At 41.3% G+C, this 57,671-nt stretch carries 55 protein-coding genes and 1 pseudogene (2 of these 56 running past the window's edge); 14 read left to right on the top strand and 42 right to left on the bottom strand.

The window, feature by feature from the left end; all coding sequences use genetic code 11:
* The 7 genes from PBT90_RS02465 to PBT90_RS02435 form a co-directional block, all read right to left on the bottom strand.
* Positions 1–703, bottom strand: the 5' portion of a protein-coding gene (locus tag PBT90_RS02465) for a hypothetical protein (protein ID WP_270131372.1). Its footprint begins 89 nt before the window's first position; the window shows 703 of its 792 coding nt (coding positions 1–703); its start codon is at positions 701–703; its stop codon lies beyond the left edge, outside the window.
* A gap of 76 nt (positions 704–779) precedes the next feature.
* Positions 780–1,700 (bottom strand): restriction endonuclease, encoded by a 921-nt coding sequence (locus PBT90_RS02460; protein ID WP_270131370.1) that lies wholly within the window; start codon positions 1,698–1,700, stop codon positions 780–782.
* A gap of 23 nt (positions 1,701–1,723) precedes the next feature.
* Positions 1,724–2,365, bottom strand: a complete 642-nt coding sequence (locus PBT90_RS02455; RefSeq protein ID WP_270131368.1) for an SLATT domain-containing protein — start codon at positions 2,363–2,365, stop codon at positions 1,724–1,726.
* Positions 2,366–2,412: 47 nt separating this feature from the next.
* Positions 2,413–3,609 carry an adenylosuccinate synthetase gene (locus tag PBT90_RS02450; RefSeq protein WP_270131366.1) on the bottom strand — a complete coding sequence of 399 codons (1,197 nt, stop codon included), beginning with the start codon at positions 3,607–3,609 and terminating at the stop codon, positions 2,413–2,415.
* Positions 3,606–4,769, bottom strand: a complete 1,164-nt coding sequence (locus PBT90_RS02445; protein ID WP_270131363.1) for a nucleoside 2-deoxyribosyltransferase — start codon at positions 4,767–4,769, stop codon at positions 3,606–3,608. The genes PBT90_RS02450 and PBT90_RS02445 overlap by 4 nt, the downstream gene beginning before the upstream one ends.
* Position 4,770: 1 nt before the next feature.
* Entirely contained in the window at positions 4,771–5,133 is a 363-nt protein-coding gene (locus tag PBT90_RS02440; protein ID WP_270131361.1) for a hypothetical protein, read from the bottom strand.
* Between the two features lie 53 nt (positions 5,134–5,186).
* The gene (locus PBT90_RS02435) at positions 5,187–5,552 is read right to left on the bottom strand and encodes a hypothetical protein (protein ID WP_270131359.1); all 366 of its coding nucleotides are present in this window, start codon (positions 5,550–5,552) and stop codon (positions 5,187–5,189) included.
* Between the two features lie 243 nt (positions 5,553–5,795).
* On the opposite strand from PBT90_RS02435, the gene PBT90_RS02430 reads away from it, so the two are divergent.
* Positions 5,796–6,047, top strand: coding sequence for a hypothetical protein (locus PBT90_RS02430; RefSeq protein WP_270131357.1), 252 nt, complete (start codon positions 5,796–5,798; stop codon positions 6,045–6,047).
* Between the two features lie 14 nt (positions 6,048–6,061).
* On the opposite strand, the gene PBT90_RS02425 is transcribed toward PBT90_RS02430, so the two are convergent.
* The 7 genes from PBT90_RS02425 to PBT90_RS02395 all read right to left on the bottom strand — a co-directional run bounded on the left by PBT90_RS02425 (position 6,062) and on the right by PBT90_RS02395 (position 14,863).
* Positions 6,062–7,357 (bottom strand): hypothetical protein, encoded by a 1,296-nt coding sequence (locus PBT90_RS02425; RefSeq protein ID WP_270131355.1) that lies wholly within the window; start codon positions 7,355–7,357, stop codon positions 6,062–6,064.
* A gap of 97 nt (positions 7,358–7,454) precedes the next feature.
* On the bottom strand, positions 7,455–8,294 hold the full coding sequence (locus PBT90_RS02420; RefSeq protein WP_270131353.1) for a DUF3883 domain-containing protein: 840 nt from the start codon (positions 8,292–8,294) through the stop codon (positions 7,455–7,457).
* Positions 8,295–8,336: 42 nt separating this feature from the next.
* Positions 8,337–10,154, bottom strand: coding sequence for an NACHT domain-containing protein (locus PBT90_RS02415; protein WP_270131351.1), 1,818 nt, complete (start codon positions 10,152–10,154; stop codon positions 8,337–8,339).
* Positions 10,155–10,398: 244 nt separating this feature from the next.
* Positions 10,399–10,827, bottom strand: coding sequence for a hypothetical protein (locus PBT90_RS02410; protein WP_270131349.1), 429 nt, complete (start codon positions 10,825–10,827; stop codon positions 10,399–10,401).
* 904 nt (positions 10,828–11,731) lie between these two features.
* Positions 11,732–12,148: a PIN-like domain-containing protein gene (locus PBT90_RS02405; protein WP_270131346.1), complete on the bottom strand. Its 417-nt coding sequence runs from the start codon at positions 12,146–12,148 to the stop codon at positions 11,732–11,734.
* Positions 12,145–12,822 carry a DUF433 domain-containing protein gene (locus PBT90_RS02400; RefSeq protein ID WP_270131344.1) on the bottom strand — a complete coding sequence of 226 codons (678 nt, stop codon included), beginning with the start codon at positions 12,820–12,822 and terminating at the stop codon, positions 12,145–12,147. Before PBT90_RS02400 ends, PBT90_RS02405 begins: the two co-directional genes overlap by 4 nt.
* A 196-nt stretch (positions 12,823–13,018) precedes the next feature.
* Complete coding sequence (locus PBT90_RS02395) at positions 13,019–14,863, bottom strand: hypothetical protein (protein WP_264808748.1); 1,845 nt, start codon at positions 14,861–14,863, stop codon at positions 13,019–13,021.
* A gap of 151 nt (positions 14,864–15,014) precedes the next feature.
* Between PBT90_RS02395 and PBT90_RS02390 the strand changes: the two genes are divergently transcribed.
* Both PBT90_RS02390 and PBT90_RS02385 read left to right on the top strand, forming a co-directional pair.
* Complete coding sequence (locus PBT90_RS02390) at positions 15,015–15,536, top strand: transposase (RefSeq protein WP_264807667.1); 522 nt, start codon at positions 15,015–15,017, stop codon at positions 15,534–15,536.
* On the top strand, positions 15,461–16,363 hold the full coding sequence (locus PBT90_RS02385; RefSeq protein WP_264811456.1) for an IS3 family transposase: 903 nt from the start codon (positions 15,461–15,463) through the stop codon (positions 16,361–16,363). Before PBT90_RS02390 ends, PBT90_RS02385 begins: the two co-directional genes overlap by 76 nt.
* 299 nt (positions 16,364–16,662) lie before the next feature.
* Here PBT90_RS02385 and PBT90_RS02380 read toward each other — a convergent pair whose 3' ends face one another.
* Both PBT90_RS02380 and PBT90_RS02375 read right to left on the bottom strand, forming a co-directional pair.
* Positions 16,663–18,624 (bottom strand): DUF2075 domain-containing protein, encoded by a 1,962-nt coding sequence (locus PBT90_RS02380; RefSeq protein WP_264808747.1) that lies wholly within the window; start codon positions 18,622–18,624, stop codon positions 16,663–16,665.
* Between the two features lie 7 nt (positions 18,625–18,631).
* A complete protein-coding gene (locus tag PBT90_RS02375) occupies positions 18,632–18,841 on the bottom strand; it encodes a helix-turn-helix domain-containing protein (RefSeq protein WP_264808746.1) in 210 nt (69 codons plus the stop codon).
* A gap of 78 nt (positions 18,842–18,919) precedes the next feature.
* Here PBT90_RS02375 and PBT90_RS02370 point away from each other — a divergent pair, with 78 nt between their 5' ends.
* Entirely contained in the window at positions 18,920–19,234 is a 315-nt protein-coding gene (locus PBT90_RS02370) for a hypothetical protein (protein WP_264808745.1), read from the top strand.
* Between the two features lie 866 nt (positions 19,235–20,100).
* Here PBT90_RS02370 and PBT90_RS02365 read toward each other — a convergent pair.
* The 3 genes from PBT90_RS02365 to PBT90_RS02355 all read right to left on the bottom strand — a co-directional run bounded on the left by PBT90_RS02365 (position 20,101) and on the right by PBT90_RS02355 (position 21,930).
* Positions 20,101–20,835, bottom strand: coding sequence for a DUF3800 domain-containing protein (locus PBT90_RS02365; RefSeq protein WP_264808744.1), 735 nt, complete (start codon positions 20,833–20,835; stop codon positions 20,101–20,103).
* Between the two features lie 428 nt (positions 20,836–21,263).
* The gene (locus PBT90_RS02360) at positions 21,264–21,734 is read right to left on the bottom strand and encodes a very short patch repair endonuclease (RefSeq protein WP_264808743.1); all 471 of its coding nucleotides are present in this window, start codon (positions 21,732–21,734) and stop codon (positions 21,264–21,266) included.
* Complete coding sequence (locus tag PBT90_RS02355) at positions 21,721–21,930, bottom strand: helix-turn-helix domain-containing protein (protein ID WP_264808742.1); 210 nt, start codon at positions 21,928–21,930, stop codon at positions 21,721–21,723. Before PBT90_RS02355 ends, PBT90_RS02360 begins: the two co-directional genes overlap by 14 nt.
* An 85-nt stretch (positions 21,931–22,015) precedes the next feature.
* Here PBT90_RS02355 and PBT90_RS02350 point away from each other — a divergent pair, with 85 nt between their 5' ends.
* Positions 22,016–22,627: a hypothetical protein gene (locus tag PBT90_RS02350; protein ID WP_264808741.1), complete on the top strand. Its 612-nt coding sequence runs from the start codon at positions 22,016–22,018 to the stop codon at positions 22,625–22,627.
* A 73-nt stretch (positions 22,628–22,700) separates the two neighbouring features.
* On the opposite strand, the gene PBT90_RS02345 is transcribed toward PBT90_RS02350, so the two are convergent.
* From PBT90_RS02345 to PBT90_RS02335, 3 genes are all read right to left on the bottom strand, one after another.
* A complete protein-coding gene (locus tag PBT90_RS02345) occupies positions 22,701–23,204 on the bottom strand; it encodes a DUF4411 family protein (RefSeq protein ID WP_264808740.1) in 504 nt (167 codons plus the stop codon).
* A complete protein-coding gene (locus tag PBT90_RS02340) occupies positions 23,201–24,379 on the bottom strand; it encodes an XRE family transcriptional regulator (RefSeq protein ID WP_264808739.1) in 1,179 nt (392 codons plus the stop codon). The genes PBT90_RS02345 and PBT90_RS02340 overlap by 4 nt, the downstream gene beginning before the upstream one ends.
* Before the next feature lie 397 nt (positions 24,380–24,776).
* Positions 24,777–25,124, bottom strand: a complete 348-nt coding sequence (locus tag PBT90_RS02335) for an STAS domain-containing protein (protein WP_264808737.1) — start codon at positions 25,122–25,124, stop codon at positions 24,777–24,779.
* A 173-nt stretch (positions 25,125–25,297) separates the two neighbouring features.
* Between PBT90_RS02335 and PBT90_RS02330 the strand changes: the two are divergent.
* Positions 25,298–25,609 (top strand): annotated as a pseudogene (locus PBT90_RS02330) (DUF3427 domain-containing protein); the annotation flags it as partial.
* A gap of 37 nt (positions 25,610–25,646) precedes the next feature.
* On the opposite strand, the gene PBT90_RS02325 reads toward PBT90_RS02330, so the two are convergent.
* Together PBT90_RS02325 and PBT90_RS02320 are read right to left on the bottom strand one after the other, a co-directional pair.
* The gene (locus PBT90_RS02325) at positions 25,647–26,516 is read right to left on the bottom strand and encodes a hypothetical protein (protein ID WP_264808736.1); all 870 of its coding nucleotides are present in this window, start codon (positions 26,514–26,516) and stop codon (positions 25,647–25,649) included.
* A 1-nt stretch (position 26,517) separates the two neighbouring features.
* Positions 26,518–26,868 carry a hypothetical protein gene (locus tag PBT90_RS02320; protein WP_264808735.1) on the bottom strand — a complete coding sequence of 117 codons (351 nt, stop codon included), beginning with the start codon at positions 26,866–26,868 and terminating at the stop codon, positions 26,518–26,520.
* A gap of 233 nt (positions 26,869–27,101) precedes the next feature.
* On the opposite strand from PBT90_RS02320, the gene PBT90_RS02315 reads away from it, so the two are divergent.
* The 5 genes from PBT90_RS02315 to alr all read left to right on the top strand — a co-directional run bounded on the left by PBT90_RS02315 (position 27,102) and on the right by alr (position 37,599).
* The gene (locus tag PBT90_RS02315) at positions 27,102–28,004 is read left to right on the top strand and encodes a hypothetical protein (protein ID WP_264808734.1); all 903 of its coding nucleotides are present in this window, start codon (positions 27,102–27,104) and stop codon (positions 28,002–28,004) included.
* Between the two features lie 535 nt (positions 28,005–28,539).
* The gene (locus PBT90_RS02310) at positions 28,540–29,820 is read left to right on the top strand and encodes a CehA/McbA family metallohydrolase (RefSeq protein WP_264808733.1); all 1,281 of its coding nucleotides are present in this window, start codon (positions 28,540–28,542) and stop codon (positions 29,818–29,820) included.
* Between the two features lie 3,400 nt (positions 29,821–33,220).
* Positions 33,221–34,444, top strand: a complete 1,224-nt coding sequence (locus PBT90_RS02305) for an ATP-grasp domain-containing protein (RefSeq protein ID WP_264808731.1) — start codon at positions 33,221–33,223, stop codon at positions 34,442–34,444.
* Between the two features lie 15 nt (positions 34,445–34,459).
* Positions 34,460–36,448, top strand: a complete 1,989-nt coding sequence (locus PBT90_RS02300; RefSeq protein ID WP_264808730.1) for a hypothetical protein — start codon at positions 34,460–34,462, stop codon at positions 36,446–36,448.
* The gene (alr, locus tag PBT90_RS02295) at positions 36,442–37,599 is read left to right on the top strand and encodes an alanine racemase (RefSeq protein WP_270131334.1); all 1,158 of its coding nucleotides are present in this window, start codon (positions 36,442–36,444) and stop codon (positions 37,597–37,599) included. The genes PBT90_RS02300 and alr overlap by 7 nt, the downstream gene beginning before the upstream one ends.
* Positions 37,600–37,623: 24 nt before the next feature.
* Here the strand turns inward: alr and PBT90_RS02290 are convergent, their stop codons facing one another.
* The gene (locus PBT90_RS02290) at positions 37,624–38,319 is read right to left on the bottom strand and encodes an ABC transporter ATP-binding protein (protein ID WP_264808728.1); all 696 of its coding nucleotides are present in this window, start codon (positions 38,317–38,319) and stop codon (positions 37,624–37,626) included.
* Positions 38,316–39,806: a DUF5687 family protein gene (locus PBT90_RS02285; RefSeq protein ID WP_270131331.1), complete on the bottom strand. Its 1,491-nt coding sequence runs from the start codon at positions 39,804–39,806 to the stop codon at positions 38,316–38,318. The genes PBT90_RS02290 and PBT90_RS02285 overlap by 4 nt, the downstream gene beginning before the upstream one ends.
* Before the next feature lie 91 nt (positions 39,807–39,897).
* Between PBT90_RS02285 and PBT90_RS02280 the strand changes: the two genes are divergently transcribed.
* Positions 39,898–40,629, top strand: coding sequence for a nitroreductase family protein (locus PBT90_RS02280; protein ID WP_270131328.1), 732 nt, complete (start codon positions 39,898–39,900; stop codon positions 40,627–40,629).
* 82 nt (positions 40,630–40,711) lie between these two features.
* Here the strand turns inward: PBT90_RS02280 and PBT90_RS02275 are convergent, their stop codons facing one another.
* The 8 genes from PBT90_RS02275 to lpdA form a co-directional block, all read right to left on the bottom strand.
* Positions 40,712–41,974 carry a replication-associated recombination protein A gene (locus tag PBT90_RS02275; protein WP_264808725.1) on the bottom strand — a complete coding sequence of 421 codons (1,263 nt, stop codon included), beginning with the start codon at positions 41,972–41,974 and terminating at the stop codon, positions 40,712–40,714.
* 90 nt (positions 41,975–42,064) lie between these two features.
* Entirely contained in the window at positions 42,065–43,078 is a 1,014-nt protein-coding gene (locus PBT90_RS02270) for a threonine aldolase family protein (RefSeq protein ID WP_270131325.1), read from the bottom strand.
* Complete coding sequence (locus PBT90_RS20400) at positions 43,068–43,655, bottom strand: glycerophosphodiester phosphodiesterase family protein (protein ID WP_333482155.1); 588 nt, start codon at positions 43,653–43,655, stop codon at positions 43,068–43,070. Before PBT90_RS20400 ends, PBT90_RS02270 begins: the two co-directional genes overlap by 11 nt.
* A complete protein-coding gene (locus tag PBT90_RS20395) occupies positions 43,652–44,032 on the bottom strand; it encodes a glycerophosphodiester phosphodiesterase family protein (RefSeq protein ID WP_333482154.1) in 381 nt (126 codons plus the stop codon). Before PBT90_RS20395 ends, PBT90_RS20400 begins: the two co-directional genes overlap by 4 nt.
* Complete coding sequence (locus PBT90_RS02260) at positions 44,022–44,477, bottom strand: DUF2721 domain-containing protein (RefSeq protein ID WP_264808722.1); 456 nt, start codon at positions 44,475–44,477, stop codon at positions 44,022–44,024. Before PBT90_RS02260 ends, PBT90_RS20395 begins: the two co-directional genes overlap by 11 nt.
* Positions 44,478–44,883: 406 nt before the next feature.
* The gene (locus PBT90_RS02255) at positions 44,884–45,708 is read right to left on the bottom strand and encodes an anti-sigma factor (RefSeq protein WP_264808721.1); all 825 of its coding nucleotides are present in this window, start codon (positions 45,706–45,708) and stop codon (positions 44,884–44,886) included.
* Positions 45,708–46,241 (bottom strand): RNA polymerase sigma factor, encoded by a 534-nt coding sequence (locus PBT90_RS02250; RefSeq protein WP_264808720.1) that lies wholly within the window; start codon positions 46,239–46,241, stop codon positions 45,708–45,710. The genes PBT90_RS02255 and PBT90_RS02250 overlap by 1 nt, the downstream gene beginning before the upstream one ends.
* Positions 46,242–46,332: 91 nt before the next feature.
* Positions 46,333–47,730 carry a dihydrolipoyl dehydrogenase gene (lpdA, locus tag PBT90_RS02245; RefSeq protein ID WP_264808719.1) on the bottom strand — a complete coding sequence of 466 codons (1,398 nt, stop codon included), beginning with the start codon at positions 47,728–47,730 and terminating at the stop codon, positions 46,333–46,335.
* Between the two features lie 294 nt (positions 47,731–48,024).
* Between lpdA and fabG the strand changes: the two genes are divergently transcribed.
* Entirely contained in the window at positions 48,025–48,771 is a 747-nt protein-coding gene (gene fabG / locus PBT90_RS02240; protein ID WP_264808718.1) for a 3-oxoacyl-[acyl-carrier-protein] reductase, read from the top strand.
* A gap of 109 nt (positions 48,772–48,880) precedes the next feature.
* On the opposite strand, the gene PBT90_RS02235 is transcribed toward fabG, so the two are convergent.
* From PBT90_RS02235 to PBT90_RS02210, 6 genes are all read right to left on the bottom strand, one after another.
* Positions 48,881–50,029 (bottom strand): hypothetical protein, encoded by a 1,149-nt coding sequence (locus PBT90_RS02235; RefSeq protein ID WP_264808717.1) that lies wholly within the window; start codon positions 50,027–50,029, stop codon positions 48,881–48,883.
* 260 nt (positions 50,030–50,289) lie between these two features.
* A complete protein-coding gene (locus PBT90_RS02230; RefSeq protein WP_264808716.1) occupies positions 50,290–50,667 on the bottom strand; it encodes a type II toxin-antitoxin system PemK/MazF family toxin in 378 nt (125 codons plus the stop codon).
* Positions 50,627–50,857, bottom strand: coding sequence for a hypothetical protein (locus PBT90_RS02225; protein ID WP_264808715.1), 231 nt, complete (start codon positions 50,855–50,857; stop codon positions 50,627–50,629). Before PBT90_RS02225 ends, PBT90_RS02230 begins: the two co-directional genes overlap by 41 nt.
* 240 nt (positions 50,858–51,097) lie before the next feature.
* A complete protein-coding gene (gene pruA / locus PBT90_RS02220) occupies positions 51,098–52,735 on the bottom strand; it encodes an L-glutamate gamma-semialdehyde dehydrogenase (protein ID WP_264808714.1) in 1,638 nt (545 codons plus the stop codon).
* 190 nt (positions 52,736–52,925) lie between these two features.
* Positions 52,926–53,621, bottom strand: a complete 696-nt coding sequence (locus PBT90_RS02215; RefSeq protein WP_264808713.1) for a YjjG family noncanonical pyrimidine nucleotidase — start codon at positions 53,619–53,621, stop codon at positions 52,926–52,928.
* Between the two features lie 6 nt (positions 53,622–53,627).
* Positions 53,628–54,011 carry an ArsR/SmtB family transcription factor gene (locus PBT90_RS02210; RefSeq protein WP_192348425.1) on the bottom strand — a complete coding sequence of 128 codons (384 nt, stop codon included), beginning with the start codon at positions 54,009–54,011 and terminating at the stop codon, positions 53,628–53,630.
* A gap of 150 nt (positions 54,012–54,161) precedes the next feature.
* On the opposite strand from PBT90_RS02210, the gene PBT90_RS02205 reads away from it, so the two are divergent.
* Positions 54,162–54,767, top strand: coding sequence for a carboxypeptidase-like regulatory domain-containing protein (locus tag PBT90_RS02205; RefSeq protein WP_396127664.1), 606 nt, complete (start codon positions 54,162–54,164; stop codon positions 54,765–54,767).
* Positions 54,768–55,642: 875 nt separating this feature from the next.
* Here the strand turns inward: PBT90_RS02205 and PBT90_RS02200 are convergent.
* Positions 55,643–56,026 carry a GxxExxY protein gene (locus tag PBT90_RS02200; protein WP_264808711.1) on the bottom strand — a complete coding sequence of 128 codons (384 nt, stop codon included), beginning with the start codon at positions 56,024–56,026 and terminating at the stop codon, positions 55,643–55,645.
* Positions 56,027–56,083: 57 nt separating this feature from the next.
* Positions 56,084–57,671, bottom strand: partial view of an aminopeptidase P family protein gene (locus PBT90_RS02195; RefSeq protein WP_270131317.1) — the 3' portion only. The gene runs 11 nt beyond the window's last position; the window shows 1,588 of its 1,599 coding nt (coding positions 12–1,599); the start codon falls outside the window, past its right edge; the stop codon is at positions 56,084–56,086.

Below are 57,671 nucleotides of genomic sequence, written 5' to 3'. Positions count from 1 at the left end.
CTTGACGTCTTCCGTGATCAATTCCAGATACACAACCATCGTAACCTTTGAAAAGCTTTTTTCTCTTTTTTGGAGTCTTAGCTGTATCTAAAGGTGTTATACCTGCCCTGTATATTCTTTTTGTAGATTTATAGATATCATTTTCAATTATTTCATTAATCTCATCGTCGCTAAGATGTGCTAGTAATATGGAAGTCCTAGAAACTAATTGACTATCAAATTCTCCTTTTTCAAATAGTTTAAATTCTGGCCAAACTTGATTTTTTATAGTAGGGCGTGGATTTTCCGTGTATTTGTCTTCCTCAATAATAATTGACTTAATTTTATTGTTGGATGTTAAAATTATTGATAGACCATCAATCCCATGTTGTGCGGGGTTATCATGGGGGGCCTGGGAATAAACTTTGACACCATTGTATTCTATTCGTATAGATATCCATGTCATCATTTGGAAAAGCCACCCATCACGCTTATACCTTTCCTCAGTGGACTTAATTTGTAGCTGTCTTTGAGCCCTATTAATTATCTTATCAGTGGAACTACTAGAATTCCCATTTTTAGCTGCAAGAATAGATGCCACATGTCTATGTTTACCTAGCATCAAATATCCAACTTGTTCGACAAGCATTTGATAGTTAGCAACAATCATCTCTGATTCGTAACAAAGTGGACTATGGTCTGTACTTGTATGTGCAAATGACATTAAACTATAGATTAAAACAAATTAATTTATGAATGTTCGAGTAAGAATTGAAACTTATAGCCATTCCTGTATTCATTTATTTCCCCTTCATTATTTCGTGGATTCCCAAATAAATATTTCCTGTCTGAGAAGCGTACCTTCGTTTTCTAATCAATAATTGAATTAAATCAATTCTTCCTTCCAACACTGCCATCAAATCACTTCCATCCATTAATATCATTAGACGTCTACCTGTTGAATGAGCTTGAATTGCATCAGGTGAAAAACCATTTATAGAAATAAATAACCCAAGTGTGTTCTCTAAACGCCTACTTAGCTTACCACTAAAGGAATCAAGAGAACTTATATCTATTGGGTCTTTGTGCCATTTTGCTTCAAGAAGAAAATCATTATTTTCAAAGGTAAACATACCATCAATTTGTTCTCCCACGATTTTAAAAGAGGCTTTAGAGTCTAAATCAAATAAATTAAAAAGGTCTTTCAATAATTTCTCTAGCTGATAACCTCGCTTTTGTGCATCATTTGAGCTAACCAATGAATAAAAATCATTTTTAAATTCTTCAAGCTTTTCACGAACCGCGGTTTTCCCTAATTGCTCTTCAAGAACTTTCTTTCTCCTATTTTCAATTTCCTCTTGTTCCTTTAATTGCTCTAAATGACCTTTTGAAACTTTTCTTAATGCAGCGACTGCCTCCTTAGCACTTTTAACTTTATCCTCACCATCTTCAAGCTGCTTAAGGTGTGAAAAATCATTCATGTTACTAATTTCATAAACCAGCCTCAGTATGTCGTTCTGTGTTTTTTCCTCATTTTTCACAAGCAAGTCTACAAGGCGGGAGCAGATGTTTCTTTTATAGTCATTCCAGTCCAAATATGATAATATTTGTTTGTTAGATATAGTATGATCTAGGAAACTTCTTAAGTCAGACTTATACCAATAGATTGTAGAAAGAGCATTCTTAAGTGCATTTATCGCTGTTGCAGATACTTTTTTCATACTTATATATGTAAATTAAACATTTACTTTATTATTAAAATTAATATTATAAAAGGAGGAATAATTATCATTAGATGATATATAAATGAGGTTTTAAAATAGTACGAAATATTAATAAAAAAAACATCAAACCAATTTAACTCATGATATTTAGGTTTAGCTGCAATAAACCTTTGATGATCAATAGAATCATGATTTTCATACCTTTCTAAAATCTTTTGATATTCATCAGAAATTTTCCTAGAAAAATCCCCCTTATCTTTTAAATTCGGTTCCAAAGTCAATGTTTTAAAAATTCTTAACTCATTATATATGTGAGATAACTCAAGTCCACAATTATGGAATTGATTGGCTTTCAGCTTAAAATCTTTTGCATTTTCTATTTGACCAAATACAAGTACTAATATTGAAAGACAGGTACTTGAATATGCCAGTAAATTATAATCATATTCAAGGGCAGAATTTAAATTATAAACAGACAATAGTCCAACTGCGATTAAATAAATAGAAAGCATGCTTGTACAAATATTTGACAATTGCGCAATATGGATTAATCTTTCATTTGCTTTAAACCTTGCTCCTTTTGTTGACCATATTTTATAATTCAACTCTTCCAAAAAGGTCTTATCCAAATAATCCTTATATGATTTTTGATTTTCTTTCATAGACTTGAATAAATTATAATTTTAATTCATTTAGAATCCTCAGTGGCTTAAATACTCCCATAGTCGCAAATATCAGTACCACATGGTCCATTCCCTATTAGTATTTTATTAAACAAAAAATTAATCCCTTGTAATATATCTTGAATATCACCTTCCTTTTTTTTCCCCTCTTCAACATAGGGTATATTCTCTGTTTTCAATTGATCAAAGCAATTAAATACTATAGAATGTTTCGACTCCCTAGAAAATTTCATATCAAAGTCTATAGCCTCTTTTAGCTTATCTAGATCTAAGAAAGACACTTTAAAATTACCCTGGTAGTGATTATTCACATTTAGTTCAAATGGATTTTCATTCAAAAAACAAAAAGGGTCTATTGCATCAAATGATCCATTTCCATGCCTCGTCGAATATGTTCTCGACGTATACAAAACTTCACTCTCATAGTTGAAGTCAAAAGAGTTTAAAAACTCAAAGGCATTTCGACTTGAGGTATTACTTTTTGTAATGAAAGGGAAATCTCCAAAATGTTGGTCTAGTAGAATTCCTTGAGCACCTTCAAAAATCAAAGTATCAATTTTGGACTCAACTACGAGTTTCATCTGATTTACGACTTGAATATTTCCATCATCGACTAGCTTATAAAACCGTTCTATTTCACAGAAAAAATCTTCCACCAGAATTTTACTAGTTGAATCATCCAAAAGAAATTTAGTTTCCAACCTGAATTTGGCTTTATAGTATTCAATTATTTCCCCCAATCTCATTGAAATAAAATCACTAGAAATTATATCGCCAACTGTAAGCCTTAAATTTGGATCATTATTTCTATCCATCGTGGCACCAAAACCCAATCCGCAACTTCCTAATCTGGATTCTCCCCTAGTATCCTCTAGAGCTCTATTAAATAATACATCAAAGGGAGTAGTCAATGGACAATTGGAATCTAAATATATGATTGGCTTTACTTCTAAGTTCCCAAACTCCTCCAATAGTGATGTTAGGTATACTGTACAGAAACTCAGCCATAAAGTTGGATTTCCCCTGTAAGTTCCTGATCCAAAATTAGAGAACATGTGTGGCTTCAAACCCTTTTCTGAATATACAGAATGCCCTGCTTGATGCCCACCATTGAATCTGATCACAAGTGCATTCTCATTCTCCTTACATAAATAATCCACAACTTTCCCCTTCCCCTCATCACCATAACCCGTACCAATTACAACAAATACTCTTTTCATCATGTAGCAGCTATATAAATTGCCGTTGCAAAATCATCAATCAGCTTACACTCCGAACCAACAAGCATAAATAAATCTCTTTCAGAAATGGTTTCTGAAAAAATAACTACTTCTTTATTTTGAGCTCTTGCATACCCTATTTCAAATAAGGTGCCTGAATCCAAAACATTAAGAATAGCCAATACGACATCGCATGAGCTGATTTCCTGAAGATCCTTTTTGGCAATTTCAAAGTCATTACTAACTCCAAGTGAATGAAAAGGAGAAAAAACATCTTGTCTAAAATCCTGAAGTGCCTGTAAAGCTTCATTGATAACCCAACGGTCTGAAATTGAAAAAAAAGGCCCGGCTAAATAGATTCGCTTTTTTCCGGGAATTGAAATGGGGAATTTTTCAAGATTCTCAACCAAAGGTAAAAGTTTGGAATTGCAATAATTTGAAGTTTGAAGAGAAGCATTTATAGCAGCTTCTTTTGGCATTAATCTTTTGATCAACCAATTGTATGCAAATACAGAAGCGAATACATCTCCCGAACCAATCGGCCAGATTCTGTCAGATCTATAAAAATTTATGGGAGTGATCTCTTTGCCATCCCAAACGTAAGCACCGAAAACACTATCCTTAACTATTACAATATTAGCTCCTTCAATTCGAACAAGCTCTTCTATTATCTTATCAATAGTGCTGTCATCGGGAAGTTTAGAAATTTTGACAGCTTCATTTCTATTTAAAACGTAAGCCAGTTTATCAGCAACAGCTCCTGTTGATGAAAAAGATCTTCCGTTCTGCGGATCATAGACAACTGATTTAGCTTTAAATTCAAAATCTCCTTCTAACAATCCATACATCAAGACATTTTCTAGACTACCAAGAGCTATCTTCTTTAAAGCTATAGTTTCAGGAAAATAGTAAGATCTTGATAATGGATGGTAATAATAAAAAGTAAAAGTCTCCTGACTTAAATATCTCCTCAAATTAATTTTATAAGCCAAACAAGCTTCTTCTAATAATTTTTCTGCATCCTGACCAACTAAAGTATAAAAATTAATAGCCACATTGAATCCAGAAAGAGCTATTGCTCCTCTAAGTCCAGATCCAAACAATTCATTATAACTAGGATCTATGCAACTTTCAAAATAAGTACCACCAATAATATTTAGCATATTATTTCATTCTTGATATCGTGACATCATAGGTGTTACCAAATATATCTGAAACCACTCCTTTATACATATTCCCTAGTTTGATACAGTTTATCAATCTAGTTACCTTTGTGCCAGGTGACAAAAAACCACAAAGCTCCCCCTGATTATTATATATCTCAATTCGATTATTTTGACCTAGCTCAACTTTGACCATGTCTTTTACCTTTAAAGCTTTAACACCTGGTTCACGAGGATGTATGCTTGTTGTAAACGAAATGTTGTCACATGAATCCTCGGACGATGAGAATTCAGGATTTTCTTTAAGAATTGATACAGAAGGTGCTCTTCTTACATTATTCCCTCCTTTTGATAAAATTTCCATATTACGTTAAATTAAAAGTACTCTCAATTTTTCATGATTTAATATTTAAAGAATCACACCTCATGCTGCCAACAATAGCTACTACCTTTAGCTGATTTTCTAGAGCATCTGGACCCTGCTTTGGTGATGGCTAAGCATTGAGAAGAAGTGGCGGAGTTGGTAGATTTGAGGGAGTTGGAAGAGGTTGTACTTGATACGGAACCAGCTCCTCCCGGCTTGCATACCTTACAGGGGATGAGTCCTTTTTTCTTGGCTGCTGCCAAAGTGCTTTGCCATCCTGTTTTGGCATAGCTACAGGAAGATTTGTGATATCTCTCTCCTGTTTTGGTGATATAGACCTTGGATTCAGACTGTGCCGCCACTGTGGTCATGGCAAAAAACAGCAAAAGAACCAAAGTGGATCTGAAAAATGCAGTCATAAGGCAATAGGCTATTATTAATCAGGTTTACTTGATATCTGCAAGAAAAGGAATTTTGGATACAAAAAAATACCCTGTACAGGGTATTTTTCAGGTAAAAGACAGAAAAAAGTAGAGGATTTACGGTTTTTAGTACTGGAAGGAAAATAAAAATCTGACACAGCATATCGGACATCCTACTTGATCAGGTTCTTTTAGGCTAGAAACAGCGGATCTTTGATGCCTATATAATCCCATCACGACATGTATAACTGGGCAGAAATCTGCAGTGAACTGAAGCTGCTAGAAAAACGGGTAAATACCAAGCTAGACCATCTCTACACAGACAAAGAATTCCGCTATCCTACCCCGATTGATAGAATACAAAAAGGGAAGGAACTCCTTGCTATCTCCCGCGCCATCCGCATGTTTATCGAAAAGGACGAGGAGAAGGATGCCACTGTACTGCTGTATTTGCTGCAGGAACGAAAGGTAAAGCTAAAGTCAGTGAGGTGACACCTATTAATTACTCAAACCAGTAAGGGTAATAGCCTTTGTTTCCAGTACTGAAAAGCTTCTTTTTCTGAAGTATTTATTTTTAGATGATCAATAGCATGGAATTCAAAAGATTGATTGTCTGAACTTTCCCTGACCGTTTTTTTGTACTTCTCCCTTCCAATAATCTTGATTTGACTGATTATTTTTTGAAGCACTTCAAGTTGTTGGTTTTTCTCATTTTCCAATTTCTCAAAAGACCAAAGATAAGTAGCATGAGTCTCCAACAACTCCCAGCAAAAATGTTTTTTTGATCGACCCTCAACAAAGAATACAAAACCGAAGTAGGGTTTTAATGTGAAATGAATTTTCAGTTTAGGAGAGTGCTTATGTCCTGATAAAAACTGAAGGTGTTTTGCATTTCTAATTTTCTTTTTGTTGATAAGAGTTGAAATTATCTCTTCCTCAGTCTGGTTAAAAACGTTTCCTTCTTCGGAGGCTTCATTAAATCTACCAAAAATATCTTCTGCATTAAAAAGAGTTTTTTCATCTGAATAAGGAACTGGGGTTGAAATAAGATTTTCAATTCTTGCATCCTTAATTTGACCAATTACTTTATCATCGATACTTTGGATTTCTTCAGAAGAAACCTTCTTATCAATCACATCCTCTCCTCTGAGCGTGAAAACCACCTTTATGGTAAAATATTTTCTTCCTCCTAAAACTTTAGGAAAGTAGGATTTAATGGTATTAAATTCTTTTCTGAGAATTGGGTTTTCTAATTCTAAGTTAAAAGTTTGCCCTAAGACTTTGGATTTGAATGAGAATGAAACTTTGCCCAAATCAAAATCTATGTCATTATAATAGATTTTACCTATTTCTTCAATTTTTTCAACAACAGGCTCTTTTACGATAGGGGCTTCAAAACTCATTATTGATCCGATTGATTTTCTCCCTAATTCTTCTTGGTTCCGATAGGTGATCTGCATTTTCTCATCTATGTAAACAATATTCTCCTCAATCAATTTCTTTTTAGAATAAGATGAAAGTTGACCTTCTATTTGAGACCATTTAAAAGGCATAAACCAGATAAATTTCACATCAGGCTCTATTGTTTGTCCTTCAAATTTATTTGGCGACTGAGAATAATAATTTATCGTTTTTAAACAAATTTCTCCTTCTACAGCATAATTCTCTTCAACCAGAACTTCCCAAAATATTTCTAAATTATCTTTGAAGTTAATTCCTACATCAGCCAAGCTGGTTTCCGAAAGACCAAAGCTTTTCTCATCTGAAAAATAAAATCTGTTTTGAAAAATTCTTATTAGCATTTTTTTTCCATCAAGGATTTAATCCATTAGTTCTGAAAGAACTGTAAATAAATATTAACTGAGAATGAAAACATTTTTATTTAGCAGGCAGCAAATATCAAAACCAACCTTTAAACTGCACAGGCTCTTTTCTGCAAAAAGAGTCAAAATCTCCTTTTACAGTAAAAAACTTAGGCGATTTAGAAAAGTCAAAAACCCGGTAGAGGTGGTATTTATTTTGATTTTCCTTCGAAAACTGATATTCATTTGAAGAGAAAAAGATCGGTGTTTCCTTAGCCAGTTTTGTTGTTTTAACTTCTATGTACTTGTCTGTGCCATTTGGATTACGGGAAAGAATATCAAAGCCAGCACCATCATCATAGACAGATACCAATTCTACTTTTTCAGACAAACTATACAGTCCAAGTTCATTCAGCTTCCATTTCTCATACTGAATCACCAGCGACTCTCCCCTATTGCCTAGCTCCTGGTTCTGCTGTTCCCGCTGCAGGTAATTGATTTTGACTGGCCGTCTAGTATAGGTGGCTCTTGGATCTGAAACCTCCTCGAACTTCGGAGGAGTCACCAGCATTATATCAAAGCTGATTTTGGATTTGACCATTTCCGGAACAGACTCAGCGAATAGCTCGAAACTATGCTCAAACTCTTTGAAATTACTTTGAAGGAATTCGGAAATCTTTTTATCCAACATTGCTTTTTGATAATTCCACCTTGGTTTATAGCCTCTGATAAATGGAAGACCAAAGCTTGCCAATGCCGCACTTATATTTTGGTGTTTAAATTCGATTGAGCTTTCTGTTCTGTTATTGAGTAGTTTAATCAAAGCCTTTCGATGGAAAGACTTATTGTAAGGTTTGCCGTTGAGCTCCTCTTTGAGCATATGGAAGTAATCAGCAATAGCTAATTCGACTTCTTGTTCTGACCAGTCTTTGGGCATATTTACAGTTAAATAACAGGAGTAGTAATGTATTTATCAAGTCTAAAATTCAAGAAATGTTTTCCTGCACCTTAAAACAAATGGTAGCTGAATATTACCGATAGAAACCCCAATATTCATCAAATTATAGGTGAAAATTATATTCCCATCAGAAGATGGAAGGCTAGATATTTCTTCATAATTTTCTAAAATCAATTCAAATGTGTTTCTTTTTATAATAGACTTAATAAAAATCTCAAATTCATTAGCTAAATTATCCATTATAAATAAACTTAGTTGTTCGCTATCTTTAATATAAACCTCTAAATAAGTTGAATACAACATCAATGAAACTAGACTAACAGAATTATTCTTATTAAAATCAGGTTTCTCCAGTATCAATCTATTTATAAAAATTTGAATAAATCTAATAATATCTTTAACCTCATTTAAATTGTTTAGTACAAAAGATATAAAATAGTCGCTTGGCATAGAAGAAATTGCAATTGCTATAGCAAATTCATTTGGCAACCTCTCAGTTAAGTTCCTTCTATTGGGAATAAATGGCATTTTAACTATATACTCAGCAGTCAAATATTCTTGAAGAGATTTATGGGCAAATTCGTAACTCTCATATCCTGATTGAATAAACAACCCTGAATGTGACTCAATCTCATTAATAACTGACTTCATGTCTTTAGAGGACATATCGAAATCTCCGAAAATATTGCCGTAGGCATTTCCTAAATCAGAAACAGAAAAGTAAGATTTATTAGTTGAAACGGTTAAGTGAAATGCAAGAGCGGATAAAAACTCAAATTTTCTATCAACTTCAAAATTACCATATTTTGAAAGTCTCTGTAAATTTCTTTGTTCATCCCATTCTTCCAACAATAAATAAATTATCTTCTTGTAGACAGTTTTAGGCTTATCAGGTATTTTATTGTTTTTCTCGTAAATTGCACATAAGTGAGCAATGGTTAAAGGTCGAATAGTAGTATCATTGAACGGAGATCTCTCTACAGCATTTACAAATTCATTTCCTTTTTGGCTATCTCCTAACCATTTAGTACTAAAATCTAGAATTTGCTCTTTATTTAATGAGCAAATTTCAAAAGTTGATAAATTTTCGGAAGTATAATTAAAATCGGCAGTTCTTGATGTTATTACAATTTTTGAAGACTCTACATAATTAGCTAAAGAGCTTAATTCACCTAATACAATTCCTCTGTTCTTTTTTGTTGAAAGCTCATCAAATCCATCAATAATAATTATGAAGTTATTATTATTCAAAATCTCAATAACAATTTTCTCTTTAATCCTATTTATATCTTTCAAATTATCTTCTTGATCTATCTTTGATATTTTAACACCAAATAGATTAAATAAGTACTCATAAACTATCCCTGCTGAATAATTTTCATTAATGGAAATATTAAATTCTCTAAGTCTAATTAAAATTGGAAGTGAAAACTGATCTGCATAAAAATCAGAATCAAAAAATACTGACTGGCAAATAAATTTCATTGAAGTCGTCTTACCTGCTCCTGGCTGTCCTAAAATAGCAACATGATTTTCAGTTACTTTAAAGACATCTAAAATAGGAGCCTGAGTTAACTTATCTCCTTCCTCAAGCCTCAGTTTAACTGGGCTTATATAGAGATTTAATGGTATATAAACTGAATACGTTTTCTTTGACTTTTGCAGATCCTTAAAATTTATCTCTGAAGACCAGTTTTTAACATATGTGATATGTTGAGATAAGGCTTCTACGATATCAGTTTCGCTTGATTCAGTCTTAAAATCAAGTTTCTTGAGTTGGTTGGCAATTAATTTGAAAACAAGACTACCTGTCTCCTTTAAAACAATTTCTTTGAGCATTTTTCAAACTTAAAATTAGTAATCTTGTTTAATTGAACCTTTTTAAAACCGCCTACTAAAGTAGTATTAACAGGAAACTACTCGATTACGATTTCGAATATTGAATGATCTCATCCCTGTGCCACTTTGGGTTTCGCTGTGCCGGGCTTTTTCTTCCATTTGATTTAGCCAAACTAATGAATTATTGTTTTTTTTCAAGTAGAAAACACCCAGAAATCAGCATATCCAGCTACTAATTTTGTTTTTAGTGAAATATTATCTCAAAATCAAAAATTTTCTTGGAGATGCTAAAAACAAAGAAAGAGATCCAAAACAGGAACAAAACCAAATACAAGAATTTAATTATTAAAGTAGCATTGATTCTGGGGCTTTTAAATGGGCTGGTATATTGCCTCATCCCCAATTTCTTTTCCAAAACCTTAGCTCTTGCCTGAAAATGCAAGTAATAGGCCGTGACCCTATTTTCAAACACATAGAAAACCAAGGTAGATATGATCCCCAAGGTTCCGATTCCAAACCTGACCCAAAGTTCCTCCTGATTTCCAATTGCCTGAAAAGCTGCTCCGTTTGCTGCTAGAAGAATAGTTAGCACTGCAACTCTCATATTTGAAAAGTGCCTCATGTTTAGGTTTACTTCCCTATATTCTTCAATATCATAATCCTTTTTTGCCATACTAGATCCTGTTAATCAAATCTATACAAAAAATATCGATTCAGATTTGGCATGAGGTGATTTTATAGAACGTATTACCTCAAGTGAAATAAAACCCTCTTTAAAACAGAATCTAACCCCGTCTGGGCGTAGTCAAATCGCTATTCGGGATTGTGTGGGATTTGCCTGCCCTACTAGCTGGGCCAAGGCTTAAATGATTTGTGAATCATTTTTTAACGCCTTGTCCTCCCCTGATATTCTTACCAAATTGCAATTGGTCTACCTCCTCCCGCCCTTCCCGATATTGCTTTGCTCATCGGGACAGGCTCTACTTTGGGAGAAGGCACTAATCTTGGCCCATATGGGGTAAAGGGTAAGAAGTTGGTTGGTTGTTCCCGAATTGCTTCGCTTCCCGAATCGCTTTCCTCTCAGGATTGAAATCTCGGGATCTTCGATTTCAATAACTAAAAGGCAATTTCAAAAAAGTGATTTTTAGATACAAAACCAGCCCGCTGCCTGGCCTCCCGATACGCTCGCTATACGGGACAGGCTCTTCGCTAAAAAAGTCCACAGGACATTTTATTTACGCTCGGTCCTCCAGTACAGGGTATTTTTACCACCTCACCCCTGCCTTCTTCCCGATTTCGCTCCGCTCACCGGGACAGGCTCCCCGCAATACTGCGGGGCAGGCATTTAGGAGAAAGTGATTGTCTCTGCTGAAAGTGGAGTGAGAAGGTCAACAAAAAAAGGAGCTCCCAAGCAGGTTACTGCAAATGGATGAACTCCTACTTTTTAAGGAGAATCAATTGCCCTTTCCCATATTGGCTGTGCTTCTGCATCACTTTGTTCTCAAATCGCTAACTTTCGGAATTGAAATATTGAGGAGGAACCCCACTCTACATTCCTTTAATACCATCATCTAATTCTAAAAAATCTTCTTGAGCTTACCAGTAACATTTACCTCATACCCAAAAGGTCTCTTTTCTTCTATCGCAATTTTAGTAATTTCCGGCCAAGAACGGGCTAGCATTTCCACCATTTGCCAGACGCTTAGACCAGATTTTTTGGTTTGAGCCTTTAGGAAGAATATCCCTAGATTATGCTCTTTGAGCAGTGAGATTTCATGTTTGCGGCGATTGAGATGTAGGTCTCTGGTAATCACACAGGATTTTAACTTCCCCATCTCAGGAATCCAGTCTTTATCTTTACTACCATATCCGAAATAGGCAGGCAGATGCTGGACTTCTAATGGGATTCCTGTTTTCAGGGATTCAGGACCTTGGATCAATTGAAATCCAGGGGCAAGATGCGGAGGGATATTTTCATCCGTGAAGATTATCATGCCGCATTCTTACAAAATGCAATTGCATCCTCCGCTTCTTTCTCCGTGATTTTATAAATATGAGCAATGTATGGGACAGGATCACCTGCCTGAAAATGCTCAAAAATGGTTTCGGGATAGATATTCTTACCTTCAATAATAGGATGACCAAATTTTCTGCTTGGATCGATCACTATCGCATGTTCCTTACCCATTGGCCATAGCTTGGATACTACATCCTCCTCACCAAAGTCAAGCTTCTTAAAGAAAACCGAAATAATCTCCAAATTGAATTGATCTGAGCCATTTAGAGAAATAACATCGGCACCATTCTTCCAGTAGATGAGTTTGCCGTCAGTTTTGATTTCTTGGAGTACCTGTTTTTGTGCAAAGGGGAAATGTGTATTATAAAACTCACCCAGCTTTTGATGAGCTTTGAGCACTTCAGCTGTCTTCACTCCCTTTTCAGCTAATTGGATCATGACATAGAGTTCCACTACCGTATGAAAACTTACGGCTCTAGATCCATCTATCAGCCAGGAATATTGCGACTGAAACTCCTCTCCCAGCTGTCCATCCCAATACTTGGTCACATATCTATGCACCTTGGTATAAGGCAGATGCAGGATGGTCGCCGCATCGCGAAGGGTGTATATCCCCTGTCCTATCTGTGGTTTATTTTCGAAAGCGATCATGGTTTAATCTTTAAAGGTACTAGATTATACGGTTTGCTTTATTGATTGGCGCAAATTCAGACATGGATTGCCAGTTAGTTGAAAATCAATCAGCGGGAGCTTCCCCGTTTGGTGTAGTTTTGTCACTTGTGGGACTGGGAGAGATTTGTATTTCACCCCTAGTATCCTTGCCAATTTGCAATTAGCTTTCTTACCTTCATTTACTCAATGCCTTTACGATCCGCTCTTGGTTTATCACCACATCCCGAAACAGCACATGCGGGAAGGTCATATACTTTGAATTTTTAAAAGCTTCATAAATTGCGAGTAAGGTAGATGCTGTCAATAATGAAAGGTTCATATCCACATCCATCTCACAGTCAGTGACAAAATCATCACTGAATTCTGGTGCTACTAGCAGGATCTTCACGATACGAAGGTTGTTTTTTAATGCTATATTCTGGTAAGATTTCAGTTGTCGAGATACTGTGCTGAACTTATTGTACCCGCTCTCTTTACTAGTCTTGCACTCTACGATGATCACTTCATCATTTCCAAGATTAATGAGAATGTCCATGAGATCTTTAGTGGTATTCAGTTCCTGTCGGAATTTCTCATCCACATGAAATCCCAATCCCTGAAAAATCACCTTCGTCAACTCTTCAAATTTCACCCCCAATTCGCTTTCCCGGATCTGAATACCATTCTCCTTTAGCTGATTATAATTTCGATAACCTACATGTTCATAGTTTTCAAGATAGAGGTTTTCTACATCCTTGTAGTGTTCTAGAATATTTAGAATATCGTCTCCTCTTTGCTTTACCCCATGTTCTTTTTTAAACTTGTCTAGATCTGTCTTTTCAATCAAGTCTAAGATATCTCGCGGTTTGATATTGTAATCCAATAAAAACTCAGCATCCAGCACAAATTCATCTTGAAGTTCGAAATGCTGCTTCATCGTTTTGTTCATTGAAGGAATGGATTGATGAAGATCTTTCAGTAGTTTATCATAGCCATCGACTGAGATCCCTACTTTTTCATCTTTTTCGACTGCCTCAAAATACTGAATCAGGCTATCTATTTTCTCCTGCAGTGTGCTCCCTCTCAGGTTGGGGATCTGCAATCCCTTTTCACAGAGTTCATTTAAAGTTTTCTTCCTTTCTGTCAGATTGGTCCCATCCTTATAAATATCATTGACCAGCAGGTCAGTGAATGAAACTCCTGCACTGATAATGTCCTCTATCTTCCTAGAAGTGGACAGCTTTCTATCTATGTTATGGTTCTTTGCAATGGAATTGATTATGGGCTCCCGGAGTAACTTGAGGGTACGTCTGTAGAATTTATCTGCTACTTCTTTATTTCTGACTTTTCTTAATAAGCGTACCATTTCATCAGCAACGAAAATGGTATTCTCTTTTTTGGAATAGAAAATCACCCCAATGTTCTTGAGGTTATTAATCACTTCCTGTATATCCATTTTCTTAACGCCAAGTATGGAGTAATTGATCAGTTTGATTTCTTCTTGGGACAGACCTAATTCTTTGGAAAGTGTCAGAATAATGGATAGTTCATCTGAGGTGATTTTTGCTTCCCTATTGTTTTCAAGGTCATTAAAAAATGCTGTAGACAAACAGGCCTGATATATTCTATAGTCTCTTTTACGTTCAGGACTAAGGTCCGATTTATCATCTTTAGCATCGGCCGCCAAAGTTTTTATTTTGGCATTCAATGACTTGATTTCAGCCTCGTATAACCTAGAAAACCAATCCTGCCGCATCAAGCAATTACCATCTCTGATAATAATGTCTATTAAAATATCGAGTTGAGAGTTTACTTCCTGAAATTCGCAGCGTACATATTCAGTAAACTCTTCTTCAACCAGTTCAAAGATTTTGGAGATGTTTTGATTATCGACAGATTTTAATCCTTTATCGGCTTGAGCAAGGATTTTTTCTATTTCTTTCCTTTTCTCCTTACTACTTGAAATAATGTTGTCAATGATTTTAATAAAAGAGTTTTTTTCAATGGAACTGAGTCTATCCAGGATTTTTTCAAGCTTCATAAGACATGGGTTAGTAAGGTTAAATGAGTTTATTCCATTAAGAAATTATCCCTAAGAAAATCAAAACTTAAAGAAAGTGATTTTCAGATACAAAAAAATACCCTGTACTGAAATAGCCCCAAAAAGTTAGACACTATTTGAAGGCAATTTTATGAAAGGTAAAAAGAAGTATTCTGTCCTCTTTAGGAAAGAGGCAGTTGATCAAGTGATCCACGATAAGCGATCAGTATTTAAAGTAGGTCAGGATTTAGGAGTTGATAAATCTCTTATTCGTAAATGGGTTCTCTTGTATCAAAAACACGGAATTATGGGCCTTATGCCTATTTCAAATAGAGAATATCCTCCTGCATTCAAGGTCAAGGCTATTGAGACCATGCGAAAGAAGTCGTTATCTTTATTGGAGACCTGTATTCAGTTTAATATTCGAAGTCCTGGTTCCTTGGTCAAATGGATAGCTCTTTATGATGAAAAAGGCTCTGAAGGTTTAGCAAGGAAACAAAGTGAACCAAAATTTCCCATGGCCAAAAGAATCAAAAAGCCCAAAACCAAGGAAGAAGAGCTCCTGAAGGAATTAGCTTCCCTGAGAGCTGAAAATGCATATTTAAAAAAGCTCCATGCCTTAATTCAAGCCGACAAAGAGAAAGAAGAAAAGCGGAAGTCATCCAGGAATTAAGGCAGTCTCATGCATTATCAGATCTGTTAGTGCATGCTGGGATGGCCAGAAGTACCTTTTATTATCACATAAAACAATCCAGAAAGCCGGATAAATATCTGGAAGCCAAAAAGGCTATTTCCAGGATCTATAAGGAACATAAAGGGCGAATGGGCTACAGGCGCATCAAATTTCAACTTAGAAACGAAGGCATGATTCTCAACCATAAAACAGTTTTGAGATTGATGCAGGAATTGGGAATCCAGAGTTTGATTCGGACAAAAAAATACAAATCCTATAAGGGGGAAATGGGTAAAGTCGCTCCAAATCTTTTAGAACGCAACTTTAAAGCTTCTATGCCAAATGAAAAATGGGCTACCGATATTACGGAGTTTAAAGTCACTGACAAGAAACTCTACTTGTCTCCGATCATTGATATGTTCAATGGAGAGATCATCAGTTATACCATGTCAGAAAATGCCAAATTAAAGCCTGTAATTGATATGTTAGAGCAAGTGGAACGCCCTATTGCGAAGGAAAAACCGGTAATTATGCAATCAGACCAAGGATGGCACTACCAAATGAAATTGTATCAGGATACATTACACAAAAAGAACATTGTCCCAAGTATGTCCCGAAAAGGAAATTGCTTGGACAATGCGATAATAGAAAATTTCTTTGGAACCCTTAAATGTGAATTGTTCTATCTAAAAAAGTACAATTCAATCAATGAGCTGAAAAAAGAAATCAAAGAATACATCCATTATTATAATCACAAAAGAATCCGATTAAACCTGAATGGAATGAGTCCAGTGAGTTATCGAATCCATTCACTAAATTCAACATAACAAGAAAAAAATGTCCAAAAATCTGGGGCTAGTCTAGTACAGGGTATTTTTACTACCTCACCCCTGCCTTCTTCCCGATTTCACTCCGTTCACCGGGACAGGCCTTTAGGAGAGGGCGATCCTCTCTGCTGAAAGTGATATGATCTGGTCCCAAATGGATAGCTCCCCTTCACGATTCTGCTAAATGGAAAGTATTTTCCTTCTGAAATGAATCAAATGCCCTGCCTTCAAGGGGAGTGCCTGTCCCGATATTTTAATCCCGAGCGGTTGCAATTCGGGAGCTAGGGTAGGGTTGAAAATCAAATTTCCTTCATACCGCATGAAAGTAAAAATTCAAAAGTGCTATCATATAAATCTAGAGGCCTAGTGGGATCCAAGCTTTCTCCATGTGGAATGAAGATAACAATACCTTGGCGAGCTCTAGTCATGAGTACTCTGTAGGCATTTCTTAGATAGGATTTTTCGACCTCACTTTTGACAGCTTTCCATTTAGATCCCTCGAAGGATTGATAGTTCCATTTCTCATCCTTGAAATAGAAATTAATATCCCAAGCCAAGCACAGATAGTCTATTTCCAAACCCTGAATATCAAACTCAGTTGCGACTGTCTCAAGATAATAAGAGGAACGAACATCAGTGGCTTCATTTAAAAACCAATCCTCTGCAGTAATTTCATTCTTCACATCAATCCCAACAGCCCTTAAACGTCTTCCTCCAGAACTACCAACTAATCCGATTCTTTCTGTTCCCTTAGCTTTTTTTCTAAGCCATTGTTTTGCAGTGTTAAAGTCTCTTGTTACGAAAAATGGAAATACACTATTGATATCTGTCAATATGGAATTTGCTTGGATTGAATTGCCCCTTATAACCTCGTGAACAAAAGATGAAATTCTTTCTGATCGAAATGAGCGGACAGATACTGACAAGTGTAGATATTCTTCCGAATTACCATTTGCTTGGAGCCAATTTTTTAGTTCTTCGTCAGCTAAATAGTCATTGTCACTAGTGATAAGATTGGAGTAATAAATATCCCAATCTTGGTGATGACTTTTCAATGCATTTACCCATTCAGATAGGCCAGCTTCACCGGTATTAATCTCTTGTCCACCCCCTATTAAACAGATAATTGTGCAATGATTAGAATGCCTATTCATTACATCTATCAAAAACTCAGGTTCGGACATTTCAAATTCCATTCCTTTCCCTTTCATAAAAGATGAAGCTTTCTTTTTGGTCCATGCCCTTTGGGCTTCGTCAAAAATAACCACCTTTTCATCTGGAGCTTGATTTGAGATGAGGTTGTCATCCCGAAAATGGTGAATGTTTTGAATAAAGGCATTGGCTTTAATAGCTGATTGTTTCTTAGTAAGCTTTTGGCCTTTTTCCTTTGCCTTTTGAACTTCATCTCTTACCAAAGCCTCTCTCAGCACATACACTAAAGGTCCATTTCCTGAAAGAAATACTGCATTTTCATCTTCATGAGCTTTCCTTCTTTCATTGGCGATATTAAGTCCGGCTAAGGTTTTACCTGCGCCTGGCACACCGGTTAAAAAACAAATTGATTTTGAACCTTCAGCCTTAGAATGTTCAATGATTCGATTTATACATTCAGTGGTAATAGATAGGTTAATTGCCCCTGCATCATGCCTTGAAATTTCAGAAACTGAGTGACCTCTATAAAGAGCCTGTGACGCTTCTATTATAGTTGGAGTAGGTTTGTAAATTGAATTCTCCCAAAGAATAGGATTGATTTGTAATCCGTTACTCGATAAAAGTGTCTCGGCTATGATACTACCAATATTGTTTTGATTTGCTTTAAGAGGTTCAAACAGCCTGTCGTTTACTTCATAACTGTTCTTAAAATTGGGAGCTCTTGTAGAGATCAGTACAGGTACAAGTTTTTCGTGGTGGCTGCCTTCATGGAAATTTTTCAAGTCTAAACAGTAGTCTACAGTTTGATCTATTCCATGCTTTTGATATTCTGTATCACCCACTTTAAATTCAAGTACAAAGATGAAATCTTTAATGATTAAAATATTGTCGACACGTTTTCCCATTCTAGGAATAGAAAACTCAAAATAAATTTGACCATTATTAATTGAAGCCAATTCCTTTTTAAGAATTTCAATCTGTTTGACCCATGCATTTCGCTGTAAGATGTCCGCTGCGAAATCGTGATTTCGAATTAACTGACCAAGAATTTTGTCGTTATTATCCTTAATAAATTCAGAAATGGTATTTGAGTAGTAGCTTCTTTGCATCAAAAAATCAATCAATATTCAAAAAATCAATTAATCGCGTTTCCAGCGCTTTGGCGATTTTATAAATGGTCTCTATAGAGACATTTCGCTTTCCATTTTCTATATCCGAAACATAGGTTCTATCCAGATCAGCTAGTTCTGCCAACTTCTCCTGAGAAACCTTTTTACTATTCCTTATTTCCCTTACTTTTTTGCCGTATTCCGCCTTGACGTCCATACTGCAATCTGAAAAAATGTAGACTATCGTACCACCGACTATAGTCTACAAATTGATAGTAATTGGGTATATTTGGGAATGAAAAACATAAAACTCAACTACCGTTACCGGGACGCGGACAATTACAAGCAGTTTGGCTCTGTGGTGTTTTCTAATCCTTCTAGGCTACCTGTGGAAGAAGCCACTGCCCTACTCCTGCCTAAGTTGATCTCTGAGGAGTTCTTTGTTCCTGATGATTGGGGACTTTCCCGACTACATGCGTCGCCTTATAATCCTGCTGTAGATCATGAGTGGCATGAATTTGAGGAGTTTGAAGAGACGAATGAGGAGGCTACAGATAACAGGGAGATTGGTGAGTTTTTGAAGGGTTTGGTGAAAGGGTATGAGGTGTAGTTTTTAAGAGCATGAATACTTTCATTTACTCCCACACTGAATATCTAAGACCCTCTAGGACTATTGAAACTGTATATATGTCAGATGGCTCTAATGTCAGAGCGTTCTATATTTATAACTATGAAGGGTATTCTTTCAGGGTATTTGAGGATATTCTAGCACTTATCTTATTTTTTGAAACTGGCGAAGAGGCCGCTACTCATTTTGATACAGAAGAAGAGTTGGATTATTTTTTAGAGAGAGTATCGTTTTGAAATCTTTTTTCAGGGTAATTTTCTCTCGTCCTTTTGGCTTAGCCCAAAAGGAGGGCTGAGCGTCAAAAATGATCCCTTTGGATCATTTTAGCGAAGAGCCAGGATTGTGGGCTGCGTCAAGCCGCCAGCAAAGCTTCCCCCCCCCCAGACCAGCCGCCTGGCTCGCTGCTGCGTCCTGCCAGCGCGCCCTAGATAACAGCGAATCTGCTAATCGATTAATATGTTATGCTACTATTCCATATCATTTGTCACTATGAATTCAAAACCGCAAATTGAATCTGGGCATTGATGAATTTGAGTTTGGCTGATGGTATGGCTTAGGTCTGCGATGATCTCTGTCCTGAGTCCGCAGTGTGGGCATGTGGTAGGTTGGTCGGAAGACAGGAATTGGTGGTTGTAGGTAGTTGGATTCATGAAGGCCAAAAATATGAAATCTATTTGTGTTTGACTTTTGATATTATTCTTCTACTTTAAAAGACTTATTCTTTTTAGGCCAATGCAACCACATAATTTAAATTTGCGTAATAAATATTAGTAGTATATTTGACAAACATTTGGACCGGGGTGTCCCCGATCGGCAAGGAGCTCAGCGTAAGTTGGGCTCTTTGTTTTTTAAGGATAAATTTTAAGTCCATACACTTTTCCATTTTGCCGGTAAAACTTAGGATAGATTAAATCAAAAGCTGGGTTTGCTCTATTTGGCTCAATAACATGCCTGGCAGATGGGTATGCAGCTAGGTCCGCCAATTGAAGACCATTGATATTCTCCTTTTTGGATTTAAAGAAGATACGAACTCCATAAGCCTTGAGCCTCTCTTCCGACACATATCCTGTTCCTCTGGACAACAGACGCTGAAAATGCTCTTCCAATCGTTTGTCTTCCTTTTTTCCTCTTTTCTCAATAATGATTTCCAATTCACTATTCTTCATCCCTAAACTATCTAGGTAGAAGACCGATCTCTCAATGATGAAAGAGAGAGCCAATTCATACACATCGTTTGAGAGTTTACCAAACCTTTGGATATATTCTATCTTTCGAATTGCAGAAGCGATGATCGTATAGGGTTGTTCAGCAATTACCTTGTTTAGCTTATCGTAAAACCACTTTTTCTTTTCAAGGTCAAAGAGAATAGCAAATTCCTTATCACACTTTCGGATATCCCTACTATGAAAAATCACCTCCTTCTGTCCCCAAAGTGTAGATTTAATAATATTAAATTCATCTCGTATTTGATGGTAATCTACCTCGGAAACTAACACTCCACAGAGAAGAAATACTGGGAAATCAGGATTTAGGCTAGTCAAGCCATGATCTCCACTTTCGTCTATAAAGAGGTAATATTTCATTGTGTCACTAGCTAGTTAGTCAGCATGGATGTTAAAGTACCCATTCATTGATTCAAAAGTCAGAAATTTTTCCGAATAGGAATAGGTGGTTTTCCGTATTTCCTTTTTAAAAAGATAAAGCTTAGTCAAAAAAAAGCCCTACAAGATGCGCATGTAAACAGAGGCGTGCAGGGGATTGATATTTCAAAAGTAAAAATTTGATAAAAATAAACCTAATATTCTACCTTTTTAAACCCTTAATATTAAAAGGCACAAAAGATTGACTGTTAAACTTATATGGTCCAGATTGACTTTTGCAGACAATTCTATTTTCACCATTTTGCCTCGATGGATTTCGAATTGAATTAAGACGTTGCTCTGGTGTTGTGCCCTTGTTGTTCCCTTGTTGCTCTAGTCAACTTGATTAGGATGGAAACTGCATAATCAATTCATAAAAAGAAATCCAATAGATCCAATATCCTTTTGATACAGGCTCCCCCCTTCACATCAAAATCCCAAAACCTCAACACTGTCCAGCCTTTGGCTTGATAGTAGGCGTTGATTTCCTGATCCCGCTCCATATTCCGCTCGATCTTGGCGATCCAGAACTCCCGGTTGGACTTGATGGTATGTTTTCTCTCTTCCCAGTTGTACCCATGCCAGAAGGTACCGTCCACGAAAATGACGAGCTGGTATTTCTTCAGGCTGATGTCGGGTTTGCCGGGAAGTTTATGCTTTGGGCTTTTATATCTCACTCCTGCTTGCCAAAGTGCTTTCTTCAGTAGCTTCTCCGGTTTGGTTCCCTTTGATCGGATTCTGGACATGTTGAAGGAACGGGCTTCCGTTGTATAGAAGCCATTCTCCTCAGAAAATCTGGGAACTGCTGTCTTGGGGCGTATGTAGGGTTTATTTTTCTTCAAAGAACTCCTTTATCTCTATATCCAGCGCTTCGGCCAGCTTCTCTATTACCTCTAGTGATACATTCCGCTTCCCCTGCTCTATGGCAGAAATATAAGGTCTATTTAATCCTGATTTATCAGCTAAGTCCTCCTGCGAGAGCTCTTTAGCTTTTCTTAACAGCTTCACTTTTTGGCCAAAGGCCTCCTTTATGTCCATATAATTTGTTTACTATTGTAAACATTTTGATACTTATTTCTTATCTTAAGATAGCTTCATCTGATACTAAAAATAACAAAAACTTATGTTCTTAAACCATCTACCCCACCCTCTTCCTGAAAATTGGCTGATAGGCGAATTGGATCAGGATAATGAATACCTGGAACTTCTCGGGCATAATGAAGAATTCCTGCTGTCTATCATGAAGCATGAATATGACAATCCGGCAAAGCCTTATTTCCTAAACCTAAGTCAACTTAAAGGAATTCTGTGCCGGTACGATTTTGAAAGTCTGGATTGGCCGGAATGGTTTAAAAGTCCAAAAGACGGAGTGGAATCAGCTATAAGGTTGATGGAATGGATCAATCTGAACTATGGGACTTTTGATCCGGTGAGCAATTCTGTGCTGGTGTCCCTGGGAACAGAGGATAGGGTAGATTCCATCAGAGCGCATTTTGGTGGAAGGGTTATGGTGCAGGAATTCCAAAACCGCAAGTTGGTATTCCGTGAGGTGAATTTGACCTGGGGAGCCGCCTCGCATTCTGAAGCAGCCTTAAAGGCCATCATACTCTTCTACGAAACTCAGGGTTTTGACACCACAGACCTGACTGTAGGTTTCCTTACCAATGAAAAATTTCAGTTAATAGATGATCTTAGGCCGGCGATTTTGGAACAGCTAAAAAAAGTACCCTATTAAGTTAAACCCAATGATTATGAAAGCAACAGAAGTAAACCCTATTATACCTAAGCGATTTTATTATTCATTCCTTTCAAGTTAGCGAGCATCCAAACCTCACTCCCAACTCTTCCAAAAACTCAAAATCATTAATCCAACGAACTCCCATTTTATCACATACATTGGGGATTTTGATACGCTTGGCATTGGCTGCAGTTACTTTCTCTTCCTTGGTGACAACTGCTGCATTCTCCGCCATGGCATGGGCGATTACCCATGGATCTGCTAGAGAACGACCTTTAGTATTATCTACAAGCGTCAGGTGTCTCTCATCAGCTGCATACATAGCCCCTAAGCACTCTGCCACTTTCCCATCAATTGATTTAACCGGTATGTTACTGGATTTCAGCCAAGCCGACAGGTCATCCTCTGTGCGGAGGATCTCCTTCTGCACTTCTTCCGGCATAAAAACTCTACCCTGTACGCCTAGCTCGCTAAGCAAAGTCCAGTAATCTGGACATAGCCTTGGGTTGTAATATTTCTGCCAACTTTGGATCAGGACGTTGGCGTCCAGGCAATATGTTGCCTGCCCACTCATCCGTAAATCAAGGATTCTAGTTTAGGGAATTTATTTACGTGAACATTCAGCAAATTACTGGCATGGGTAGGCTCTATCACCCCTCCTCGAAAAGCATCCAAAACAGTCTGGGTAAAGAGTCTGCTGTTTTTATTCAACTTAAGTAAGTAAGGATTTGGTCCTCCTTCACTTTCCTTTTGCTTGGCTTTTCGAACTTCTTCCTTTTGCAAAAATTCCTGAAAGCCTATATCTGCCTGTTTCTTTAGCATAGTATATTGAGGCAAAGCAAGCATACCGATTCGGTAAAGTCTCACGAGGAGTGCATAGGAACTAACTCCAAATTTTTTAGCCAGGGCATATACTTCTGCATAGCTGTAACCAAAGCCGTTTTCCAACGCTTGAGTAATTACATGCTTTGGCATCAAAGCTGATGCGGCTACCTCATTGCAAAAGAGCTCAACAGGGTGAAATTTATTCCTATCCCCTATTATAGCTGATTCCACCTCATTTGATATTCCAGTTTCGGCTATCCATATATGTGCAAGCTCGTGCACTAAGGTGAAGAGCTGTGGAGCATTCCAATCATCTGAATTGACAAAGACAAAAGGGGCATAAGGATCTGCGATGGCAAATCCCTGGAGTTCTTCGCTATCCAGCGTAAGTCTAGAATGAATAAAGCTGCTTCGTGATACGAATATACCCTGGGCTTCTGCTGCCAGAATCCACTCGTTTATGATATTGCTTTTTTTATACTGTGATGGATCAATCGCTAACGTACTCAATATATCTGCAGCGACTTGTTCAGGTTTGTCCTTGATTGAAAACGTTCCTACAAAAGGTAATGGTTTTTCACCACTCTCCTGATTGAGTTCTGAAATCCAGGCTTGTTTTTGACGAATTTCCCGGATAATGAATGTAGATGCCGTCCCAAGTTCTATAGATCCAGCTTTTCTAAAGTCTTGTAATGGCTGAAAGTCTCTGGGCACTTTAGGGAAGAAAAATAAAGCAAAGGGTCTTCTGAAGTCATGGGCAAGTTTCTGCGCTTGGCGGATGGTAGGATAATCCTCTCCTTTCTCCCAAGACTCATACCGCTCCACCTTCACACTTACTTTTGCAGCAGCATCTTCCACGGTCATCTTGGCCGTTTTTCTCGCCCATTGTAGGACTACTGGATTGATGTATGCTTTTTCTGCCATAAGGGACAAAATTACTGATTTTATGAAAGAGGTTTAAGTAGGTTTCAGGAATTTGACATTCGTTGTCCTAAAATCTAAAAGAATCATGTAAGAAAAGAAAAAAATTAGAAGAGAACATACCGTGTACTGGGTATTTTTGGACCTTATCCATCACTACTGAACGTGGAATGAAAAGGTTAAAAATGCGTTATTCCCATAGATGATTGCGCTTAATGGAGAAATTTTTATTTTTTCATACGGATCAAATTCCCTCTTCTAGAAGTAATCGGGACAGACTCTAAAGGAGGATTAGGTTGAGGTAGCTTAAATTCTAGTAAAGGCACCTTAAGTTCTGAGCCATAAAAAAAGCGCTAATCTTACGATTGCGCTTTTAGAATTTTTAGAAGCTGCTTTTTCTTTATATCTGAAGCAGGTAATCTTCATATTTTTTCTCATCCTCGAAGTTCAGCCATTTTACAAAACGGAAACCAGCTTGTTTTTCTTTTCCTAATGATTTTTTCACCAATTCCAGCATATCATTTACCTGGCCCCCTACATTGAGAAATGAAATATCCACACCTTTAGATGCAAGACTATTTTGAACCAGTAGTACTTCATGTGCTGCTGTGCGAGAAAGAAACTCAACCTTAGCAAAGTCAACTATTATCGTTTCCACATTCCCGGAATTCTGGAAAAATGAACGGACAGCGGATCTCGATTTAAGGGAATCCAATCCGCTGAGATCTATGTGCTTAATTCTTTCCATACTATTCAAATTACGATTATTCTACAAAGTCGGGCCAATTAAAATCTGTCCGGAAATTACCTACAGGAATTCTGACTAAGATAATTATGCCTTTGGAATCAATTCCAAAATTGGACAATTCTTCATTGATTAACAAGGTATTACCCTTTAGGTAGAAATCAGATGAACACTACTCACCTACAACCATGTATGAGGACTATGCATTGAATGAATCACTTTTTCACTGGCAGTCTCAGAATTCTGCACGTCCAGACTCTGGAAAAGGACTGAGTTATGTTCAGCATAAAGCTAATGGAAAGCGAATCTTACTTTTCGTCCGTGAAGAGAGGCAAAACCAATATAAAAACACCATGGGATATGTGTTTATAGGCGAAGGTAATCTTCAGGATCATTATGGTGCTAAGCCCATGAGTATTACTTGGGAACTGAATGAGCCTATTCCCCCATTTCTATACCAAGCATCGGCGAAGCTATCGGCAGGGTAAATTCAATGGGGAAGAAAAAAGGCAGGTACTTACTTGATTATTGCTTTAAAGCGATAGAAAACTTTTGATATTCCTCCTGATGGAGTTCTTCAATTACGTTGCCGATTTCTTGCTCATCCATTAGTGTATATAATCCTTTTTTCTGAGTGTAGAAGAGGTTTAAAAGGTTTTCCTGCTCTGAACCGGGATTAGGCTTTTTGAGCATCAATTTGAACTTCCCTGATTTGAGACCTTTCGCTTCACTATAGCCCTTCAAAGCTACAACCAGTATTTCGAATGAATTAAGCGTCAAGCGGATGTTTGTCATAGAACTGGTAAAGTCCACTGTTTCCATAGCCATCACTGCCCCGTTTTGCGCAATTAGATTTATAAAAGTATCACCATTCAGCCCAGGGAGCTGATAAGGGTCCAATTTCAATCCTAGATCTGCTTTATCCTTTATAGGATATTTTTTCAGAAGACTTTGGATGTGGGTATGAAAATTTGGTTTAGGATTAACATTAGTAAGCTCAGTATCCCCTACCCAGTTTTGATATAATTTCTGAAATGATTCCTCATTGATTTCAAAATTGAGTTCCTGAGCTGTGTCAAATAATAGCGAGTTATTGGCGTATTTTTTCAGATACTCAAAATAGTCTTTTCCAAATACTGGATTCTGAAAATCCACCAAACCTGAATAGGATGGTGATTTTTTGTTTTGGGTATTTACTTTTTCACCAATCTGGGAAAGGGTAGCTTTAGCAAGTTCATAAGAAGCTGCACCAAGAACCTGCTTTACTAATTTGAGTTTTTTCTGGGAATAGGCATACCAAACCTTTTCAGGTGTCACCACCAGCAGGCCAATGAGAACCTTCTCGTTTCCGAAAGATCCCAAGGAATGGAATATGGGTACAAAAAAACTAGTCATATTAACGTAGCCTATCTTTGATCAAATATCTTGCCCTTTGGACACGAGCTTCATCAATTAAGAAGTTGATGAGGCGCTGAGGCAAATGTTCGGGCACTTCCCATTCGTCCGGAATCTGAGCATATGCCTGATTGACAATTTCTTCAATGCCGGAAAGGGAGGACAAAGGTAAGAAATTATCAACAATTTGGTGCAAATTCTCTTTATCCAAGAGCTTATAATACTTCTGAAAATAAGGACTTTCCGGCAGTTTGTGTGCAATTTCAGGTAGAAAAGAAGGGTTAAGAATTCTCAGTTTGGTCACACCTCCAAAACAAAAAGCATGATCAATAGGAACCCAGGTAAATTTCACCTGCTTATCAATTTGTTGTGCATGAATTAATAGATTATAGTTTGGGTGCTTAGACCAGATTGACCACACAGGACATCCAGGCACCCCTCACGAAAATTACGACAAACGCCTTATTCCTAGTTTCTAGAAAAACTTCTAAACTGAACTTTCAAAATAAATCCTTCGGCTGAGCGCACTACTTCTCGAAGATTTCAACCTGTGCCAAGTCGATCATCACTTAAACTTTACTACTGATGAAACGAACAAAAGCCCCCTGGTTTAAGTCTGGCAGTTTAGCCTTGGCCTTTTTCCTATTCTGTACCCTTACCAGCGCCCAACAACTCTATTTGGATGGTGAAAAAGCCATGAAGAAAATTGATGATTTAAAGGTAGCTCAGTTTACAGTTTCCTTTATGACCTCAGAATTCAAATCCGCATCTACGCAGTCCAGATCCAACTTTTCTGGAGCAAAGTCGGCTCTTCAAATCAACACTACAGGCCTAACCCAGGAACTCATGCAACGAATCACGGACGAGGCGTATGCCGATTTTAAAGCAAAGGCTGAAGCTAAAGGTCTTCCGGTAAGTAAATTTGATGGGTATGAGAATTATCCAGAATCTATGAAGCAATACTATCCTTCTACCGGCAATTTCACGGAAGACTGTGACCACTATCAGGCCTATAGCAAATTGTCTAGCATCACGGTTTCGGCAAATGGGGAGCCCTGTATCTGCAATGACCAACTCCCTTTAATGGGTATTGCCGCAAAAGAATCTGGTTCTCAACCCATCAGCATTTCATACCTCTTAGGATCTGGCTATCTGGCAGCTAAGGCTAAAGTGGATGAAAATGATTTTTTGGGAAAAATCTACAATCAAACCAATGTAACCTTCCTTCCCGGGCTACAGGTATGGTGGAGATCAGGAGCAGACATCTATCTTTCCAAATCGAAAAAAGCAGAAATTAAGATTAATGAACATATTGGCGCTGTGGGTCCCGCCGGAGATCTGACTGTATCGGACAGAACAGATCTCGGCAGTTACAATCGAGCTACCCTAACTCTCGCTATTGATGAGCAGAAGTACTACTCAGATGCCATGCAAATCTTAAAGGAGGCAAATAGTAGAATAATCAATGCCATGGCAGATGCCAAGTAACACGAATCAAAAGCTATAAGCACGTCACTCCGGTCTTATGGTAACCGAATGACGTGCTTTTAAGGACAACTGAATAGTTTGCAGTCAACAGAGAGCCCAGCATATATGCTGTATACTTTTTAAGATTCCTAACCTGGCTAGGACTAGACACGAAGAGAAGTCCACCATTTTTAAGCTTAACATTCCTGTCCAAAAAATTGCTTTGCTCCGCTACTGATGACCTTTACTATACTGCCTAAAGCAAAACCAAGTCTAGACCATTTCGATCAAGGGAGAAATCCAAACCGCTGAACTTTCATGGTTAGGAGGCACTACTGCTTTCTCCCAGGCAGCTTTCCCATTTGCCGTCTCTTTGAACTTTTTCATAAAACAAACTTAACCTGCCTGTAAAATGGTACAGCTTAAATCTCCCGTTCTTTGCCGACAGAAATTTGATGCTAAAATTACCCTTCAGCACTCCAGAAGAAAGCTTGCTACCTGAAACCAGAATTGGCTATCCGGCTTCCTTCTTCAGTGACTAAAAAACTATTCACCTATGACACCTTCTGTAGCATTTACTCCGGCAAAATGCATCCGCTTATTCTCAGGCGGCAAAGATTTGAAAAACCTGTTCAGCCTAAGTAGATGGAGCTATGCCCTCCTTTTTCTCCTACTCACTTCTGCTGCAATGGGGGATGCTTTGGCACAGTCCTCCGCAGAAAACCCTTGGGCTGCGAAGCAACCTGAACAGCTGCCAGCTCCTGCCAGTATTTCTGAGGGAGTATGGTTATCCGGTGATTTGCATTTGCATTCCCGGCATAGCAAGGAGTCCACCAACAACCCCTTGCCTAAGATATTTGCCTTTGCTGAATCTATGGGAATGAGCTTTATCTGTGTTACGGACCATGACAACCATGTACAGGGAGATGTGGCCAACCATACTTGGGCAGACCCTGAGTTCAGATCGGATTCACTGATTCTTTTATACGGTGCGGAGTGGACCACCACTCGAGGCCATGGCAATACATTCTCTGCTACTCCCTATGACCATGAGCTTTTTTACAATATTCGTGATCAGCGGGACACCTTAATCGGTAGAGTGAAGAATGAACTGGGCATACATTTGTCTGCCAATCACCCCAGCGGCAAAGATCATTTTGGCTATTCCTATGATATCATCAATTCCATAGAAGTATGGAATTCTGCCTTATGGGAGAGAAATGTGGAAGCAATAATGATCTGGGACGATATGCTTTCTTCGGGGCGAATGATCACTGGTCGTGGGGGCAGCGATGCGCATCATGGCTATCCTGGCACAGCTGAAGAGGCTACAAAAAACACCCCTGAGCGCAATTTCAATTACATAGGAACTCCTACCAACTGGGTTTTTGCCACTGAGAAATCTGGGGAAGCGGTGGTAGATGCATTGACCAATGGAAGGGTTTCCATCTCTGTGAATCCCAAATCTCCCAGAGTAGAGTTTTATGCGGATCTGAATGAGGATGGTACCATGGACATGATGATGGGGGATAATGCCATTGCTCCAGGCAATACCGTGAAATTCAGGGTTAAATTATCAGGAACCACTCTACCTGATTCCTCTTATACCATCAAGGTAATCAAAAACGGAAGGGAGTTTGAAAGCATAGAGGCTTCTGGAAAGGATATCCAAGTGGAATTTATAGATACTCCAGAGGAGACCGGACGTACCTATTATAGAATTGCGGTGGAAGGGACGCCTACTCCTTTTCCGGAAGTACCGAATTCTGTGGGGATCAGTAAAAATATGGTAGGACTGTCTAATCCCATCTATTTCAATTTCGATCCGGAGTTCTGATCTTTTGTGTACCGAGATCGCGTTACAGGGCCATTACGACGAGAAAACGGGGGTATTATACTGATCGAAAATGCTGATGCGAGGAGAAATCTCTGTTGAAGTCAGAAGGCTAAAGTGTGAAATCTAAAAACTGAACCTCATACGCTTAGCCAGAATCAGACACCTCCGCAGATGGAAGAGTTTAAAGTTTAAAATGAAAAGTTTAAAGTTGCCGTTTTCGGTACTTTGACATTCGGTATTCAATATTTTGGAGGTCGGTAAGTCGGGAGGTCGGTGTTTGGGTGGTGGAAAAACCCCAGCGGGGTGAGAGATTTGTAGCGCGGGGTTTTAACCCGGTGAAAAAAAATCAGGTCAGATCACCAGCGCTGGCCCTGGATTTTCATTTGGAAACTGGAAGGTTATGCCAGCAAGATTGAAGAGTTGAGAGTTTAAAATGAAAAGTTTAAAGTTGCCGTTTTCGGTACTTTGACATTCGGTATTCAATATTTTGGAGGTCGGTAAGTCGGGAGGTCGGGAAGTTGGGTATCAGGTGTTGGGGACCGTCACTGCGAGGTGAGGTACGAGCCGCGGCAGTCTCAGACTTAGTGGGAGAAGGTCAAAGCTGAAAGCTGAAAGTAGGTAGAGTCAGAAAGTTAGGTGTCCGGTGACCGGTGACCGTTGCTGGGTATCGGAAGTCGGAAGGTTTAGTGTACCGAGATCGCGTTACAGGGTCATTTCGACGAGCAAACCTGAATGTTATACTATTCGAAAATGCTGATGCGAGGAGAAAGCTCTGTTGAAGTCAGAAGGCTAAAGTGTGAAATCTAAAAACTGAACCTCATACGCTTAGCCAGAATCAGACACCTCCGCAGATGGAAGAGTTTAAAGTTTAAAATGAAAAGTTTAAAGTTGCCGTTTTCGGTATTTTGACATTCGGTATTCAATATTTTGGAGGTCGGTAAGTCGGGAGGTCGGGAAGTTGGGTGTTTGGTGTTGGGGACCGTCACTGCGAGGTGAGGTACGAGCCGCGGCAGTCTCAGACTTAGTGGGAGAAGGTCAAAGCTGAAAGTAGGTAGAGTCAGAAAGTTAGGTGTCCGGTGACCGATGTCCGATGTTGGGTATCGGAAGTCGGAAGGTTAACTGTACCGAGATCGCGTTACAGGGTCATTTCGACGAGCAAACGTGTATGTTTTACTACTCAAAAATGCTGATGCGAGGAGAAATCTCTGTTGAAGTTTGAAAGCTGAAAGCTGAAAGTAGAGTCAGGAAGTTAGGTTTCCGGTGTCCGGTGACCGATGTTGGGTATCGGAAGTCGGAAGGTTAACTGTACCGAGATCGCGTTACAGGGTCATTTCGACGAGCAAACGTGTATGTTTTACTACTCAAAAATGCTGATGCGAGGAGAAATCTCTGTTGAAGTTTGAAAGCTCAAAGCTGAAAGCTGAAAGCTGAAAGTAGAGTCAGGAAGTTGGATGTCCGATATCCGGTGTCCGTTACTGGGTGACCACGAAGTGGCAGTTGGGTGGTGGAAAAACCCCAGCGGGGTGAGAGATTTGTAGCGCCGGGTTTAAACCCGGTGAAAAAAAAATCAGGTCAGATCACCAGCGCTGGCCCTGGATTTTCATTTGGAAACGCGAAGGTTATGCCAGCAAGATAGAAACGAAAACCGGATTGGAGTCCTACGGTTTGGAACAGCTCCTAATCGGGTGTTCAAACCGATCAACAAATCACGATCAGCGAAACCAATAGTGGTCTGTGAGACACAGACCACGGAGCGGTCCAAGTAACGACTAGATTTTAATGACTTCGTGGGAAGCAATATCGGCACCTCACCCAAGACAGGAAATATGAGGTACACCTGTGACCACGAAGTGGTCCAACCTTTCAATAGCCCCGCCACGGCGGGCAGGCCAGGGTAAGGAGGTACGACGCAACCCTGGGTAAAAAAGTAATGGTATTTCACCAGCGCTGGCACACCATCCCCATTCAGAGACGGGAAGTAATTGCAAGCAAGATGGAAGAGTTGAGAGTTTAAAATGAAAAGTTTAAAGTTGCCGTTTTCGGTATTTTGACATTCGGTATTCAATATTTTGGAGGTCGGTAAGTCGGGAGGTCGGGAAGTTGGGTATCAGGTGTTGGGGACCGTCACTGCGAGGTGAGGTACGAGCCGCGGCAGTCTCAGACTTAGTGGGAGAAGGTCAAAGCTGAAAGCTGAAAGTAGGTAGAGTCAGGAAGTTAGGTTTCCGGTGACCGATGTCCGATGTTGGGTATCGGAAGTCGGAAGGTTAACTGTACCGAGATCGCGCTACAGGGTCATTTCGACGAGCAAACGTGTATGTTTTACTACTCGAAAATGCTGATGCGAGGAGAAATCTCCCCCAATGTTACTGTTAGGAATTACGATTGAGATTTCTCAGTCGCATAATCAGACTTAGCTTCTTTCATCAATTTAGGAGCTCCTTCGAAATGACCGTGGTTACTAAAATCACGTTCCCCTTTCCTTCCGAACGGCATACCTGTTTACCAAAGGGTAGGAAGCCTGTCACGCTGAGCTCGTCGAAGGATATTAGTTCCTATTCGCTAGGGTGGCAGAGATGGAAGTCTGGAAGCATGCTGAAGGCATGCAATAGTAATAGCCCAGGGTAAGGAGGCACGACGCAACCCTGGGTAAAAAAGTAATGGTATTTCACCAGCGCTGGCCCATGATCGTGATTCGGAGACGGAGGCGATTTGCCAGCAAGATTGAAGAGTTGAGAGTTTAAAATGAAAAGTTTAAAGTTGCCGTTTTCGGTACTTTGACATTCGGTATTCAATATTTTGGAGATCGGAAGTCAGTTGTCTGTTGTCGGTTGTCAGTTTCCTGCCCTGAGCTCGTCGAAGGATATTAGTTCCTATTCGCTAGGGTGGCAGAGATGGAAGTCTGGAAGCATGCTGAAGGCATGCAATAGTAATAGCCCAGGGTAAGGAGGCACGACACAACCCTGGGTTCAATATAGAACGATTCCCCCAGCGCTGGCCCGGGATCGCCTGTCAGAGACCGAGGCGATTTGCCAGCAAGATGGAAACGGGAATACAAATCCCGAACAGCGATGTGAATGGAGTATGGCAGTCTGAAGACTGCATTGCCATAGGCACAAGTCTTGAGACCTTGCGCCAAACGGGGGCTAGCCTGAAACCGACTGTCGGAGACAAATATATTTTGCCAGTAAAACCCCAGGGCTCATAATTTTTATTATTCCAAGAACCTACTGCACTGAGCAAAGGGATTGAAAATAGATGGAACGATCTGCCGCTTAGCCCTCTTGTATATATAGCAGTGCCGCGATCTATTGGACAGTTCTGTCTATTTCCCTTCGCACAACCCGTGTGGATCGAGGCCTGAAATTTTAATTGATTTTTAACCTTAAACCTTAATTTTATAATGGCTAAATGTTTCGCACTAATAGGCTGGAGTCTTCCCGTAATCGAAAGTATGCAGAAGACCGGTCGCCCTTTTGTAGTAGTTTCCCTGGCGGATTTTGAACCCTACGCCGCTGAAAACGACATCCCCTTCGTGTCCTATCCTCTGGATGAATGGAGCGACACTTCCAATTCTATCGACTTATATGAAAAGCTCAAGGCTTTTGATGTGGATGTGGCCGTACCTCTTTACGAGGAAACGGTAGAATGGGCCGGAGCCCTAAATTCCATCTATAGAGGAGATCCAAGGGTGCTCAACAGGGCCTTTTTATTCCGAAACAAAGCCATGATGAAGCGTAAAGCACTCATCGGAGGTTTACGGGTAGGTTTGTTTGAGGAGGTTTATAATAAGGAAGGGGTCAAAGCCTTTATGAAGCGACTGAATCAGGCCAATCTGCAATTGGACGGAGAGGAAGACAGCTGGGTACATATCAAGCCTTTTGCCTCAGCCGGGACGGTGGGACACAGACTCCTGCGCTCCATGAGCGATATAGATGAAAAGTGCGAGGAGGGTGATTTCCCATGTTTGGCAGAAAGCCACCTTCCGGGCCGTGAGTTTTCCTGTGAGGCATTTATCAATAAAGGAAAAATCCGATTCCTAAACATTACAGAATATGTGAAGTTGGGTTTCTCCAATTTCATCCCTGAAGGAAAGTACCTGGAAAGCAAGCGCGATCTGATTCACAAAGAAGTGCAGAAGATGGTAGATATCTTCGGCATAGAATATGGCATGGTGCATCCAGAATGGTTCCTTACAGATAAGGATGAACTGAACTTTGGGGAAACTGCCTGCAGAATCCCTGGAGGGCATATCCTAGAACTCTGTTCGAAGTCTTATGAATTTGATGCCCTGGCGGCCTTTGTCCTCTGTCATGATCCGAACATCACCGAGGAGGAACTGGATGAGATCTTTCCGCCTAAGGACTTTAAGCCCAAAAACTACCATGGCAATGTGATGATCTATCCCCGCAAGCGTCAGTTTTCAAAGCTTGAAATTCCTGAATCCCTCAACAATGAGCCCTACTTTGTAGAGCACACGCTAATCGCACCCTATGAGGGGCAGAAACTGAGCGCCGACCGTGACGGGTTTGGTAATCACTTTGGCACCATCAACTTTAAAGGAGAGGATCCTGACCGTATGACTGAGCTGCTGAAGCACTACGAGGAAGAGGAATTTTACGTGTAAATTTTAAAACAATAGATGGAATTGACCACCGATAAGGTATTTACTAATTTTGAACAAAGTCTCCAGGAGTTTAAGGACTCCGGAGCACTTACCAAAAAGGAAAAAGCCTCAAAATTAGCCAGTCATATCGATATATTAAGCTTGACCAGATCTGGTCTTGCTTTTTTATATGGCAAAAGTGTAGAACTCGATCGGGCTGAGTTTTTCAAGGGAACTTCCTGGAATGATCCCGATAAGCTTGTGCCTTATTTAGTCAAGGGAACGCTTAAATATGGCCATCCCAGCTCTAGTTTTGAGACCCTCTCCGAGCTACGCATGCTGCGGTATGCCAAAGGAGAAGATGTGCACGAAGAGGTATCTGCAGAAGATGCACAGCGTTTCTTAGAAGAAGTAATCGTACACAATCTAGAGTTTGCCCTACGCGAACCCACCGAAGAGACCCGCATGCGTATGCCCGAACGGGAGCTGAAAAAGGTGTTCAACCTTTTTGGTTTTATTATGTCCGAAATGGAACTGAAAGGGGTCTATGAAAAGCTAGTGGAAGAGGTGCGCTTGATCTGTGAACAGCGTCCTATACGCACCTCCAAAGCCCGGGAACTGATCAGCTTGGTAAACAGAAGGTTTGACACCTCCGGAGACTCCAAAACGGATACTGCCATCCGTGTTTATATCAATGCGCTGTATGCTCCATCCAAGGGAGCAAAAACCCATGAAGGGAAGGAAGCTTACCAGGCTTTCCTTGAAAACACTGATCAAGAGACCCTGGCCGAGGAAGCTGCGGAGATGGGTGAGTACATGAATGCAACTGGCTTGGTGAGCGGCTATCAGGCTATTTTCCTCAAATACATTGTAAAAGCCCAGCCGGATTTGGTACCTACCTGTCTTGATCTCAATGACCGGGGTTCTGCGGAGTGGGACAAATACCATGAATTGGTCACTCCCCTGATATTGGAAACCGTAAGCTGGGACAACTGCCAATGCATCTACGGACTGGCACGCATGCTGAGAAAAAATCTCTTTTCCAGAAGAGCAGTTCGGGTAGGGCTAGAGAACCTGCGTAAAATCAAAATCAACCCACAGGTGGAAAAGAGGATTCTCAAATCCCTGGCCAACCGGGACGAGGAAGTCACCGCTTTACAATACCTGATCGGAGGAAGCATCAAGGTTCTGGGACAACCATTGGGCGTGGGGCAGGGCAACAATCCCACCTGCCAGTCTGCGAGAGGAATCAGCATGTGGAGTCAGCATTCTCCGGCCAAACTGATCGATATGATCATCACGGTAGCCACCCAAAACAATCTGATCATGCGCTTTGAAAATCAGAATTTGGTTTCCAACAATCTGATCAAAGGCCTGGTAGATCAACTGGATTACAACCTGGATGTGGTGTCTGTAGTACTGGTGCCACATCTGGACAAAATCTATAATGAAATGATGCGCCTCTCTGCCGGCAGGTTAGATGATCCACACAAATGGGTAAATCCCGCCATGTATGGGCAATGGATCCAAGTTGGGTTTGCTTCCTGCTATGATTACCTGAGCAATTCCATCATGGACTTTCCTGGCTTCACCCGCATCTTCTATGCAGCATTTCACCCGGACTATAACGGCAATCAGCACATGGTCTATCCAAACCCTGTGGGTATTTTCATCACCAGCAACAAGGGAGATATGATAGGCTTTCATGCCGTTTCTTTGCTACGGGTAGACAGAAGTCCCGATGGGGAAGTGCGGGCCTATTTCCTCAATCCAAACAATGAAGGCAGGCAGGATTGGGGGCAGGATATTTTGCCTTCCGTATATGGCAAAGGAGAAAAGAAGGGGGAATCATCCCTACCCTTTCACCAGTTTGCAGCTAGAATCTACGCCTATCACTACAGTACGCTGGATGTAAAAGGAAGATTAAATCAGGTGCCGGCCGAGGAAATAGAACGAGTGGAAAAACTGGGAAGAGAAAGCTGGGGCAAATCCTACACCTGGAACCAACAAACTAAACTATGGTAAGACACTCATCCAGAATAGAACTCAGCCAATCCTCCCTGACAAACAATATTAACTTCATCAAGAAGAAAATTGGAAATGGGGTAAAAATCTCCTCTGTGGTGAAGGCGAATGCTTATGGACATGGCATAGGCGAGTTTGTAAAAATGGCCGAAAAGGCGGGTATCAGGCATTTTGCTACTGCATCGGCCTTTGAGGCGGAGGAAGTTTTGGCTGCAAAGTCGGAGAGCTGCGATGTCATGATTATGGGGATTCTCTATGATGAGGATATTGATTGGGCGATAGAAAATGGTATAGAATTTTACGTTTTCAATTACGCCAGGCTTCCTTTGGTATTGGAATCAGCCAAGCGGATGGGGAAGCAAGCCAAGGTTCATATAGAGGTAGAGACCGGTGCCAATAGAACTGGAATGACCAAAGGGGAATTTCCTGCTACTTTAAGTTTTTTAAAGAAGCATGCCAAAGAAATTGCCTTTAAGGGGCTTTGTACACATTTCGGTGGTGCTGAGAGCTTATCCAATCAATTTAAAATCACCATGCAGCATGAGCGGTACAAAAACTTCCTGAAGCAGTGCAAGCAAAAGAAGGTTTACCCTGAAATCCGGCACATCGCCTGCTCCGCTGCGGCTTTGGCTTATCCGGAGACGGTCTATGATATGGTCCGAATTGGGGTGGCGCAGTATGGTTTCTGGCCCAGTCCAGATTGCTATTACATGCATTTACAGCAGATCGGAAAGCAATCTGACAGTGCGTTAAAGAGGATTTTCACATGGAAAACAGACGTCATGGATGTCCGAGATGTAAATGCCGGAGAGTTTATAGGCTATGGCACCTCCTATCAGGCTTCTCAAAATATGAAAGTGGCAGTGATGCCGCTTGGCTATAGCAATGGCTACCCCCGAGCCCAATCCAATAGTGGGCATGTGCTGATCAAGGGAAAGAAGGTGCAGATCGTGGGACTGATCAACATGAATCTTTTTATGGTAGATGTCTCCCACATCCCAGATGTGCAGGTAGGTGATGAGGTGGTGCTCGTAGGCCGTCAAAATAACAATACCATCAATATCAGTTCATTTTCACAGGTGACCCAACTGCTGAACAATGAAATGCTCAGCAGGTTACCGGCAGCCATTCCCCGCAAAATCGTAAAATAATGATTGAGGCAAACACAGCCTCTGTCAGCCCGTGAAGTAAGCGTCCAGTTCGGCCAGCATAGCAGATTTATCTCGGAGGTCATTGATGACTTTACCTTTCTCCAAAAGCACGATGCGGTCACAGATTTCGGTCACATGGTTCAGGTCATGGCTGGAGATCAAAAAGGTCACTTTAGAGTTTTCCTTTTCTTGTAGGATCAGCTTTTTCAAGCGTATCTGTGAGCTGGGATCCAGATTTTCGAAAGGTTCATCCAAAAACACCACCTCAGGATTTCCCATCAAGGCCGCGGCTATTCCCACTTTCTTTAAATTCCCTTTGGATAGGTCTCTGATGTATTTTTTCTTACCCAGTATTTCATCATTGAACAGATCGGTAAACTTAGCCAGGTGATTTTCAAGATCCGCCTCAGACATGGCGTAGATCTTCATCAAGGTCTTGAAATACTCGTCTGGAGTCAAATAGGCCAAAAGCATATGCTCATCCAGGTAGGCACCGGTTCTCCTTTTCCAATCCTCATGCTCACTCACATCCTCCCCTTCAATAGTCACTGAACCGGCTGTGGCCCGGACTAGATCCAGCATGATCCGGAACAAGGTGGTTTTCCCTGCTCCGTTATTTCCCACTAGACCAAAACATTCTGATCTGGGAATATCCAGTGCCGGCACATCCAAAACCACCGCTTCTTTGTATTGCTTTTTGAGATCTTTTACTTGAATCATAGTTCTTGACGGAATGAAGATGAAATTTCGTATCTGTTTTTCATGACACGGTTGATATTGATTTGCGAAAGTTTATTGAAACCCAGCAGTCCGAGCAGCCCCAAGGTAGCCAAGGCCGCTAATCCTGCATAGTCATTAATAAGCAAGGAGAAGGGTAGGTAAACCACATAAGGGGCCACCATCATAGGGATAATCATCAGAAACTGGGCAGCTCCTACTCCCTCGTAATTAAACATAGCCCCCTTATTCAGGTCCATGGGTTTGGGTTTCCACAGTGCCATATAAATGATCAAATGGATCAGAATACCTGCATTAAACAGCCAAGTAGCCAAATGGATCAAAAGAAACTTCCACCCAAAGAAAACATAGGGAATAGACAGCAAGAAGCAAAGGCAGGAGACAGAAAGCAGCAATAGGTATTTCCCCTTAATTAGAGCGGCTATTCCATCCTTTCTATTGATGAAAAAATCAAAGTTTCCCGAGTTCCAACTCAGAAAAAGCTGTCCATACTGGATCATGAAAATCCCTGTAATAAAAACCCCCACAAAGATGAAAATAAAACTAAAACCTCCATCTTCCGAGTGGTACTGGGGATTGTTATAGAATATCATTCCGTACAGCAAGAAAAATGCACTTAGCATCAGGTAAGTCCTACTTTTTTTATGTCGGATGATCAGTTTCCACTCCAAATCTGCCATCTCTCCGGCAAGCCCAAATCTGGAAAAGAACCCAAAGTTTTTGTTGACAAACTTCGCCTCTTCTTCCTTGGAGAGATCTTCCAGATAGGCATTTTTCAGGTAATAGGTATAAGCAAGATAATAGCCCAAAATACAGGCCCCCGCAGTTATCAGCAGCGGAATAACACTAGCCTGAGCCCAGGCAAAATAAGGCTGTACCAGCTCGCCCAAATTAAACCAACCCAAATAAGTAGAGCCTCCACCAAGCAGCAAAACTGCAAATACTATCAACACGCCGATCAGACTGTCCTCATAGCGCTGCTTAAACCAGAGCATAAACCAGTGTAAAGCCCAGCTGATCAACACGATATTTCCAATCCAAAACAGGGCATTGGCTGTCCCAAATTGTGCTCCCACTTCCAGAAACCCAAATGGCGTAAAAAGCAGTACAGCAATAATGTTCAGAGGTGAGATAAACGAGCGGACCAATAGCATATGAATGATCTTCCGCTTCCCTATTGGCAGATGAAGCAGGCTTTCCAATTCAATCACCGGCAAGGTTTGCAGGAAATACCTGTACATAAATTCGACCAGGAAAAAGAATATCAAACTACTGTTCACCACCTCTATAGGATCCTGACCTTCTGCTAGTTCACTGACAATCCTACCTAAAAACAGCCCCGCCATCAGCACATAACTTAATAGCAACAAGGCCAAAAAACCCAGAAAAACAGCAACCAAAACACTTTTTGCAAAAGAGGTGGAACGCACACTCTTCAGAAATTGCAAACGGATCAATTCAAAAATCATAAAACTAGTAGTTGATAAATCTTTCTAAATTCGTTTCAAAATACAACCAAACCTTTGATTTACGGCTTGGTTTGAATCGGAAATTAAGCAAATGTCAGAAGTAAGAAAAGAATTGGGGTTTTTCGAAGCAGTGAATCAGAGAAGGTCTGTACGGATCTTTGATCAGGAAAACCCTTTTGACCACAAGGTAGTAGCCAAATGTCTGGAAGCAGCTATTCTCTCCCCAAACAGCTCCAACTTACAGTTATATCAGTTTATCCGTGTTCGGGAAAGCTCCCCACTAAAGGACAAACTCGCGCAGCTATGCATGAGGCAAAAAGCCGCCACTACTGCAAGGGAACTGGTCCTGGTCATCACCAGAAGGGATCTCTGGAAGTCCAGAGCAGAAGCCAACTACGAATACATTAAATCGGCAGTTCAAAACCAATCTGAGAAAAAGCAGAAGCAGGCCTTGAGCTACTATGGTAACCTGATCCCTAAGCTATACAAAAAATTTCCTGGATGGACTTTGATCAAAAAACTGATTTCTTGGTCAGTAGGTCTGAAACGCCCCATGGTACGTGAGGTCAGCGAAACTGAGGTGCGCATCTCAGTGCATAAATCAGCCGCACTGGCATCCATGACCTTCATGCTGGGAATGAAAGCCTCCGGATATGACACCTGCCCTATGGAGGGCTACGATTCCAAGCGTGTATCCAAACTGCTCCATCTTCCCAAAGGCGCAGAGATCTGTATGATCATAGGCTGTGGCAAAGGACTGCCGGAGGGGATTTATGGGGAAAGGTTCAGAGTGAATAAAAGTGACTTAATCCAGGAAGTTTGATAATTAGAAAAGCCATATTTGAAATTTAAAACTGAAATGACTGAACTTGTTTTTTCAGGTTTTTTACCTCCAAATTCTAATTTTAGTACCCGTATTTTCCCTGCCACTTTGAACTGAGGTACCTCCGCAATTCATTTTCCCTGGCATTTTCTCCGGGATCGTAAAGCTTCAGTCCTTTGATTTCATCAGGCAGAAACTCCTGCGCCACGAAATTTCCCGGAAAGTCATGCGAATATTTATAGGCCTTTCCATAGTTCAAATCCTTCATCAGCTTGGTAGGAGCATTTCGCAAGTGCAGGGGCACAGATAAGTCGCCCTTCTCCCGCACCAAAGCCTGTGCTTGATTGATTGCCATGTATGCTGCATTGCTTTTCGGTGAACTCGCCAAATAAGTCACACATTGCGAAAGTATGATTCTGGATTCGGGGTAGCCAATCAGCTTTACTGCATCAAAACAATTGGTCGCCAATAGCAGGGCATTAGGATTGGCATTCCCGATGTCTTCTGAGGCCAGAATCACCAATCGCCTTGCGATAAACTTCACGTCCTCACCCCCTTCTATCATTCTGGCCAGCCAGTAAACAGCTGCATTCGGATCTGAACCTCGAATGGACTTGATAAAAGCCGAAATGATATCGTAATGCTGCTCACCGGATTTGTCGTAAAGTGCCACCTTCTGCTGGGCGATCTGCATGACTAGTTCATCAGTAATGACACAGGGATCGGCATTGATCCCATCGATGACGATTTCGAGTAGGTTCAAAAGCTTACGTCCATCTCCTCCGGAAATTCTCAGTAAGGCATCCGATTCTTTCAATTCCACCTTCAGCTTTTTCAATTCCAGGTCTTTTTCCAAAGCCTGATGGATCATGGCTTCAAGTTCAGGTTTGCCCAGAGAATTCAGTGTAAAAACCTGACACCTGGACAGCAAAGCCGCATTCACTTCAAAAGATGGGTTCTCGGTAGTGGCTCCAATGAGGCGGATGATTCCTTTTTCCACTGCTCCCAAAAGTGCATCCTGCTGGGATTTATTGAAGCGATGGATTTCATCTATGAAAAGTACCACGCCCATCTGAAATTTAGCTTTTTCTATAACCTCCCTAATGTCTTTGACCCCAGAACTAATGGCCGACAAGGTATAGAATGGGGCTTTGATTTCATTGGCAATGATATTGGCAATAGTAGTCTTCCCCACACCCGGAGGTCCCCAGAGGATCAATGAAGGCACATTTCCAGCCTTTATGGCCTTATGGAGGAATGAGTTGGGTGAGGACAGATGCTCCTGCCCGATCAGGTCTTCCAATCGGGTCGGTCGCATACGTTCTGCCAAAGGGGTATTGTTCATTTTGAAGAATCTAGATTCAAGCGACAAGATAAGGAGAAATGAAAAAAGGCCTCCACAGGCCTTACACTAATGACAAAAACTGTCTGGGAACTATAGTACTGAAATTCGCCTGCCAAACTCCTCCAGTTGATCATCACCAAAATCAAGATGCGTCACAAATCGCACCAAATCTGAACCGAATTTCACCGCTTTGATGTCCTTTGCTGAAAGCTCCTTTAACCAGTCTTCCGGAGCCATGCCTTCAAGCCTGGCGATTACAATATTGGTAGCCACCGGGTACACCTCCGACACATAGTTTTGCTGCGAAAGCATTTCTCCTAAGGCTCTGGCTCGCAGATGGTCTTCCTTTAAGCGATCCACATGATGGTCCAGGGCATAAATCCCAGCTGCCGCCAAAAATCCCGCCTGCCGCATTCCTCCACCCCAGACTTTTCTCACCTTTCTCGCTCGCTTGATATCGGCTTTGCTGCCCAAAAGCAAAGAACCAACCGGACATCCTAATCCCTTGCTCAGGCAAATGGAAATGCTGTCAAACTGGGCTCCCCAGTCCGCCGGCCGTTCTCCTGTTTCCACCAGTGCATTGAAGAGTCGCGCACCATCTAGGTGCAGCTTAAGCCCATGGGCATCACAGACTTTACGGATGGGCTTGATCTCCTCCAGCTTGTAGATGCTTCCGCCTCCCTTGTTCATGGTGTTTTCCAGTGAAACCAGCGTGGTCTCGGGCGCATGTACATCATCCGGGTTGATAGCCGCCTGAACCTGATCGGCAATAATTTTCCCTAAATCACCTTCGAGCAACTTCACAGAAGCCAGGGAATTTGACATAATTCCTCCACCTTCATAGAGGTACACATGGGAGTTTTTGTGGCAAATCACCTCGGTCTGTATCCGGGTATGGAGGCGTATAGCGATCTGATTGGTCATGGTGCCCGAAGGGCAAAACAGTGCTGCTTCCTTGCCAAAAAGACCTGCTGCCTTTTCTTCCAGAGCATTTACTGTGGGATCTTCACCAAAGACGTCATCGCCAATGGAAGCTGAAAACATGGCTTCCTTCATGCCCGGGGTAGGCCGGGTCAGGGTATCGCTTCTTAGATCAATTATCATATTTTACATATCGTGATTTGGAGCTTTCAGGCGGGGCCAAAGTCCGAATGGCAGCCGCAGCTTCTATAGGGCGGTCTGTAGCCAGGATGTCCGCCCCTTTCTTTACATAGCCTGCATAGAGGTGATCTCCCCTGGCTTCGGCACTTTTGTCCAGGTTGCCAAGCACTCCTAGTATGGTAAAAACGCCCTTTTTATGCAGGGCGTCGTTAAACTCAGCTTTTCTTTCAGCTACTCCGGTAAAAGCAATGACCCTAGACCAGGGAATTCCGGTCTCTTCAAATCTCCGGATTTCATCCTCATTTCTGATGGTAACCGAAAGCATCAGTTCAGGAGCCAAATGATGCAGTTTTTTAGCAGCCGGGAATGTGTAAGAAATCAATGCTGCGTAAGCTTCGGTCTCGGTCTCCCGCACGGCATCCACCACCATCTCGAAAGGCACTGATCGCTTGATATCAACGGTCAGGAGGGCTTTGCCCTTCGACCAGATTAGCGCTTCTTCCAAAGTCGGGACTTTGAATTCAGTCACTTCTCCCTCATTGTCTTCCAGAAAAAGCCCCTGAATGTACTCATAGCTCACCTCCGCCACCTTTCCAGTTCCGGTAGTGTACGATCCAGCTCATCATCATGCATCAGTACCAAAACGGAATCTCTGGTCATGGCCACATCCAGCTCTATGATAGCTGGCGTATATTTTAGGACATTGTCAAAAGTCTCAATGGCATTCTCAGGAAAACCGGGATAAGGCCCTCCTCTATGTGCTGATACCAGTGGAATACGATCAGATGTCCAGGAGTAAAATTCTCTGGTTTCCTCGATATCATTGAGCAAAATAATATTGCCTGCTGGCTTGGTGTAACTCTGGGCAACTTGTAATTCTGATTTTTCTGCAGGCTTTTGTTCACATGCACCGAAAACAAGTCCCAGTGCTACTATCCACAAATATTTACTCTTCATTTTTCGCTTCTTTTTTGAATATAAAATCTAGCCCAGAGCTTCCCTTCTTGAAAATCTCTTCCATGTCTCCCAGTTCCAGGTTTAAAGCCCGGGTGGAAATTTGAATTTCTATCATGGACAGCGCCAAAGCGATCAGCAGTGAGCCCATACTCCCCACAAAAACCCAGTTGGCAGCAGCGGTGAAGCCGTGGAAAAGCAAGTACATACAAATCACACAAAGTAAAAAGCTAAAAACTCCAAAGAGTTGCATGTTTTTGATCAAGCGCAATCTGATCCGTAGGTTATGGATTTGCTTGACAATGGAGACTTTGTCCTGCGCCTCCATGTAGGATTTATGCAGACCACGGATGAGGCTGGCAATCGCCAAAAAACGGTTGGTAAAAGCTAGCATCAGCAGTGTGATGGCCGAAAAAAGTAAGGCTGGGGTTGAAAGTTGGAGTTCCATAAGCTAAAGTTATAACTTTAAAGATGCTTCCATTTTCCGAAAATGAAAAAAGCCTGCTCTTTTCTGAACAGGCAAATATCAAATTATCTGATTATCCGCAATGATGCCAGTAGTTAAAGAATGTGGCTGGATAGTAGCGGATAATCGTCCACCGACAACAGTCCACTGCCTACAGCACGTAGAAAAAAAACCTTAACCCATAATTTCTCTCGCTACTGGTAAGAAAGCGGATAACCATATCAAATTATGAATATAGGCAATGTTGCCAGTGAGGCTATTCTCTTTGTTTGAAGAGACAGAAGACAGAAGACAGAAGCGTGCCCAATCCTAGGAATCCCATGTCACTTTGATCGCTTTACTGCCAGAAAGGCGGATGATCAATTTTCTGAATTTCAATATTAGATTACTAGGCCACTTCTCCCAGCACAACCAACTTCTCAAGAGTTGGCGCTTCAGACCCGCCTTTTGGCTCTATGGTGATGGCAAAGGCTCCTGCCTGGGCGACAGCCTGCATTTGCTGCAAGGTCAGTTTTTCCCCCGAGTTCACTAAGCCTATCCCTATAGGCCCATCATCACCTATAGCCCAAAGTTGGTAATCAAACTCTTCGCTCAGGTCATTCAGGGTATTAACTGCCACAAAAACCTCCTGCGCATTCTGATCCCAAAAGACGTCCACTTTGGCATCCTTCTGCATCTCAAATCCTTCTCCTCTCATTTCCACCCGCTTGAAATCCCCTGCGATCAGTTTATCCAATTGTGAATCTTTCTCTTCAAATTGCTGCTTCACCTGGTTGAGGTTATCAGCCATGGCATTTTGATCCTGTAGTAGTGCTTCAAACTGCTGATCCCTCTCCTGATACTTATCGGCATAATAGAAGGCCGCACCAGAAGCCACTATAGCGGCTATAGAAGCTGCAATGGCAAAGGGCTTCCAAGGACTGCTGATGGGAATTACTTTTTCGTCCGCTGGAACCGCTGTAGGTTTAGGAGCTTCTTTTAAGATAAAGTCGCTTTCCAGCGTGGAGAAAATCTTATTCTTCACCTCATCTGAAGGTGCCGGTCCAGACATATTATCAAAGGCAAACATAGTCTCCTCCAGAGCATCCAGTTCGCTTTGGATCTCCGGGTAAGTCTTCGCCAGAGCGACTACTTCCGCACGCTCACGCTCTGTAAGCTCTCCCAGAAGGAAAAGCTCCAGTTTACCAGACGCTATGTAAGATTGAATATCCACTAGATTCTTGCTAAATTCTTTTTCAACACTTGTATTGCCGCTCTCACCCTGGACTTGACGGTGCCTAGAGGGATATCAAATTCCTCCGAAACCTCCGAATGCGTATATCCTTTGAAGTAAATATACTCTACTATAAACTTTTGATCATCATTGAGCTGTAGCATCAGCTCCTTTACTCCGATTCCGTCCACAGTCTCTTGGGTACCAGACTGGCTTTCCATCCCATATACGAAGTCATCTATGGTGTTGGTCTTACTGGCCTGTGAAATTTCCTTGGAGCGTAATTTATCGATAGCAGCGTTACGGCAGATATTTGCCATCCAGGTATATAACCTACCTTTTGACTCGTCGTAACTCTCGATTTTACGTGTGATTTTGACAAAGGCATCATGAAAGACCTCCTCTGCGATATCCCTGTCAAAGACAATTCTGGAAATCACCGCAAACAAGGCTCTGGAGTATTTGTCATACAAATACTCAGTGGTCTTTTTGTCTTTTGCCCTTAGTCCGGCGATGAGTTGTTCTTCTTCCAAAAATCAGTTGAATTGAAAAGGTCTTGCCTAAAAGTAAAACACAAGACCCAATCTTTCAGGTCTTGTGTCCATTAATTTCAAAATATTTATATCAAAGGTGAATCACCTCGTCATAGGCAGCGGCCGCAGCCTCCATAATTGCCTCCGACATAGTAGGGTGAGGATGCACGGTTTTGATCAATTCATGACCAGTGGTTTCCAGTTTACGAATGGCCACGATCTCAGCGATCATTTCTGTCACATTGAACCCAATCATATGTGCGCCTAGCAGTTCGCCGTATTTCTTGTCGAAAACCAGCTTTACAAAACCGTCTTTTGCCCCGGCAGCAGAGGCCTTTCCTGATGCAGAGAATGGGAATTTACCTACTCTCAATTCATATCCAGCTTCTTTTGCTTTAGCTTCTGTCATACCCACAGAGGCTATCTCAGGGGAGCAATAGGTACAGCCTGGAATATTCCCGTAGTCTAAGGGCTCAGGATTCTGACCTGCGATTTTTTCCACACAGATTATTCCTTCGGCAGAAGCTACGTGAGCCAATGCAGGACCAGGAATCACGTCACCTATGGCATAATAGCCCGGCATATTGGTTTTGTAGTACTCATCAACTTTGATTTTGCCTTTGTCCACGAGGATCCCAACGTCTTCCAAACCTACGTTTTCCAGGTTTGAAACCACACCGGCCGCAGAAAGTACGATATCGCATTCCAGCGTCTCCTCGCCTTTTGCTGTTTTCACGGTCACTTTGCAGCCAGATCCTTTGGTATCTACAGCAGTGACTTCCGAAGAGGTCATCACAGTCATCCCGGCTTTCTTGTAGATTTTCTCCAGGGTTTTGGATACTTCAGCATCTTCCACCGGTACGATTCTATCCATGTATTCTACTATAGTCACTTCTGTACCCATGGTAGAATAGAAGTACGCAAACTCAATACCTATGGCACCGGAACCTACGACTACCATTTTCTTTGGTAGCTTGTCCAGGGTCATGGCTTCACGGTATCCTATGATTTTTTTCTTGTCGATCTTCATGGATGGAAGCTCACGTGATCTGGCTCCTGTGGCGATGATGATGTTGTCCGCAGCATACACCGTCTTCTTGTCTTCGCTATCTGTAACTTCCACTTTTTTGCCGGGCTGCACTTTACCCCAGCCTTTGATCACTTCGATCTTATTTTTCTTCATGAGAAAGGTCACCCCTTTGCTCATTCCATCGGCTACTCCTCGGCTTCTTTTGACCACACCGGAAAAATCCGCACTGGCATCTTTTACGTTGATCCCGTAATCCGCAGCATGATTGATGTATTCAAAAACCTGGGCACTCTTCAGCAAAGCCTTGGTGGGAATACAACCCCAGTTGAGACAAATACCACCCAGCTCCGCAGCTTCTACTACGGCAGTTTTCAAACCGAGCTGAGAAGCACGAATAGCAGCTACATAGCCACCTGGTCCACTGCCCACCACGATCACGTCAAATTTGGTCGAAGACATATCTATATTTTGTTTTTAATAACTGATTGAAACTATGCAAAAATAGGCCTTTTGGCTTCAGAAAAAAATTTGGTTTACCTATCCCTAAAGCCATTAAAACCGGACCAAAGCCAGCGCAAACCAGTCTTCAATGGATTGTATTGCCCAGTAATACTATCAAGGAATATTATTCCACAAATCCATACCCTTCCCGTTTATTTGTTCTGAAAGAAGTTTAAAACCGAGGGAAACTCACTTTACAAGCTAAAGTTTTAGCTTTTTTTCTAATTTTGGCAAAACAAAATTTTAAAATCAATGGGATTACTTTCCGGAAAAACTGCTTTGATCACCGGCGCCTCCAAAGGCATCGGCAGAGCCATCGCAATTAAATATGCTCAGGAAGGCGCCAATGTAGCCTTCACTTTTTTGTCCAGTGTAGAAAAAGGCCAAGCTCTAGTGTCTGAACTGGAGGCTTTTGGAGTGAAAGCCAAGGGCTATAGATCGGATGCTTCAGACTTCAGCGCTGCTGAGGAGCTGGTGAAAAACGTAGTGGCTGATTTCGGGGCTTTGGACATTTTGATCAATAATGCCGGTATCACCCGAGATAATTTATTGATGAGAATGACCGAGGAATCTTGGGACGAAATCATGAACGTTAACCTGAAATCCTGCTTCAATACCGTAAAAGCTGCAAATCGAACCATGATGAAAGCTAAGGCTGGCTCCATCATTAATATGACTTCCGTAGTCGGAGCCAAAGGAAATGCAGGACAGGCAAACTACGCGGCTTCTAAAGCTGGGATCATTGGATTCACGAAGTCTGTAGCCTTGGAATTAGGCTCTAGAAACATCAGGTGCAATGCCATAGCCCCTGGATTTATAGAAACTGAGATGACCGAGGTGCTGGATGAAAAAACGGTCCAAGGCTGGAGAGATGCCATTCCGATGAAGCGTGGGGGCAAGCCTGAGGAAGTGGCTGATGCCTGCGTATTCCTTGGATCAGATATGAGCAGCTATATATCGGGACAGGTGCTGCATGTGAATGGAGCGATGTATACTTAACCTTTGAGGTGTCACCCTGAGCACTTGAGAGACGAGAGTCTCGAAATCGAAGGATCTCCTCGAAGGTTTTATTTACATAAGACCTTCGAGGTTTGAAAAACCTCAAAGGTCAGTCAGCAAATTGTGATAAGTCAATCTTATAAAACTCGTATTCATCTTCAGAGGCTTGCTCGGGTTTGTTGATGAAAAGTCCTTCAGAAGTGGAAAATAAATTTTCAAATCGGGTTCCCGAAGGATAGGTCACTTCAAGTTCCGCTCTTAAGTTCCATTCAGAATCATAGATCAAGAGCAAAAATGTCTTTTCGTCGGAATACATTCTTTTGTGTGGATCTTTGAAATCTGGATCGGGTCTTCTTTCCTTTATTTGGGTCAATCTCACAAACATGCCCGAAGGCTGATCGTGAACCAGGCGATAATTGATAGCACCATCTTCTGGTCTTTCCCAAGAACCCTTATTTTTATCTCCCTCATATTTATCCGGAAAATAAGTCATGGGACTTACAGCAGGCAGTTTAATTCTTTTTACCACTTTGCAATCTTTGATCTGATACAGAGAATCGGAATAAGCAAACATTCCCCAAGAGTTTCCATTTTCCACCATTCTTACCATGCTGGAGGCTTGTGAGGAATTGGCATAGGACTCATCGTAAGGAGCCTTAAAATCTGTTTTGCAAAGCCAGTTTCCTTCCTCATCAAACTTCACTATCCAAGAACTGAATGTTAAATCAAACCCATTTTTCCCCATGCGCTGAGCCATAAAATCGAAAGGATTGAAGGTGATTTCATATTGTCCCGGTGCTACTTGATACAGGGCATTGCCACTCAAGGGAAATGAAAAAAAGGTGTTAGATTCCAAATCACTCATATCTAGCTGAAAACTGCTGTACAATGTGTCATCCTTGTAAACATTGGTATAGCCCAATGTATTTGCGGCTACCACAGTGTTTTCATCAAAAGATTTTGAGATATGAACACGGCCTTTCAAGGACATAGGCCCTTCAGCGGGAATCTCAAATGAGCCGATTTTTCTCCCCGTTGTAGGATTATAATAATTGAAGGCTCCTATTGATTCCGTGTAAGCTGCCTCTTTCGATTGATAATCTACTGTACCCAGAAATCCCAAAAACCCTGTTTCTGCATCCCGCTCAAAACTCATTTCCCCCGAAATAAAATCTTCGAGCTTTCCCTGGATGGGTTCTTTTTCTTTGGAGCAAGAAAAAAGGAGGAGGACAAACAAAAACTGGAATAGATGTTTCATTTACGAAATTTTAAAAGTCTAACTAAAAATAGGGAAAATATGTTGCAAGGGCGCTAAGGCGCATTTTTTTTTAAAGTTCGAAAACTTTGACCTTGGTGAACCCTCTGGGTAATACTCCGTGGACTCTGTGGTAAAAACACAAAAAGCCCAAAAGTCAAAATATCAATGCCTTCAGAATAGAACACATAAACCTTTTGGGATAGGTGAAAGCTGTGGCGACACAACTGATCACTTCCATCTAATTTTCAGAAAAGTCAGACCTATTTTATTCCAAAGATCAATTTAAGCTTTTGTTCCAGCTCCTGAGATTTGGAAGGAGGAAAGCTCCCCAACTCTCTTAAGATCATGTTTTTTGGGAATGACACCAGCTTGTGCAATTTTAATACTGACTTTACGATCAATCCCGACTGTACCCAAATCGCCTGTTCAGGGTCGATTTCCATTTCTGTTTCTTCCGGCTGACTGCCCGTTTTGCTGGAGATGAAGGCCAGGATCACGTGGTCATAATTCCCAAATGCCCCAGACAAGCACAGGGCCGGCCTCACTTTCTTCGTGGAGAAATCCTCAAAAGGGAAAGGGACTAAAACAACCTTGTGTTTAATCCCGAAAGGGCTTTCCGTCTTCGATGGTATAGACATTTTCCTCAGGTTCGTTTAAAAAATCAAGAGCTGGATTGTTGGACAGGGACTTTAAATAAATATTCTCTTCCTCCTTCTCATCTTCCGAAAGAATCAAGACCCGAACAGGAATCCCACCCTTTAGTCCTGTGGCATCAAGGGCAATGCTTCCGTCTTTTTTGGTAACCGTCTTTAATTCAATTGCTTTCATATGATGATAATTTGTCTTTTAAAGGCCATAACCTGTCCCGTGACGAAGGAAACGGGATGTAATCTTCGCAAGCATTATAGTCATCCCACTGTGTGACAATCTTCGACATGCTCGATTTCATGGCTTTAAAATACTAAAAAAGCCCCGGAATAATCCCCGGGGCTCTTGAAAAAACCTTTGAGGTCTCTAAGACCTCGAAGGTTTGAAATAGTTTACTAGACCTTCGAGGTTTTAAAAACCTCAAAGGTCGCTTCCCAAGAATGGATATTTGTAATCCTCCGGAGAAACGAATGTTTCCTTGATCGTACGTGGAGAAACCCAACGTAGCAAGTTGATCATAGAACCAGCTTTGTCATTGGTTCCGGAAGCTCTCGCTCCACCAAATGGCTGCTGACCTACTACCGCACCTGTCGGCTTATCGTTGATGTAGAAGTTACCCGCAGCATTTCGCAACTTTGTCGTAGCCAATTCAACCGCATAGCGATCCTGTGAGAATATCGCTCCAGTCAACGCATATGGAGAAGTCTGATCCACCAACTCCAATGCCTCTTCGAATCGCTCCGAATCATACACATAAATAGTCAGCACCGGACCGAAGATTTCTTCGCACATGGTCGTGTACATAGGATCTTGGGTCAAGATCACCGTTGGCTCGATGAAGTAACCTTTGGACTTGTCGTAATTTCCTCCGGCGATGATTTCCACTGCTGGATTTGCTTTCGCATTATCTATGTATTTGGCGATTTTATCGAAAGACTTCTCGTCAATCACCGCATTGATGAAGTTGGTAAAGTCTTCTGTTCCGCCCATTTTCATATCGGCAAGATCTGCGAGCAAGTTTTCTTTTACTTCATCCCAAATATTGGAAGGAATGTAAGCTCGGGAAGCAGCTGAGCATTTTTGTCCTTGATATTCAAAAGCACCACGGGCAAGGCCCACAGCCACAGCTTTTGGAATGGCAGATTTATGCGCAATCACAAAGTCTTTTCCACCGGTCTCACCTACGATTCTTGGATAAGATTTATAGCTATGGATATTTTCTCCAATGGTTTTCCAAATCGTCTGAAACACTCCGGTAGAACCTGTAAAGTGAATCCCTGCGAAATCAGGATGCTTGAAGATAACATCCCCTGCAGTAGGTCCATCTACGTAAATCAAGTTGATGACCCCAGCTGGAACTCCTGCTTCTTTAAACACTTGCATCAGCACATTCGCAGAATAAATCTGCGTGTAAGCCGGCTTCCAAACGATAGTATTTCCCATCATCGCCGCTGAAGTAGGCAGGTTACCTGCAATCGCCGTAAAGTTGAACGGAGTCAATGCGAAAACGAAACCTTCGAGTGGACGCTGCTCTAATCTATTCCAAACGCCATTACCGGAAACAGGAGGCTGCTGAGCATAGATTTCAGTCATGTATTGCACATTGAAGCGCAGGAAGTCGATAAACTCACATGCCGCGTCGATCTCTGCCTGCATGGCATTTTTGGATTGACCAAGCATGGTCGCAGCATTGATTTTGGCACGATATGGACCAGCGATCAGATCTGCAGCTTTCAGGAAAATAGCCGCTCTTTGCTCCCAGGCCAGGTTTTCCCAAGCCTCTTTCGCTCCCATGGCCGCGTCTATCGCTTGCTCTACGTGAGAAGCATCTCCTTCATGAAAATGACCCAACACGTGCTGGTGATCATGAGGAGGAGACATTTTATGGGTGTTGCCAGTTCGGACTTCATCCGAACCTATGTACATCGGCACGTCAACTTGCTGAGATCTGGCTTCTTTCAGCGCAGCTTGTAATTCCTCACGCTCCGGGCTACCGGGCGCATAAGCTTTTACCGGTTCGTTTACCGGAGTTGGTACATTAAAAAAACCTTTGAGCATAATATCTGGGGTTATGTTTTTCTGATTTGCCAAAGATAACCAGAAGGTTTTATTGGCAGGCAAATATGAAGCAAAAGAACCCTAAAGAATGGATTCTAGTTCGCTAAGGCCCCCATCGTATCTCAAAAATGGGATTTCATTCTAAAAAGTATACCCACTAACTGTTAGAAAACACTAACAGCGCAATCTGCTAAAGAATGGCCTCCAGTTCTCTTAAATGTGTGATTGTGTAAGTTGGAATAAGATCTATTGATTTTCCGAGCGGATTAAAAAACACCTGGTCTATACCCGCGCCATGAGCACCTTTGATATCAGAAATAGGGTTATCGCCTATCATCAGGCTATTTTCCTTTTTTGCGCCAGCTTGCTCCAAAGCATAGTGAAAAATCCTAGGATCGGGTTTTTTATGCCCGGTGGTTTCCGAAGTTACCACTAGCTCAAAGTAATCAATCAGCCCCGATGACTTCATTTTTTTGGCTTGACTTTCATCAAAGCCATTGGTAATGACGTGTAGTTTATAATTAGGCTTGAGATAATCCAGCATAGCAATAGTATGCGGAAAAAGGTGAGGTTTGCTGGAAGTTCTGTGCATAAAATCCTGCTCAAACTCATTTGGAATGACCGCATCCACCACCCCTGCATGGGCAAAAATCCTCGGGAAGCGGGTAGTCCGAAGTTCCTCTTTCTGCAGTTCTCCTTTGTCATAAGCAGACCAAAGTTTGAAATTCACTGCATAAAAGGAATCTATAAAATGCTGGGAGGTAGCCACCCCTAATTCCTCGAGTTTGTAATGCAGGAAGAGCTCTGAAAGAGACTCCTGTACATTTCTGTCGTAATCCCAAAGTGTGTGATCCAGGTCGAAAAAGAGGTGTTGGTAAGTTTTCAATGGAAATTAACGTCTGTATTGATTGTTTTGGATTTTATTAATGGCAAGTTCGCGGTTAGACTTGAGGATTTCGAAGGTTTCCTGATCTTTTAGCAGACTTGGGTCTTTTTGGATAAACTTGAAAATCTGCTGAATGATTTCCATATACTCTTCTAAAATGTAATAAAACACCCATTGATCTACTCTTTTGCTTCCGAGCAAACCTGCATTTTTCAGGTAAATCAAATGTCTGCTGGTCTTGGTCTGCGTAAAGTCCAAAATAAGCTCAAAGTCTGAAATTGAGAGTTCTTTATTGAGCATCAAAAGGTGGAATATCCTAACCCTGGGCTCTTCGGAAAGTGCCTTAAAGATTCTAAGTCCGTAGTTTAAACTGATGTTTTTTAGGCGCATTTGTAAGATTTAACGCAGTTTATGAGGGTAAAATAAAAAATCAGGCGAAATTAGGGTAATATCGCATTTGAATAAAAGAGCAGCTGTTCTATTAAAGTCATATAATTTGTGAAGAATTCATTACTCATTAACGCCATATTCATAGTTGTCCTGGGAGTGCTTTTCATTGTCCCCCAAGCGAAAGCACAAGATGCTCAGGATAAAAAAGTAATCCAACTTTCTGGTATTATCCTTAATGCGGATAGTACTGATGCTGTAGCAGGAGTAAACATTTATGTGCCTACCAAAGGTCGTGGTACCAGTTCGGGTCGGTTCGGATACTTCTCCATGCCTGTGCTGGAGGGTGATTCTGTGGTTTTTAGCTTTATAGGATTGAAAAGGCAAGTTTTTAAAGTTCCACAAAAAGTTGAGGATGACCGGATCAGCTTGATCCTGACCATGCAGGTAGATGAAATCGCCCTGGCCGAAGTGGAAGTAATGCCCTATCCTACTGAGGAGGAATTCAAACAAGCAGTGATCGCAATGAACGTGGTAGATCCTATGTCTATATCCAGAGCAAATATGAGCCCGGAAATGCTGCTGCGCTGGGCTGAGTCTATGCCTGCCTCTAGCAATGAGAATTTCCGCTATTTCCAACAGACACAAATGCTTCAAAACCAAGATCTGTATGGGCCAAGACCGCTTAGACTGCTGGATCCATTCGCATGGGGTCAGTTTATCCGATCGATCAAGCGGGGTGATCTGAAGAGTAAGTAGGGGGAGTTTGTCTCCGGCATCCTGCTTTTTCTCGCGGCGGCGCAGCGACGCAGTGGATTAATAGCTCCCGCAAAGGCGCTAAGGCGCAATTTAATTTGGCGTCATGCCATTGACAACCCTTTTAATTCCATCGGTCAACTTATCCGCATTGGAATCTCCTCCTGACTCTTTTTCTCGCGGCGGCGCAGCGACGCAGTGGGTTTTTAGCTCCCGCAAAGGCACTAAGGCGCAATTTTATAGCTTTCGAAGAAGCATTTTTTTCATACAGCTAATTTTATTAATCGTCTTTAAGTCCATTCACCACCCTTTTGATTCCATTGGTCAGTTTATCCTCATTGGAATCTCCTCCTGACTCTTTTTTTCTCGCGGCGGCGCAGCGACGCAGTGGATTAATAGCTCCCGCGAAGGCGCTAAGGCGCAATTCAATTTGGCGTCATGCCATTGACAACCCTTTTAATTCCATCGGTCAACTTATCCTCATTGAAATCCCCTCCTGACTCTCTTTTCTCGCGGCGGCGCGGCGACGCAGTGGATTATTAACTCCCGCGAAGGCACTAAGGCGCAATTCAATTTGGAGTCAAGCCATTGACAACCCTTTTAATTCCATCGGTCAGTTTATCCTCATTGGAATCCCCTCCTAACTCTCTTTTTTCGCAGCGGCGCGGCGACGCAGTGGGTTTTTAGCTCCCGCAAAGGCGCTAAGGCGCAATTTCATAGCTTTCGAAGAAGTATTTTTTTCATACAGCTAATTTCCTTAATCGTCTTTAAGTCCATTCACCACCCTTTTGATTCCATTGGTCAGTTTATCCTCATTGGAATCCCCAGCTGCCTCTCTTTTCTCGCGGCGGCGCGGCGACGCAGTGGGTTTTTAGCGACTAGAGGTTATTTACAACCCTTTTGATTCCGTCTTTCATCAGAGCTTCATTGAAATTCAATAGAAGACCGAGTTTCAGTTTAGTTAGTCGCAGATAAGTCATTAGTTGTTTCGCATGGACTGGAGCTAATACTTGAACAGATTTAATCTCTACAATCACTTTTTCTTCGACGATTAAATCCGCTCTATATCCATTTTCAAAAGTGATGTTATCCCATTTAAATGGGATGAATACTTGACTGGCTACTTTAAGTCCAGACTTTTTCAATTCATGAATCAGGACTCTTTCATAAATAGATTCTAACAAGCCTGGACCTAATTCCCGATGAATTAGGAATGCTTTATTTAGAATTAAAGTAGCTATTTCATTTTCAACCTTTTCCATCCTCAATTAAAAAGACCGCTGCGCCACCGCGTCGCCGCGAGAGATTTACAGCATCTATTAGTCAATCTCCGGCAGCACCCACTCTTCCAGAACACTAGGATAGGTCATCATCTCTTCTATAGCAGCTACCGTACGGGGAGCATCTCCGGATAGGTTTTCGTTACCTGTAGAAGTGATCAAAATATCATCTTCTATACGCACAGCTATACCCCACCATTTTGGGTCACAGTCTGAGCCTTCAGGGATATAAATCCCAGGTTCTATGGTAAACACCATGCCTTCTTTCAGAGGCTCTCTATTTCCGCGGTCATGCACATCTAGCCCTAGGTGATGACTGGTGCCATGTGGAAAATACATGTGGCTTTCTCCACTTTCTATGATTCCCAACTTAGCCAGTCCCTCATTGATAATTTTGCGACCTGCAGCATCTATTTCCTGAAAGGTAGTCCCTGGTTTTGCAATCGCTATTCCAGCTTCCTGTGCCTGATATACCAGCTCATAGATAGCCCGCTCCTCCTCATTAAATTTACCGTTAATCGGGATGGTGCGGGTCACATCGGCGGTATATCCCCGCCACTCTGCGCCAAGGTCCATCAGCAATAGCCGATCAGATAAGTCCCGCTCATCATTTTCTATGTAGTGAAGAATACATCCATTATGTCCTCCACCTACGATGGATGGGTACCCCAGCTCCTCAGCTCCATAGCGCTTATAGATAAATTCATGTACGCCCTGGATCTCACGCTCAGACATCCCTACTTTGGCTGCTTTCATCACTTCCACTTGGCCTATTGCCGATATTTTCACGGCCTTTCTCAATAAGGCGATCTCCTCTTGGGTCTTGATGCCACGCAGTTCATTCATCATCTGTTCGAGGGAAAGAATATCCAGCTTTTGCTCAGACATTTCCTCTTTGACTACCATTCTTTTCTCGGGTGACTCGGCATTCATAAAGGAGCTCACCACAGGATCATCTGCCATTTCCGGATACTGCTGACTATAGCGCTGAATCATCTGGGCCACTCGCTCGGAAGTTTCCAAATCAGAATTTTTGATCATGTTGTAGATCTGAGCGGTGGTTTCGTTCAGGTTATCCGGGTATTCCGTTGCGGTTTTGAAATCATTCACCATAGCTATCAAAGAACTATTAGCAGAACTTTCCTCTATGTTTTCGGCCAGGCTGAAGGTGAAAATCTTGTCAAAATCAGCTAGCTTAATGCCTGATTTTTCGGCAAATTCAGAATTCAACAATGCCCCTTTTATCCCCAGCTTCTCAATGACTCCTTCAGTTCCCAGCCTCTTGCCATTCCACTGCTCTGCCCTGGGGTCACGGTTTTGGACGAAAATCAACTCATCCACCATTTCCCCGTTGACTTCCCTCATTTCAGAAAAGACTACCAGAACCGCATTGGGTTCGCGGAAACCAGTCAAGTAAAAAAAGTCCGTGTCTGGATGATAAATGTAATCCACGTCATTGTTTCGGTTTTTCACAGGATTGTTGAAAAATACCGCCAGTGAATTTTCAGGCATTAACTTTCGCAATTCAGCTCTTCTTTCTTTATGCCAATCCGCAGATAGGCCATCTTCGAAATAGGATTGGGCAAAAACAGTAGCTGAAACACTCAGCAAAAACAAGGTCCAGATT

The organism is Algoriphagus sp. TR-M9 (genome assembly GCF_027594545.1).
Classification (GTDB): Bacteria; Bacteroidota; Bacteroidia; order Cytophagales; family Cyclobacteriaceae; genus Algoriphagus; species Algoriphagus halophytocola.
This window is presented reverse-complemented; position numbering and strand designations above follow the sequence as displayed.

Bases quoted from the DNA above. Each gene is read 5' to 3' on its own strand.
- PBT90_RS02335 (WP_264808737.1), bottom strand. From the start codon at position 25,124: ATGGAAAGAATTAAGCACATAGATCTCAGCGGATTGGATTCCCTTAAA.
- PBT90_RS02305 (WP_264808731.1), top strand. From the start codon at position 33,221: ATGGCTAAATGTTTCGCACTAATAGGCTGGAGTCTTCCCGTAATCGAA.
- PBT90_RS02200 (WP_264808711.1), bottom strand. From the start codon at position 56,026: ATGGAAAAGGTTGAAAATGAAATAGCTACTTTAATTCTAAATAAAGCA.
- PBT90_RS02275 (WP_264808725.1), bottom strand. From the start codon at position 41,974: ATGAACAATACCCCTTTGGCAGAACGTATGCGACCGACCCGATTGGAA.
- PBT90_RS02235 (WP_264808717.1), bottom strand. From the start codon at position 50,029: ATGAAACATCTATTCCAGTTTTTGTTTGTCCTCCTCCTTTTTTCTTGC.
- PBT90_RS02405 (WP_270131346.1), bottom strand. From the start codon at position 12,148: ATGATAATCTTCACGGATGAAAATATCCCTCCGCATCTTGCCCCTGGA.
- PBT90_RS02225 (WP_264808715.1), bottom strand. From the start codon at position 50,857: ATGAAAGCAATTGAATTAAAGACGGTTACCAAAAAAGACGGAAGCATT.
- PBT90_RS02435 (WP_270131359.1), bottom strand. From the start codon at position 5,552: ATGACTGCATTTTTCAGATCCACTTTGGTTCTTTTGCTGTTTTTTGCC.
- PBT90_RS02315 (WP_264808734.1), top strand. From the start codon at position 27,102: ATGAAACGAACAAAAGCCCCCTGGTTTAAGTCTGGCAGTTTAGCCTTG.
- PBT90_RS02370 (WP_264808745.1), top strand. From the start codon at position 18,920: ATGAAAAACATAAAACTCAACTACCGTTACCGGGACGCGGACAATTAC.
- PBT90_RS02310 (WP_264808733.1), top strand. From the start codon at position 28,540: ATGACACCTTCTGTAGCATTTACTCCGGCAAAATGCATCCGCTTATTC.
- PBT90_RS02410 (WP_270131349.1), bottom strand. From the start codon at position 10,827: ATGGCAAAAAAGGATTATGATATTGAAGAATATAGGGAAGTAAACCTA.
- PBT90_RS02345 (WP_264808740.1), bottom strand. From the start codon at position 23,204: ATGAGTGGGCAGGCAACATATTGCCTGGACGCCAACGTCCTGATCCAA.
- PBT90_RS02455 (WP_270131368.1), bottom strand. From the start codon at position 2,365: ATGAAAGAAAATCAAAAATCATATAAGGATTATTTGGATAAGACCTTT.
- PBT90_RS20395 (WP_333482154.1), bottom strand. From the start codon at position 44,032: ATGAAGAGTAAATATTTGTGGATAGTAGCACTGGGACTTGTTTTCGGT.
- PBT90_RS02285 (WP_270131331.1), bottom strand. From the start codon at position 39,806: ATGATTTTTGAATTGATCCGTTTGCAATTTCTGAAGAGTGTGCGTTCC.
- PBT90_RS02420 (WP_270131353.1), bottom strand. From the start codon at position 8,294: ATGCCCAAAGACTGGTCAGAACAAGAAGTCGAATTAGCTATTGCTGAT.
- alr (WP_270131334.1), top strand. From the start codon at position 36,442: ATGGTAAGACACTCATCCAGAATAGAACTCAGCCAATCCTCCCTGACA.
- PBT90_RS02445 (WP_270131363.1), bottom strand. From the start codon at position 4,769: ATGCTAAATATTATTGGTGGTACTTATTTTGAAAGTTGCATAGATCCT.
- PBT90_RS02365 (WP_264808744.1), bottom strand. From the start codon at position 20,835: ATGAAATATTACCTCTTTATAGACGAAAGTGGAGATCATGGCTTGACT.
- PBT90_RS02395 (WP_264808748.1), bottom strand. From the start codon at position 14,863: ATGAAGCTTGAAAAAATCCTGGATAGACTCAGTTCCATTGAAAAAAAC.
- PBT90_RS02460 (WP_270131370.1), bottom strand. From the start codon at position 1,700: ATGAAAAAAGTATCTGCAACAGCGATAAATGCACTTAAGAATGCTCTT.
- PBT90_RS02210 (WP_192348425.1), bottom strand. From the start codon at position 54,011: ATGCGCCTAAAAAACATCAGTTTAAACTACGGACTTAGAATCTTTAAG.
- PBT90_RS02440 (WP_270131361.1), bottom strand. From the start codon at position 5,133: ATGGAAATTTTATCAAAAGGAGGGAATAATGTAAGAAGAGCACCTTCT.
- PBT90_RS02300 (WP_264808730.1), top strand. From the start codon at position 34,460: ATGGAATTGACCACCGATAAGGTATTTACTAATTTTGAACAAAGTCTC.
- PBT90_RS02270 (WP_270131325.1), bottom strand. From the start codon at position 43,078: ATGATAATTGATCTAAGAAGCGATACCCTGACCCGGCCTACCCCGGGC.
- PBT90_RS02425 (WP_270131355.1), bottom strand. From the start codon at position 7,357: ATGCTAATAAGAATTTTTCAAAACAGATTTTATTTTTCAGATGAGAAA.
- PBT90_RS02260 (WP_264808722.1), bottom strand. From the start codon at position 44,477: ATGGAACTCCAACTTTCAACCCCAGCCTTACTTTTTTCGGCCATCACA.
- PBT90_RS02350 (WP_264808741.1), top strand. From the start codon at position 22,016: ATGTTCTTAAACCATCTACCCCACCCTCTTCCTGAAAATTGGCTGATA.
- PBT90_RS02415 (WP_270131351.1), bottom strand. From the start codon at position 10,154: ATGCTCAAAGAAATTGTTTTAAAGGAGACAGGTAGTCTTGTTTTCAAA.
- PBT90_RS02355 (WP_264808742.1), bottom strand. From the start codon at position 21,930: ATGGACATAAAGGAGGCCTTTGGCCAAAAAGTGAAGCTGTTAAGAAAA.
- PBT90_RS02400 (WP_270131344.1), bottom strand. From the start codon at position 12,822: ATGATCGCTTTCGAAAATAAACCACAGATAGGACAGGGGATATACACC.
- PBT90_RS02375 (WP_264808746.1), bottom strand. From the start codon at position 18,841: ATGGACGTCAAGGCGGAATACGGCAAAAAAGTAAGGGAAATAAGGAAT.
- PBT90_RS02230 (WP_264808716.1), bottom strand. From the start codon at position 50,667: ATGTCTATACCATCGAAGACGGAAAGCCCTTTCGGGATTAAACACAAG.
- PBT90_RS02390 (WP_264807667.1), top strand. From the start codon at position 15,015: ATGAAAGGTAAAAAGAAGTATTCTGTCCTCTTTAGGAAAGAGGCAGTT.
- fabG (WP_264808718.1), top strand. From the start codon at position 48,025: ATGGGATTACTTTCCGGAAAAACTGCTTTGATCACCGGCGCCTCCAAA.
- lpdA (WP_264808719.1), bottom strand. From the start codon at position 47,730: ATGTCTTCGACCAAATTTGACGTGATCGTGGTGGGCAGTGGACCAGGT.
- PBT90_RS02325 (WP_264808736.1), bottom strand. From the start codon at position 26,516: ATGACTAGTTTTTTTGTACCCATATTCCATTCCTTGGGATCTTTCGGA.
- pruA (WP_264808714.1), bottom strand. From the start codon at position 52,735: ATGCTCAAAGGTTTTTTTAATGTACCAACTCCGGTAAACGAACCGGTA.
- PBT90_RS02340 (WP_264808739.1), bottom strand. From the start codon at position 24,379: ATGGCAGAAAAAGCATACATCAATCCAGTAGTCCTACAATGGGCGAGA.
- PBT90_RS02290 (WP_264808728.1), bottom strand. From the start codon at position 38,319: ATGATTCAAGTAAAAGATCTCAAAAAGCAATACAAAGAAGCGGTGGTT.
- PBT90_RS02430 (WP_270131357.1), top strand. From the start codon at position 5,796: ATGTATAACTGGGCAGAAATCTGCAGTGAACTGAAGCTGCTAGAAAAA.
- PBT90_RS02380 (WP_264808747.1), bottom strand. From the start codon at position 18,624: ATGCAAAGAAGCTACTACTCAAATACCATTTCTGAATTTATTAAGGAT.
- PBT90_RS02450 (WP_270131366.1), bottom strand. From the start codon at position 3,609: ATGATGAAAAGAGTATTTGTTGTAATTGGTACGGGTTATGGTGATGAG.
- PBT90_RS02280 (WP_270131328.1), top strand. From the start codon at position 39,898: ATGTCAGAAGTAAGAAAAGAATTGGGGTTTTTCGAAGCAGTGAATCAG.